Annotated in this window: 61 protein-coding genes, 5 riboswitches and 1 other annotated feature (2 of these 67 cut by a window edge); of the genes, 39 read left to right on the forward strand and 22 right to left on the reverse strand. The window is 46.2% G+C overall.

Annotation, left to right across the window (positions count from 1 at the left end; translation table 11 throughout):
* The 10 genes from M1D67_RS07160 to M1D67_RS07205 form a co-directional block, all read left to right on the forward strand.
* A protein-coding gene (locus M1D67_RS07160; protein ID WP_020451091.1) for a PadR family transcriptional regulator crosses the window boundary here: on the forward strand, positions 1-32 show its 3' end. It extends 301 nt beyond the left edge of the window; only the last 32 of its 333 coding nucleotides appear in the window; the start codon falls outside the window, past its left edge; its stop codon occupies positions 30-32.
* A 4-nt stretch (positions 33-36) separates the two neighbouring features.
* Complete coding sequence (locus tag M1D67_RS07165) at positions 37-786, forward strand: DUF1129 domain-containing protein (RefSeq protein ID WP_479831706.1); 750 nt, start codon at positions 37-39, stop codon at positions 784-786.
* Positions 787-878: 92 nt separating this feature from the next.
* Positions 879-1,379 carry a small multi-drug export protein gene (locus M1D67_RS07170; protein WP_026579828.1) on the forward strand — a complete coding sequence of 167 codons (501 nt, stop codon included), beginning with the start codon at positions 879-881 and terminating at the stop codon, positions 1,377-1,379.
* A gap of 4 nt (positions 1,380-1,383) precedes the next feature.
* Positions 1,384-1,905 carry a DinB family protein gene (locus M1D67_RS07175; protein WP_479831707.1) on the forward strand — a complete coding sequence of 174 codons (522 nt, stop codon included), beginning with the start codon at positions 1,384-1,386 and terminating at the stop codon, positions 1,903-1,905.
* Between the two features lie 46 nt (positions 1,906-1,951).
* A riboswitch (guanidine-I (ykkC/yxkD leader) is annotated at positions 1,952-2,054 on the forward strand.
* A 59-nt stretch (positions 2,055-2,113) separates the two neighbouring features.
* Positions 2,114-2,443 carry a DMT family transporter gene (locus M1D67_RS07180; RefSeq protein WP_073425569.1) on the forward strand — a complete coding sequence of 110 codons (330 nt, stop codon included), beginning with the start codon at positions 2,114-2,116 and terminating at the stop codon, positions 2,441-2,443.
* The gene (locus tag M1D67_RS07185; protein WP_020451096.1) at positions 2,443-2,757 is read left to right on the forward strand and encodes a DMT family transporter; all 315 of its coding nucleotides are present in this window, start codon (positions 2,443-2,445) and stop codon (positions 2,755-2,757) included. The genes M1D67_RS07180 and M1D67_RS07185 overlap by 1 nt, the downstream gene beginning before the upstream one ends.
* Positions 2,758-2,870: 113 nt before the next feature.
* Positions 2,871-3,773, forward strand: a complete 903-nt coding sequence (purU, locus tag M1D67_RS07190) for a formyltetrahydrofolate deformylase (protein WP_026579827.1) — start codon at positions 2,871-2,873, stop codon at positions 3,771-3,773.
* A gap of 55 nt (positions 3,774-3,828) precedes the next feature.
* Positions 3,829-4,047 (forward strand) — a binding site (T-box leader).
* A gap of 59 nt (positions 4,048-4,106) precedes the next feature.
* On the forward strand, positions 4,107-5,204 hold the full coding sequence (gene proB, locus M1D67_RS07195) for a glutamate 5-kinase (RefSeq protein ID WP_025812022.1): 1,098 nt from the start codon (positions 4,107-4,109) through the stop codon (positions 5,202-5,204).
* Positions 5,205-5,216: 12 nt separating this feature from the next.
* On the forward strand, positions 5,217-6,464 hold the full coding sequence (locus M1D67_RS07200) for a glutamate-5-semialdehyde dehydrogenase (protein ID WP_020451100.1): 1,248 nt from the start codon (positions 5,217-5,219) through the stop codon (positions 6,462-6,464).
* A gap of 112 nt (positions 6,465-6,576) precedes the next feature.
* On the forward strand, positions 6,577-6,999 hold the full coding sequence (locus M1D67_RS07205) for an organic hydroperoxide resistance protein (protein WP_020451101.1): 423 nt from the start codon (positions 6,577-6,579) through the stop codon (positions 6,997-6,999).
* Between the two features lie 40 nt (positions 7,000-7,039).
* On the opposite strand, the gene M1D67_RS07210 is transcribed toward M1D67_RS07205, so the two are convergent.
* Positions 7,040-7,492 (reverse strand): MarR family winged helix-turn-helix transcriptional regulator, encoded by a 453-nt coding sequence (locus M1D67_RS07210; RefSeq protein ID WP_020451102.1) that lies wholly within the window; start codon positions 7,490-7,492, stop codon positions 7,040-7,042.
* A gap of 160 nt (positions 7,493-7,652) precedes the next feature.
* On the opposite strand from M1D67_RS07210, the gene ohrB reads away from it, so the two are divergent.
* Both ohrB and M1D67_RS07220 read left to right on the forward strand, forming a co-directional pair.
* The gene (gene ohrB, locus M1D67_RS07215; protein WP_020451103.1) at positions 7,653-8,066 is read left to right on the forward strand and encodes an organic hydroperoxide resistance protein OhrB; all 414 of its coding nucleotides are present in this window, start codon (positions 7,653-7,655) and stop codon (positions 8,064-8,066) included.
* Between the two features lie 71 nt (positions 8,067-8,137).
* A complete protein-coding gene (locus M1D67_RS07220) occupies positions 8,138-8,800 on the forward strand; it encodes a hypothetical protein (RefSeq protein ID WP_020451104.1) in 663 nt (220 codons plus the stop codon).
* Positions 8,801-8,833: 33 nt separating this feature from the next.
* On the opposite strand, the gene guaD is transcribed toward M1D67_RS07220, so the two are convergent.
* The gene (guaD, locus tag M1D67_RS07225) at positions 8,834-9,304 is read right to left on the reverse strand and encodes a guanine deaminase (RefSeq protein WP_020451105.1); all 471 of its coding nucleotides are present in this window, start codon (positions 9,302-9,304) and stop codon (positions 8,834-8,836) included.
* A gap of 146 nt (positions 9,305-9,450) precedes the next feature.
* Between guaD and M1D67_RS07230 the strand changes: the two genes are divergently transcribed.
* Positions 9,451-10,083, forward strand: a complete 633-nt coding sequence (locus M1D67_RS07230) for a histidine phosphatase family protein (RefSeq protein ID WP_025812015.1) — start codon at positions 9,451-9,453, stop codon at positions 10,081-10,083.
* A 160-nt stretch (positions 10,084-10,243) separates the two neighbouring features.
* On the opposite strand, the gene M1D67_RS07235 is transcribed toward M1D67_RS07230, so the two are convergent.
* The 4 genes from M1D67_RS07235 to M1D67_RS07250 form a co-directional block, all read right to left on the reverse strand.
* Positions 10,244-10,957, reverse strand: coding sequence for a hypothetical protein (locus M1D67_RS07235; protein WP_025812013.1), 714 nt, complete (start codon positions 10,955-10,957; stop codon positions 10,244-10,246).
* A complete protein-coding gene (locus tag M1D67_RS07240) occupies positions 10,954-11,268 on the reverse strand; it encodes a hypothetical protein (RefSeq protein ID WP_020451108.1) in 315 nt (104 codons plus the stop codon). The genes M1D67_RS07235 and M1D67_RS07240 overlap by 4 nt, the downstream gene beginning before the upstream one ends.
* Before the next feature lie 207 nt (positions 11,269-11,475).
* Positions 11,476-13,764 (reverse strand): 5-methyltetrahydropteroyltriglutamate--homocysteine S-methyltransferase, encoded by a 2,289-nt coding sequence (gene metE / locus M1D67_RS07245; RefSeq protein ID WP_479831708.1) that lies wholly within the window; start codon positions 13,762-13,764, stop codon positions 11,476-11,478.
* Between the two features lie 148 nt (positions 13,765-13,912).
* A riboswitch (cobalamin riboswitch) is annotated at positions 13,913-14,101 on the reverse strand.
* Between the two features lie 130 nt (positions 14,102-14,231).
* Complete coding sequence (locus M1D67_RS07250; RefSeq protein WP_023856779.1) at positions 14,232-15,185, reverse strand: S8 family peptidase; 954 nt, start codon at positions 15,183-15,185, stop codon at positions 14,232-14,234.
* Between the two features lie 292 nt (positions 15,186-15,477).
* Here M1D67_RS07250 and M1D67_RS07255 point away from each other — a divergent pair, with 292 nt between their 5' ends.
* The 3 genes from M1D67_RS07255 to M1D67_RS07265 all read left to right on the forward strand — a co-directional run bounded on the left by M1D67_RS07255 (position 15,478) and on the right by M1D67_RS07265 (position 18,040).
* Positions 15,478-15,633, forward strand: coding sequence for a transcriptional regulator SplA domain-containing protein (locus tag M1D67_RS07255; protein ID WP_020451111.1), 156 nt, complete (start codon positions 15,478-15,480; stop codon positions 15,631-15,633).
* A gap of 139 nt (positions 15,634-15,772) precedes the next feature.
* Positions 15,773-15,937: riboswitch (M-box (ykoK) riboswitch) on the forward strand.
* A gap of 248 nt (positions 15,938-16,185) precedes the next feature.
* Complete coding sequence (gene mgtE, locus M1D67_RS07260; RefSeq protein WP_020451112.1) at positions 16,186-17,541, forward strand: magnesium transporter; 1,356 nt, start codon at positions 16,186-16,188, stop codon at positions 17,539-17,541.
* Positions 17,542-17,632: 91 nt separating this feature from the next.
* On the forward strand, positions 17,633-18,040 hold the full coding sequence (locus tag M1D67_RS07265; RefSeq protein ID WP_020451113.1) for a hypothetical protein: 408 nt from the start codon (positions 17,633-17,635) through the stop codon (positions 18,038-18,040).
* Between the two features lie 30 nt (positions 18,041-18,070).
* Here M1D67_RS07265 and M1D67_RS07270 read toward each other — a convergent pair whose 3' ends face one another.
* Positions 18,071-18,403: a MerR family transcriptional regulator gene (locus M1D67_RS07270; protein ID WP_020451114.1), complete on the reverse strand. Its 333-nt coding sequence runs from the start codon at positions 18,401-18,403 to the stop codon at positions 18,071-18,073.
* Between the two features lie 191 nt (positions 18,404-18,594).
* Between M1D67_RS07270 and M1D67_RS07275 the strand changes: the two genes are divergently transcribed.
* From M1D67_RS07275 to M1D67_RS07285, 3 genes are all read left to right on the forward strand, one after another.
* The gene (locus tag M1D67_RS07275; protein WP_020451115.1) at positions 18,595-18,750 is read left to right on the forward strand and encodes a hypothetical protein; all 156 of its coding nucleotides are present in this window, start codon (positions 18,595-18,597) and stop codon (positions 18,748-18,750) included.
* A 104-nt stretch (positions 18,751-18,854) separates the two neighbouring features.
* Complete coding sequence (locus M1D67_RS07280; RefSeq protein WP_020451116.1) at positions 18,855-19,034, forward strand: hypothetical protein; 180 nt, start codon at positions 18,855-18,857, stop codon at positions 19,032-19,034.
* Between the two features lie 173 nt (positions 19,035-19,207).
* Complete coding sequence (locus M1D67_RS07285; RefSeq protein ID WP_020451117.1) at positions 19,208-19,669, forward strand: MarR family winged helix-turn-helix transcriptional regulator; 462 nt, start codon at positions 19,208-19,210, stop codon at positions 19,667-19,669.
* A gap of 5 nt (positions 19,670-19,674) precedes the next feature.
* On the opposite strand, the gene M1D67_RS07290 is transcribed toward M1D67_RS07285, so the two are convergent.
* The 3 genes from M1D67_RS07290 to M1D67_RS07300 form a co-directional block, all read right to left on the reverse strand.
* Positions 19,675-21,525 carry a DNA ligase D gene (locus M1D67_RS07290; protein ID WP_479831709.1) on the reverse strand — a complete coding sequence of 617 codons (1,851 nt, stop codon included), beginning with the start codon at positions 21,523-21,525 and terminating at the stop codon, positions 19,675-19,677.
* A gap of 3 nt (positions 21,526-21,528) precedes the next feature.
* On the reverse strand, positions 21,529-22,401 hold the full coding sequence (gene ku, locus M1D67_RS07295; RefSeq protein ID WP_026579818.1) for a non-homologous end joining protein Ku: 873 nt from the start codon (positions 22,399-22,401) through the stop codon (positions 21,529-21,531).
* A 148-nt stretch (positions 22,402-22,549) separates the two neighbouring features.
* Positions 22,550-24,202: a diguanylate cyclase domain-containing protein gene (locus M1D67_RS07300; RefSeq protein ID WP_065643305.1), complete on the reverse strand. Its 1,653-nt coding sequence runs from the start codon at positions 24,200-24,202 to the stop codon at positions 22,550-22,552.
* A 288-nt stretch (positions 24,203-24,490) separates the two neighbouring features.
* On the opposite strand from M1D67_RS07300, the gene M1D67_RS07305 reads away from it, so the two are divergent.
* The 4 genes from M1D67_RS07305 to M1D67_RS07320 all read left to right on the forward strand — a co-directional run bounded on the left by M1D67_RS07305 (position 24,491) and on the right by M1D67_RS07320 (position 28,311).
* Positions 24,491-25,132, forward strand: coding sequence for a DedA family protein (locus tag M1D67_RS07305; protein ID WP_026579816.1), 642 nt, complete (start codon positions 24,491-24,493; stop codon positions 25,130-25,132).
* A 272-nt stretch (positions 25,133-25,404) separates the two neighbouring features.
* Complete coding sequence (locus M1D67_RS07310; protein WP_020451122.1) at positions 25,405-26,172, forward strand: TerC family protein; 768 nt, start codon at positions 25,405-25,407, stop codon at positions 26,170-26,172.
* Between the two features lie 295 nt (positions 26,173-26,467).
* A complete protein-coding gene (gene sigI / locus M1D67_RS07315) occupies positions 26,468-27,226 on the forward strand; it encodes an RNA polymerase sigma factor SigI (RefSeq protein ID WP_023856784.1) in 759 nt (252 codons plus the stop codon).
* Positions 27,223-28,311: an anti-sigma factor domain-containing protein gene (locus tag M1D67_RS07320; protein ID WP_065643306.1), complete on the forward strand. Its 1,089-nt coding sequence runs from the start codon at positions 27,223-27,225 to the stop codon at positions 28,309-28,311. The genes sigI and M1D67_RS07320 overlap by 4 nt, the downstream gene beginning before the upstream one ends.
* Positions 28,312-28,323: 12 nt before the next feature.
* On the opposite strand, the gene M1D67_RS07325 is transcribed toward M1D67_RS07320, so the two are convergent.
* Complete coding sequence (locus tag M1D67_RS07325; protein ID WP_020451125.1) at positions 28,324-28,521, reverse strand: alpha/beta-type small acid-soluble spore protein; 198 nt, start codon at positions 28,519-28,521, stop codon at positions 28,324-28,326.
* Between the two features lie 130 nt (positions 28,522-28,651).
* Positions 28,652-29,371, reverse strand: a complete 720-nt coding sequence (locus M1D67_RS07330) for a DUF1836 domain-containing protein (RefSeq protein WP_224145982.1) — start codon at positions 29,369-29,371, stop codon at positions 28,652-28,654.
* Between the two features lie 141 nt (positions 29,372-29,512).
* Here M1D67_RS07330 and htpX point away from each other — a divergent pair, with 141 nt between their 5' ends.
* The 5 genes from htpX (at position 29,513) to M1D67_RS07355 (ending at position 34,458) form a co-directional block, all read left to right on the forward strand.
* Complete coding sequence (gene htpX, locus M1D67_RS07335; protein ID WP_020451127.1) at positions 29,513-30,406, forward strand: protease HtpX; 894 nt, start codon at positions 29,513-29,515, stop codon at positions 30,404-30,406.
* Positions 30,407-30,554: 148 nt separating this feature from the next.
* Positions 30,555-31,904, forward strand: coding sequence for a TrkH family potassium uptake protein (locus M1D67_RS07340; protein WP_025811989.1), 1,350 nt, complete (start codon positions 30,555-30,557; stop codon positions 31,902-31,904).
* Between the two features lie 111 nt (positions 31,905-32,015).
* Positions 32,016-34,016: a penicillin-binding transpeptidase domain-containing protein gene (locus tag M1D67_RS07345; RefSeq protein ID WP_020451129.1), complete on the forward strand. Its 2,001-nt coding sequence runs from the start codon at positions 32,016-32,018 to the stop codon at positions 34,014-34,016.
* Between the two features lie 47 nt (positions 34,017-34,063).
* Complete coding sequence (locus tag M1D67_RS07350) at positions 34,064-34,279, forward strand: hypothetical protein (protein WP_161517298.1); 216 nt, start codon at positions 34,064-34,066, stop codon at positions 34,277-34,279.
* On the forward strand, positions 34,276-34,458 hold the full coding sequence (locus tag M1D67_RS07355; protein ID WP_020451131.1) for a hypothetical protein: 183 nt from the start codon (positions 34,276-34,278) through the stop codon (positions 34,456-34,458). The genes M1D67_RS07350 and M1D67_RS07355 overlap by 4 nt, the downstream gene beginning before the upstream one ends.
* A gap of 52 nt (positions 34,459-34,510) precedes the next feature.
* Here the strand turns inward: M1D67_RS07355 and M1D67_RS07360 are convergent, their stop codons facing one another.
* Entirely contained in the window at positions 34,511-35,536 is a 1,026-nt protein-coding gene (locus M1D67_RS07360; RefSeq protein ID WP_020451132.1) for an acyltransferase family protein, read from the reverse strand.
* 309 nt (positions 35,537-35,845) lie between these two features.
* Between M1D67_RS07360 and M1D67_RS07365 the strand changes: the two genes are divergently transcribed.
* From M1D67_RS07365 to M1D67_RS07375, 3 genes are all read left to right on the forward strand, one after another.
* Positions 35,846-38,056, forward strand: coding sequence for a PAS domain-containing sensor histidine kinase (locus M1D67_RS07365; protein ID WP_020451133.1), 2,211 nt, complete (start codon positions 35,846-35,848; stop codon positions 38,054-38,056).
* Between the two features lie 7 nt (positions 38,057-38,063).
* Entirely contained in the window at positions 38,064-38,561 is a 498-nt protein-coding gene (locus tag M1D67_RS07370) for a methylated-DNA--[protein]-cysteine S-methyltransferase (protein ID WP_020451134.1), read from the forward strand.
* Between the two features lie 91 nt (positions 38,562-38,652).
* A complete protein-coding gene (locus M1D67_RS07375; RefSeq protein WP_023857319.1) occupies positions 38,653-38,766 on the forward strand; it encodes a hypothetical protein in 114 nt (37 codons plus the stop codon).
* A gap of 6 nt (positions 38,767-38,772) precedes the next feature.
* Here the strand turns inward: M1D67_RS07375 and mtnA are convergent, their stop codons facing one another.
* The 3 genes from mtnA to M1D67_RS07390 form a co-directional block, all read right to left on the reverse strand.
* Positions 38,773-39,834 (reverse strand): S-methyl-5-thioribose-1-phosphate isomerase, encoded by a 1,062-nt coding sequence (gene mtnA, locus M1D67_RS07380; protein ID WP_458117917.1) that lies wholly within the window; start codon positions 39,832-39,834, stop codon positions 38,773-38,775.
* 5 nt (positions 39,835-39,839) lie between these two features.
* Positions 39,840-41,036 carry an S-methyl-5-thioribose kinase gene (gene mtnK, locus M1D67_RS07385; protein ID WP_020451136.1) on the reverse strand — a complete coding sequence of 399 codons (1,197 nt, stop codon included), beginning with the start codon at positions 41,034-41,036 and terminating at the stop codon, positions 39,840-39,842.
* A gap of 82 nt (positions 41,037-41,118) precedes the next feature.
* A riboswitch (SAM riboswitch) is annotated at positions 41,119-41,262 on the reverse strand.
* An 83-nt stretch (positions 41,263-41,345) separates the two neighbouring features.
* The gene (locus M1D67_RS07390) at positions 41,346-42,125 is read right to left on the reverse strand and encodes a carbon-nitrogen family hydrolase (protein WP_020451137.1); all 780 of its coding nucleotides are present in this window, start codon (positions 42,123-42,125) and stop codon (positions 41,346-41,348) included.
* A gap of 95 nt (positions 42,126-42,220) precedes the next feature.
* On the opposite strand from M1D67_RS07390, the gene M1D67_RS07395 reads away from it, so the two are divergent.
* The 5 genes from M1D67_RS07395 (at position 42,221) to M1D67_RS07415 (ending at position 46,695) form a co-directional block, all read left to right on the forward strand.
* Entirely contained in the window at positions 42,221-43,411 is a 1,191-nt protein-coding gene (locus M1D67_RS07395) for a pyridoxal phosphate-dependent aminotransferase (protein ID WP_212110484.1), read from the forward strand.
* A gap of 49 nt (positions 43,412-43,460) precedes the next feature.
* A riboswitch (SAM riboswitch) is annotated at positions 43,461-43,560 on the forward strand.
* 83 nt (positions 43,561-43,643) lie between these two features.
* Positions 43,644-44,861, forward strand: a complete 1,218-nt coding sequence (gene mtnW, locus M1D67_RS07400) for a 2,3-diketo-5-methylthiopentyl-1-phosphate enolase (protein WP_429716877.1) — start codon at positions 43,644-43,646, stop codon at positions 44,859-44,861.
* Entirely contained in the window at positions 44,858-45,556 is a 699-nt protein-coding gene (gene mtnX, locus M1D67_RS07405; protein ID WP_065643311.1) for a 2-hydroxy-3-keto-5-methylthiopentenyl-1-phosphate phosphatase, read from the forward strand. Before mtnW ends, mtnX begins: the two co-directional genes overlap by 4 nt.
* Positions 45,517-46,143, forward strand: a complete 627-nt coding sequence (locus M1D67_RS07410) for a methylthioribulose 1-phosphate dehydratase (protein WP_023857315.1) — start codon at positions 45,517-45,519, stop codon at positions 46,141-46,143. The genes mtnX and M1D67_RS07410 overlap by 40 nt, the downstream gene beginning before the upstream one ends.
* Before the next feature lie 15 nt (positions 46,144-46,158).
* Positions 46,159-46,695, forward strand: coding sequence for a 1,2-dihydroxy-3-keto-5-methylthiopentene dioxygenase (locus M1D67_RS07415; protein ID WP_020451142.1), 537 nt, complete (start codon positions 46,159-46,161; stop codon positions 46,693-46,695).
* Positions 46,696-46,722: 27 nt separating this feature from the next.
* Here M1D67_RS07415 and fosB read toward each other — a convergent pair whose 3' ends face one another.
* Together fosB and M1D67_RS07425 are read right to left on the reverse strand one after the other, a co-directional pair.
* Positions 46,723-47,187: a metallothiol transferase FosB gene (gene fosB, locus M1D67_RS07420; protein WP_144498089.1), complete on the reverse strand. Its 465-nt coding sequence runs from the start codon at positions 47,185-47,187 to the stop codon at positions 46,723-46,725.
* Positions 47,174-47,332, reverse strand: coding sequence for a YkvA family protein (locus M1D67_RS07425; RefSeq protein ID WP_479831840.1), 159 nt, complete (start codon positions 47,330-47,332; stop codon positions 47,174-47,176). The genes fosB and M1D67_RS07425 overlap by 14 nt, the downstream gene beginning before the upstream one ends.
* Before the next feature lie 378 nt (positions 47,333-47,710).
* Between M1D67_RS07425 and M1D67_RS07430 the strand changes: the two genes are divergently transcribed.
* Positions 47,711-47,953, forward strand: a complete 243-nt coding sequence (locus M1D67_RS07430; protein ID WP_101560798.1) for an aspartyl-phosphate phosphatase Spo0E family protein — start codon at positions 47,711-47,713, stop codon at positions 47,951-47,953.
* Between the two features lie 58 nt (positions 47,954-48,011).
* Here M1D67_RS07430 and M1D67_RS07435 read toward each other — a convergent pair whose 3' ends face one another.
* Complete coding sequence (locus tag M1D67_RS07435) at positions 48,012-49,523, reverse strand: PAS domain-containing sensor histidine kinase (protein ID WP_020451146.1); 1,512 nt, start codon at positions 49,521-49,523, stop codon at positions 48,012-48,014.
* Between the two features lie 237 nt (positions 49,524-49,760).
* On the opposite strand from M1D67_RS07435, the gene mhqR reads away from it, so the two are divergent.
* Positions 49,761-50,216: a MarR family transcriptional regulator MhqR gene (gene mhqR / locus M1D67_RS07440; protein WP_020451147.1), complete on the forward strand. Its 456-nt coding sequence runs from the start codon at positions 49,761-49,763 to the stop codon at positions 50,214-50,216.
* 23 nt (positions 50,217-50,239) lie between these two features.
* On the opposite strand, the gene motB is transcribed toward mhqR, so the two are convergent.
* The 3 genes from motB to clpE form a co-directional block, all read right to left on the reverse strand.
* Positions 50,240-51,019 carry a flagellar motor protein MotB gene (motB, locus tag M1D67_RS07445; protein WP_020451148.1) on the reverse strand — a complete coding sequence of 260 codons (780 nt, stop codon included), beginning with the start codon at positions 51,017-51,019 and terminating at the stop codon, positions 50,240-50,242.
* Complete coding sequence (gene motA / locus M1D67_RS07450) at positions 51,012-51,815, reverse strand: flagellar motor stator protein MotA (RefSeq protein ID WP_020451149.1); 804 nt, start codon at positions 51,813-51,815, stop codon at positions 51,012-51,014. The genes motB and motA overlap by 8 nt, the downstream gene beginning before the upstream one ends.
* Positions 51,816-52,013: 198 nt before the next feature.
* A complete protein-coding gene (gene clpE, locus M1D67_RS07455) occupies positions 52,014-54,110 on the reverse strand; it encodes an ATP-dependent protease ATP-binding subunit ClpE (RefSeq protein WP_479831710.1) in 2,097 nt (698 codons plus the stop codon).
* 220 nt (positions 54,111-54,330) lie between these two features.
* Between clpE and M1D67_RS07460 the strand changes: the two genes are divergently transcribed.
* A protein-coding gene (locus M1D67_RS07460; RefSeq protein WP_161517300.1) for a YkvI family membrane protein crosses the window boundary here: on the forward strand, positions 54,331-55,150 show its 5' portion. It continues 218 nt past the right edge of the window; 820 of the gene's 1,038 nt are visible here — the first part of the coding sequence; its start codon is at positions 54,331-54,333; its stop codon lies beyond the right edge, outside the window.

Raw genomic sequence — 55,150 nt, forward strand, 5'->3', positions numbered from 1 at the left:
CGCTGCTCGAAAAAAAACTGAAGGAGAAGTGAAATCGTGCTATCAAAAGACATGCAAAACGTATTGGAAGACATGAGATTGTATTTAATGTCTGTAGGAAAAAGCGACAAAGAAATCGAAGGGATCATGAATGAGCTGACCGTTCATGCCTTGGAAGGGGAAAAGGAAGGAAAAACCGTCCGGCAAATTTTTGGGGATTCTCCCAAGTCATATGTTCAAGCGCTGTCAAAAGAGCTTTCATCAAGGCCGGGGGAGATCGCCAAGTTGTTCTTTGCCATTTTGATCGGCGCGATATCCTATTTTATATTCAGTGACGCCGTGAACGACAGCCTCAATTATTCGGTCTATGTACTGGCAGGCTATCCGCTTTATATTTTGCTGGCAGCGGCTATGTTACCGCTGTTGGGCCGCGTTTCAGCGTTTAAAGGGAAGAAAACGGCCTTCATGTATACGGTGATGTACACCGCTTTGACGTTTTTTCCGATTTTGGCGATTATTTTTATTGATCGGCAATTCGGGACACCTGTTCTTTCGTTTGACGGGGGAAGCCGCTGGCTCATTATGGCTCTGTCGTTTCTCGTGATCGTACTTTTGTCTTTCAGGTTGAAAGCTGCAGCCTTGTCCATATTGCCGCTGCTTTTAGCCGGAACGCATTTTTTGTTTCAGTATATGAAGTGGGATTCAGCTGGAGCTATGATGGCAGAGACTTATATTCCCTACATCGGGCTGTTGCTCGTCATGTTCATTGAGACAAAGCGTGCCAAAAATACGGCTCAATATGAATGAAATACGGAAGAGCATGATATTTTTTAAGGTAAAGACTCTTGCCTTTTGGCGATCACAATGTTTATGATCAGAGCATGAAAGGTGGCCGATATATGGATATGATGTGGGGCTATGTACTCGTCTTTATTTTGGCTGCGATTCCGTGGTTTGAAGTGATCGGTGTCGTGCCGCTAGCGATCGTTGCCGGGCTTAAACCGGTTCCGTCCGCTATTATCGCACTATTCGGAAATCTGTTAACCGTACTGCTGCTTATTTTTTTAATTGACAAAGTGAAGGCGTGGCTTGAAAGAAAACGCGGGGAGCGGGGAACGGAGACCGATAAGCTCTCAAAAAGGAAAAGCAGAGCGAAAAAAATATGGCTGACCTACGGCATCCCGGGCCTTTCTTTCGTCGGACCTTTCTTTATCGGCTCCCACTTAACCGCGTTTATGTGCATGGGCTTCGGGGCCAAGCGAAGGCAAACGGCGCTCTGGATGACGGGGAGTCTCACGGTATGGACAGCGGTGTCGGCTGTCGCCGCCTACTACGGTTTCAGTTTCCTCGCTCCTGAAAATGAAGGGCTGCTGAAAAATATCTTTAAACAAGAGGAGTGAAGTTATGCCGTTTTTAAAGGATTTATCTCCAGTTGAAGAGATGGCGCCGACAGTCGGGGTGCTTTTTTCGGCGGTCAATGAAAACATCGAACGGCTGAAATCAATCGTCTCCGGCATCAGCCGGGAGGAGCTGGAATATAAAGGGGAGCATGGCGACAAAAACAGCATCGCCCAGCTGATCTATCATTTAATCAATGTCGATATTCGCTGGGTATACAGGCTGAAGGGAAGCGGATTTCCCAGAGAGCTGGAAGAGAAATACGGGCCGATGACAGATGAAAACGGACGTTTGCCTGAGGTAAAAGGCTTACCCTTATCCGTGTTAATCGAGTGGTATGACGAGGTGCTGGAGATGTTGAAGTGCACCGTTAAAGGCTTCTCGGAAACAGACTTGTTGAAGAAGGTTCCGTATGAGGGAGGGTTTTCGACCATCCGCTGGGGAATCTGGCATATGTCTGATCATAACCGCTATCACCAAGCGCATATCCAGGCCTGCTTAGGGGAGTACCGCAAGCAAAACAGTTGATTTTTTCGAATGATTTGGTATGATGCTAATTAGCAAACTTCATAGCGTTAAAGTTTTCTAGGGTTCCGCACATTCGGATGTGGTCTGGTCCGAGAGAAAACACATATGATTTGTTCATATGCACACGGAGGGATAAAAGCCCGGGAGTATCGTTTTCATCGATAACCCGGGTTTTTTCTTTTGCTGAAAATGAATTGGAGGGATTTTGATGAGATGGGGCAGTGTCATACTTGCAGCCTTGTTTGAAATTGGCTGGGTCATGGGGCTGAAACACGCTGATTCGGCTCTTGAATGGATCGGCACGGCGGCGGCCGTCGTGATGAGCTTTTATATACTGGTGAAGGCGGGAGAGAAGCTGCCGGTCGGAACCGTGTATGCCGTATTTACCGGTCTCGGCACAGCGGGAACGGTCGTCTGCGAAATCGTCTTGTTTCATGAGCCGGCAAATATCGCCAAGCTTGCTCTGATCGGTGTTTTGCTATGCGGCGTGATCGGCTTGAAGCTTGTAACAAATGAAGAGAAAGGGGAGGCGTCATAATGGAATGGATCTGCCTCATCGCTGCCGGTATACTGGAAATGCTCGGCGTGACGATGATGAACCAGTTTCATAAAGACAAGCGGCTGAGATGGATCTTATTGTTGATCATCGGTTTTGCCGCTTCGTTTTTCTTGCTATCCCTTGCGATGGAGACGCTGCCGATGGGAACGGCGTATGCAGTTTGGACAGGGATCGGCACGGTTGGAGGTGCGCTTGTCGGCATCCTGTTTTACGGAGAGCCGAAAGACGGGAAACGCATCTTTTTCATCGCGCTCATTTTGGGATCAGCCGTCGGACTGAAACTGATAAGCTAGCGTCCGGCCCGTGCACTTTATGGCAAATGGGCGTCCGTAAATTGATTTTTCAATAAACTCCAGTATAATGAAAAGATAGTTTACGAATTACAAGCAAAGAGGGTTTTACGAAAATGAATGCATATATGAAACAGCAGTTATCGCAATATCAGGAAATCAATAACGATAAGGCCCGCCTTCTGGTCAGCTGTCCGGATCAGCCTGGAATCGTCGCCGCCGTTTCTTCCTTTTTATTTGAAAATGGCGCGAATATTATTGAATCGAGCCAGTATACGACAGACCCTGAAGGAGGCCGGTTCTTTCTGCGGATTGAGTTTGAAGCCGAAGGCATCCGCAAAAAGATCGAACAGATGAAAGCGACATTCGCCACTGTGGCGGAGTCCTTCCAAATGACGTGGAGCATGAATTTGGCGAGCGAGCTGAAACGCGTCGCTATCTTCGTTTCAAAAGATCTTCACTGCTTGCATGAACTGCTGTGGGAGTGGCAGAGCGGCAATTTGATGGCGGAAATTGCAGCGGTTATCAGCAATCATGAAGATGCAAGAGAAACCGTTGAATCGCTGAATATTCCGTTCCTTTACATGAAAGCGAACAAAGACATCCGTGAAGAAGTGGAAAAACAGCAGCTGAAATGGCTTGAAGAGTACCGTGCGGATGTCATCGTTCTCGCCCGCTACATGCAGATTTTAACGCCTGATTTTGTCTCGGCTCATCCAAACAAAATCATTAATATTCACCACTCATTCCTGCCGGCTTTTATCGGAGCGAATCCGTATAAACGGGCATATGAAAGAGGCGTTAAACTGATTGGAGCAACATCGCATTATGTGACAAACGAATTGGATGAAGGACCGATCATCGAACAGGATATCGAACGGGTCGACCACAGAGACAATGTGGAAGCATTGAAAAACATCGGCCGCACGATTGAGAGAAGCGTTTTGGCAAGAGCGGTCAAATGGCACTTGGAAGACCGGATTATCGTGCATGGAAACAAGACGATCGTCTTTAATTAAATTGTTTGATCTCCCTCTTGACAGAGGCGTTTTTCCTAGGCATAATAATAAAAAATCACGAGCGTTGAAGAGGGCCAGTAAGCAGTTCTTTCTGTGAAAGAGAGTGAAATGGCATGCTGAAACATTTCACCACATGAAACCTGCTGAACCTGCCTCGGAGTCTCAGGGGGAAAACCTGGGCGCATACCCTGGCGTTAAAGGGGAAAGAGGAGTGCGCTTTTTTCTCGCGCATTCAATGAAGGTGGTACCGCGGAAAGCTCTTTTCGTCCTTTTATTTGGACGAAAAGGGCTTTTTTTGTTGGCTTCTGCCAGATCATCTCGGAGGGAAAAAACGTGAAAAAACAACGGATTGTCATTAAAATCGGAAGCAGTTCATTAACCAATTCGAAAGGCAGCATCGATGAGGCGAAGATCAATGACCATGTTCGGGCGATAGCTGCTCTGAAAAAAGAAGGCCACGACGTCATCTTTATTTCGTCCGGCGCTGTCGCTGCGGGATTTTTACAGCTCGGCTATCCCGCGAGGCCTGTCACGCTAAAGGGGAAACAGGCTGCAGCGGCCGTCGGCCAGAGCTTGTTAATGCAGACATACATCAAGCATTTTGCAGACCGCGATATCAAGCCTGCGCAAATTTTATTGACAAGAAACGATTTTGCCAAACGGGAACGGTATCGAAATGCATATGCGACCATTATGGAACTGATTGAACGGGGGCTTGTCCCGATTATTAATGAAAATGATTCGGTATCTGTTGAAGAATTGACGTTTGGGGACAATGACATGCTATCCGCCCTGGTGAGCGGACTGATTCATGCCGACAAACTCATCATTTTAACGGATATTAACGGCCTCTATGATTCGAATCCGAATGAACATCCTGATGCCCGCCGTTTTGATTACATTCCCGAAATTACGGACGAACTTTTGGGCTGCGCTGCATCCGCCGGTTCAAAAGTCGGGACGGGCGGAATGAAGTCGAAGCTTTTGGCGGCAAAAACCGCTCTTTCACTCGGCGTCAATGTTTTCATAGGCGCCGGAGAGGGAGATGATAAGCTGATTCAGATTTTAAAAGGAAACGGGGACGGCACCTATATCGGCCAATCCGACCTGTCTTCCGTCAACAATCATAGACAGTGGATCGCTTTTCACTCTCCTGTCTCAGGGAAGATTACCGTTGATGAGGGGGCTGAGCTGGCGATTATCGAAAATGGCGGCAGCTTGCTGCCGGCCGGCGTAACAGCAATATCCGGGGATTTTCCGAAAGGGGCGGTTGTCGAAGTTTACGGACCGAACGGCTTGGCCGGAAAAGGCCAAACGCTGTACTCCGCAGCAGAGCTTGAAGAGGTGAAAGGGAAACGAAGCGATGAGTTCCATCATGAAGAAGGGATAGAAGTCATCCATCGAAATGATTGGGTAAGTATTAAAGAATAAGGGGATGAAAGAATGAGCGAAGTGATTGAAAAAGCAAAAAAGGCTAAAGTCGCAAAAGAAGAACTGGTTCATCAGCCGACTGCAAAGAAAAATGAGGCGCTTTCCTTCATCGCCGAGGCGCTCCGCTTTAAGCAAGATGAGATATTGGCAGAAAACGAGAAAGATATCGTTCGCGGCAAAGAAAAAGGCTTTTCACCTGCGCTGCTTGACCGCCTTGCCTTAACGCCGGAGAGACTGAATGATATGGCAGACGCCGTCATGCTGCTCATCAAGCTTGAAGATCCTGTGGGGGAAACGCTTGAAACGATCCGCAAAGACAACGGGCTTTTCATTGAAAATGTCAGGGTTCCGCTCGGAGTCGTCGGCATGATCTACGAGGCCCGGCCGAATGTAACGGTCGACGCCGCGACCCTCTGTTTGAAAACGGGAAATGCCGTCATCCTGCGGGGCAGTTCATCAGCCATCAACAGCAATCAAGCGCTCGTCCGCGTGATCAGAGAAGCGCTCGAACAATCTGCGCTTCCGCAGGATGCCGTTCAGCTCATTGAAGATACAAGCAGGGAAGCGGCAAAACAGCTGTTCACTTTAAACGACGGCTTGGATGTCCTGATTCCGCGAGGAGGGAAAGACCTCATTGATATGGTGGTGCGGGAATCCACAGTGCCTGTCCTTGAAACAGGCGCGGGAAACTGTCACATATTCATTGATGAATCGGCTCGGTCCGACATGGCCGAGCAGGTTGTAATCAATGCCAAAACGCAGCGTCCTTCTGTCTGCAATGCGATTGAAACGGTGCTTATCCATAAAGACTGGGCGAAGAAGCATACGACAGCGCTGCTTCAAAAGCTTGAAGAAGCAGGCGTTGAAATCAGGGGAGACGAAGCTGTATGTGCGCTGCTGCCATCTGCGGTTCCTGCTCGCGAGACCGACTGGGAAACCGAGTTTCTTGCGCCGGTTGTCAGCATCAAAATTGTCGCCGGAATCGATGAAGCCATCCGGCACATCAGGCAGTACGGCACGCGTCATTCGGAAGCGATTCTGACTGAAAATCAGGAAAACGCCCGGTTTTTCTTAACGTCTGTTGACGCTGCAGCGGTTTACCACAATGCTTCCACGCGTTTTACGGACGGCTTTGAATTCGGCTATGGCGCCGAAATCGGCATCAGCACGCAAAAGCTTCATGCAAGGGGGCCGATGGGCCTTAAAGCGCTGACTTCTTCTAAATATATCATTAAAGGAAACGGGCAAATCCGGATATGAAAGTGAAACATCCTGTCTTGACATGCAGACAGGATGTTTTTTTGTTGCGTTTTCGTATTTAATTTTATAAAATTTAATTGTGCACAATATAAATTAAAGGAGACGATAAATCATGAAACCTATATTTACCTCGCAAGCTACTGCCAAAGGCGGCAGAGACGGACAAGTCACCTCATCTGACCGCGTCCTTGAACTGGAGCTGGCCATGCCGGGAACGCCAAAAGCCAAGAAGAACGAAAATGCCACCAATCCGGAGCAGCTGTTTGCTGCCGGATATGCGGCATGCTTTGACAGTGCATTGCAATTGACCGCCCAAAAAGCGCGTCTTCGAATGGAGACAGAGGTGACGGCAAACGTCAGCCTTCTGAAAGATGAAGCAGATGGAGGCTATAAGCTCAGTGTCACGCTGCAAGTAAAAGGAACCGGCGTTGAACAGTCGGAGCTCGAAAAACTCGTTCATCAAGCTCATACCGTTTGTCCGTATTCAAAAGCGATTTCCGGAAATGTTGATGTCAGCCTTGAAGTCATTTCTTAAAAAAAGGCGCCTTCGATATGAAGGCGCCTTTTTGCTGTCTTTACAGCGCATCTGTTTTTTTCGTCAATGAAGCCAGAAGGGATTCAAGCGTTTGTTTCAAGTTCTTCAGTTCGCCAGCCGACAGATCGGTCTGGGCGATCATGTGTTGCGGAATGCTGCTCGCTTTTTCCTGAAGTGCCTGGCCGCCTGCTGTCAGTCTGACGACCACAGACCGTTCATCTTCAGGTGACCGCTCCCTTGTTAAAAGCCCGTGCTGCTCCATCCTCTTCAGCATCGGCGTCAGTGTGCCGGAATCGAGATAAAGGAGCTTGCCCATTGTTTTGACGTTTAATTCCCCGTGCTCCCATAATAAAAGGAGTGCGAGGTACTGCGGATACGTAATATTGAGTTTATCAAGCAGCGGCTTGTAAAGCTTCGTCATTTCACGCGAACTGGCATAAAGGAGAAAACAAAGCTGTCTGTCAAGCCTCATATGTTCAAATTCGTTTGTCATCGTTTCACCAACTCTTTTTTATGTTCCTTTTTATTGTATAAGATTTTTCGTTTTTTTCCCATTGTTCTGCAGAAAACCCGAAAAAACAAAAACGGATGTTTAAAAAACTCATTTTGTGAAATATAAAGAGTAGAGGAAAAAAACGTAAGGAGGAATCAGGATGACTGCATTATTTACAGCAAAAGTCACGGCAAAAGGCGGAAGATCAGGACATGTCACATCAGATGACGGGGTTTTGGATCACAACATTGTCATGCCAAATGAAAAAAAAGAAGGCGAATCAGGGACAAATCCTGAACAGCTCTTTGCGGCGGGATACGCGGCGTGCTTCGGCGGCGCATTGGAGCATGTCGCAAAACAAAAAGGCATTAACATCGATTCTGAGGTTGAGGGCCATGTGAGCTTGCTGAAGGATGAGAGTGACGGCGGTTTTAAAATCGGCGTCAAGCTGATCGTCACCTCAGGCGGGGTAGACAAAGAAAAAGCGAAAGAGCTGGTCGAAGCCGCTCATGACTTTTGCCCTTATTCAAAAGCGACGAGAGGAAATATCGACGTCAGCCTTGAAGTAAAATAAACAAACGGGAAAGATGAAAACGAGAAAGCAAACAAAGCTTGTTTGCTTTCTTTTTTAGAAAGGAGCAGCAAATGGCATATCTTAAAAAAGCGCTTGTATTCGCCGTGCTCTCTGCCGCCTTCGTCCTTGCAGGATGCGGAACCGGAGCGAAGGAGAACAACGGAAATCAACCCTCGGCTGATACGGCCAAACAGAAAGCGCCTGATTTGAAAACATATTCTCTTGACAAAAATATCCGGTCTGAAGAAGATTTTGATTTGATAGGCAAGTATGTTCATGCCGAAGACGACCAAATCACGCTCGAAATAAAGGATAAGGAACTGATTGTCCCGAAAAGCAGCCGTTTTCACAGCGAAGAAGACCATGATGACTTAATCGGGAAGCTTGTGAAGGTAGAGGTGGACGGAAAAACGCAAGAAGCCGAAGAAGCTGAGCTCATGCCGCAGTCAAAAGCCGACCAAAACGGCGTATATGAACAGGAGAATGACGGCAGCCGAAAAATCATTGCCGCGTTTGTCAGCGAATCGGAACAAAACATTACAATCAAAACAAAAGCTGGGGAAAAAACTTATCAGAAAACAGCCGATTTTGAGAGGGATGTCGCCGAAGCACCTGAAAAACTGAAAGGGAAAATCGTCAGGCTTGAAATTGAAAAGGATGGAAAGGCGGAAAGCCTTGATTTGGAATCTGAAGATCAAAAGCTTGAATGGTATGAGCCGTCAGCTTCAAAATGAAAAAGCTTCCTTCATCAGGAAGCTTTCTTTATTTTAATATTCCACTTTTTGATCGGTCGTTTCCCACGTGAGAAAGGGTTCAAGCTTTGCTTGAAGGTCCATTTTATAAAAAGGAATTGTCCGTTCGCTTTGCGTTTTTGTGATTTCTTCATAAATAAAAGAATCGTCAAAACCGGCCGATGCGGCATCTGAATGCTGAGCGGCGAAGTAAACTTCCTTCGGTCTCGCCCAGTAGATGGCTCCCAGGCACATTGGACACGGTTCGCAGCTTGTATAAAGAATGCAGTCGTTCAGCTGATAATCTCCAAGTGCTTCACAGGCGAGCCGAATAGCCGTTACCTCAGCATGCGCGGTGGGATCATTGCTTGTTGTGACATTGTTTTTTCCCTCGGCAATAATTTGGCCGTCTTTGACAATCACAGCGCCAAAAGGTCCGCCCGTGCCGCTTTTCACGCTCTCCACCGCAAGGTCGATTGCGCGCTGCAAAAATGTTTCATGATTCATTTCTGTATCCTCCTTGGTTGTCTTGCCTTCTTATTATAGCTGATGAATCTTGTAAAATAAACGCGCATCAGAATATTCAGTATGTTTGATTTCGAACGGACCATCGCATACAATGAATGCTAGAATGATGAACGGAGGATGATGTTTTGCTTACATTGTATATTGCAAGACACGGTCAGACGGAATGGAATATTGAAAAAAGAATGCAAGGCTGGGAAGACTCCAATTTAACGGCTTTGGGGCTGGCAAATGCAAACGCCCTCGGCGAACGGCTGAAAGCTGTTCAATTCCAAGCCGCATATTCCAGTCCAAGCGGCCGGGCTGTTGATTCTGCGCGGGCTATGCTGCAGAACCGCAGTGTTCCCTTTATAACAGACGACAGATTAAAAGAAATCTCGATCGGCCGCTGGGAAGGAAAAACGTATGATGAGATCAAACAAAGCGATCCTGACTTGCTGGAAGCGTATTTTAATGCGCCTGAAACATACATGCCTGATGAAGGGGAGAGCTTTTACGATTTTGAAAGACGGGTCAGCCGGGTGTATGAATTCATTCTCCACCGCCATCGGGAAGGCAATGTCCTCATTGTCAGCCATTCCGTGTTTATTTTGGTGCTTTTGAATCTGTTAAAAAAGAGGCCGGTCAGTGAACTATGGAACTCGAGCTATGTTCATGACACAGCTCTTGCAGTTGTAACAGTTTCTGATGATGGAAAGGTCACAATCGAAAGAGAAGGAGACGGGGAACATAGAGTAGAAGCAAAGAATGCCACCTGGTAGGCATGCCAAAAAGCCTGATTTCAACAATCAGGCTTTTAGCGTGTCGACAAACCCTTGCAGGCCTGCAAAGGCGGTGCTCACAGGATCGGCGGCAAACCATCCAGGCGTCCTGCCTGAACGCCGCTGTCATCATATCCTGTGAAAGTCCGCTCCGAGCCTCTTAGCCGGAATACATTTTGGCACTGAAGCTGTGGAGCGTGGCAGCGGAAATCGTTTTGTTTTTTGAAAGACAAACGGTTTTGACATCTGCCGCATCTGCTTCCGCTTTTTTTCCGAAAAGGAAGACCGTAAGAGAAAGCGGGCCTTTTGCGATTTGCTGATACGCCAGAAGGCAAAGGTTGTCGGCGATTGTGCGGCTGATCATGCGGCGTGCTGACCACAGCTGCTGCTGTCCTTCTTCATCTAACTGAATATATGCTGCGGCTCGTTTTTTCGTAAAGAGTCCTGACAGGCCGTTTTGTTTGATCTGCTTCATGAGAGCGAGCGGTTCAGACAGCGGCGGCGCGGTCAGTCTGTAGCTGTCAGGGGAACATTTTGCCGCAGCCAAAAAAGACATGATCGGCAGGTAGCCTGCCAGACGCCCGCCGCTCTGGAAGAGCTTCTCTGCAAGCATTTGATCGGTCTTTTTCATGCGGATTTCTGTAAAGTGCAGAAGATGCTGCAAATCATCGAGCGTGTGTAAAAATCCATTGAGTTCATGTTCCATTTCGGATTGCGCCTGATCGATCCCGTATGTCCTTGCTGCTTTCACGCTGGAGAAAAGAACATGAAAATGGCGGTTCAAAAGGTTTATTAAATCGCTGATTCGCTGGTGGGAATAGCGAAATTGGCGGGCGAGCGCGTGCAGATCATTGATGTTCAGCCGGATCGTCATGTCAGCTCCTCGGCTTTCAGCTGAAGCCGCTCAATTTCTTCGGACGCCTGCTCCTTAATGGCCCTCAGCCTGTCATACACGCGCGATTCCGCCCGGTCAAGATCGTCCAAAAGTGCGTCATACATTTCGCGCGCCTGTCCGCGCCATCCGTTGATATACATTTGGTGTGCTTTTAAAATAGAAGAACTTTCCTGCCTCAGCTCGTCAATGGCGGCAGTCACTTCTTTTACGTATAGCTGAAGAGAGTGAATGTCTTCCTGATATATTTTTCGTTTGATTTTTCGTTCTAACGCTATTCCATCGTCAATCACTACATATTTTCCTTCCCTTCCATCATCTACTACAAATATGTTAAAAGAAAAGGATACGGAAGGAAATCGTACGAATGAATCAAAAGTCTTAATGATTTTTGGGCGGACGTACCTTATATAACGGTTCTTTCGGCCTAAAAAGGGCTGAGGACATGAAAAGAGCCGCCCGTGTGAACAGGCGGCGTTTGTGTTGGATTTTTTGTGGAATTAAACAGTCTGAGCGAGTTTGCCTCTTGCTTGTTTGGCTGCTTCAACCATATGTTTAAGCGCTGCGATCGTTTCTTCAGGCTGTCTCGTTTTTAAACCGCAGTCAGGGTTTACCCAGAAGCGGTCAGCCGGGCAGACTTTCAGCGCATCTTCTATAATCGTGAGCATTTCATCGCTGGAAGGGACGCGGGGACTGTGAATATCATAGACGCCAAGCCCGAGTCCTTTCAGGTAAGGATGCTGTTCCAGATAATCAAGGAATCCGCCGTGGCTTCTGCTGTGCTCGATCGTAATGACGTCTGCGTCAAGATCTTCGATCGTGTCTACAATATCTTCAAAGTTGCTGTAGCACATATGCGTATGGATTTGCGTCGTATCTTCTACTGATGAAGTGGACAGTCTGAACGCTTCGGCAGCCCATTTAAGGTACTCGTCCCAATCCCGTTCTTTAAGCGGCAGGCCTTCTCTCAAGGCGGGTTCATCGACCTGGATGATTTGAATGCCTGCTTTTTCGAGCGCTTCAACCTCTTTGCGGAGAGCTTGGGCGATTTGGAAGGCAATCTCTTTTCTCGGCAGATCATAGCGGGCAAAGGACCAGTTTAAAATCGTAACAGGACCTGTCAGCATGCCCTTGACTTTCTTCGAGGTCAAGGATTGGGCGTAAACTGTTTCTTTTACCGTCATCGGCTCTTTAAACTCGACATCTCCGTAGATGACCGGCGGACGGACGCAGCGGGAACCGTATGACTGAACCCAGGCGTATTTGGTAAAGGCGAATCCTCCGAGCTTTTCACCGAAATATTCAACCATGTCTGTCCGTTCGAATTCTCCGTGAACGAGAACGTCAAGTCCGAGGTCTTCCTGAATGTCAATCCATTTCTTTGTTTCTTTCTGAATAAATACTTCATACTGCTCGTCAGACCATTCTTTTTTCCGCCATTTTTGCCGCGCGCTCCGCACTTCCGCTGTCTGCGGGAAGCTGCCGATCGTCGTTGTCGGCAATAGAGGAAGTCCGAGAGATTCATTTTGGATCCGCAGTCTTTCTTCAAAAGCTGTCGGGCGTTTAAAGTCTTCCTCGGTCAGCTTGTCTATTTCTTCGGCAAAGGCCGAATTTGTCGCTGCACCGTATTGTTTGAGAGCTTGAAGGTGCCCGTGCGCTTCATCGATTTCCGTTTGGATGGCCGCTTTTCCGGAAACAAGTCCGTTCTTCAGCAGTGTAAGCTCCAGAAGCTTTTCTTTTGCAAAAGATAAACCGATCAAGAGATCATCGGCAAGCTGCTCGTCCGGGTGTTTTGCGACAGGGACGTGAAGCAGGCTGTTTGAAGGCTGAATCCAGACTTCGTCAACACCCGCACTCTGGATCAGCTCAAGCGTCAGATCCAGGCGTTCTTCGAGATTGGCTTTCCAAATGTTGCGCCCGTCTAAAATACCGGCGGCAAGGACTTTGCCTTTAGGAAAACCGTGCGCTTTTAAATGCTCGAAGTTTTTCCCTTTATCATGAACAAAATCAAGACCAATCCCGGCGACAGGAAACGATATCAGCTCTTCATAAGCGTCAACCGAATCAAAGTAGGTTTGCAGAAGGATATTCACTCCAGGGACTTCCTCTGTAATCGTCTGATAGATTTCTTTGACTGCAGCCGCTTCTTCATGTGAAGCCGTCACTAGAGCAGGCTCGTCGATTTGCACCCATTTGCCGCCTTCCTGCTCAAGCTCTTTCAGAACTTGGATGTAAAGAGGCGTCATTTGGCTATAAATATCTTTGATATCTTGTTGTTCATAGCCTTTTGCAAGGGCTACGAAAGTGTAAAGGCCGAGTATGACGGGCTTCGTTTCTGTTCCCAATGCTGCTTTTGCTCTTTTATAATCTTCAAGCGGTTTGTTTCTCGTCACGCGGTATTGTGCGCCTTTTTCAAATTCAGGCACAATATAATGGTAGTTTGTGTTAAACCATTTTGTCATTTCACACGATACAGCATCTTTCGTGCCTCTCGCCATTGCGAAATAAGTATCTAACGGATCATGTACATCCTTGAATCTTTTTGGAATCCAGTTGAACATCACCGCCGTGTCAAGAACGTGGTCGTACAGGGTAAAGTCGGAAACCGGTATGATATCGATTTGCTGATCAAGCTGGGTCTGGAGGGCTGCTAAAAATTGTTCGTCCATTTCTTTTAAAAAGGTCTCACGGTCTGTGTTTCCTTTCCAATAAGCCTCAAGCGATTTTTTCCATTCTCTGTTCAAGCCGATTCTTGGAAATCCCAAGCTACTCGTTTTTACATTTGTCATTCTGGTCTCCTCCTTTAGTGTTCAATAAAAAAAGACACTCACACTTCGGACAATGAGAAGGTGAGTGCCTGAAAACAGCATTTTGCGAACGAGAAATAAACGTAGCGATTGTTACGTCAACTCGAACACCTCCTATCGACCGTAGGTTGATGGTGCGTCAGAACAGGCAGGTCTCCTGGCTCATGAATCGACGGTTATTTCCCCCTTCCCGTATAGAAACAGTGGGTTTTATGAAATAACCTCCTCATTCACAGTGGCGGGACCGCGTCGGATTTTCACCAAACTTCCCTTTTAAAATCTAACCTCGTTAGATTACCATGTTCCCGGCGATGAAATTGTTTAGTAGATTATATACCGTCACGATCTTTTAGTCAAAATAATTTTTGAATTCTTGCAATTAAAAAGATTCAGCCTTATCAATAGCCATGAAAAAGGCCGCCGACATTGTCGGCAGCCTCCTTAGGCTGTTAAAGGGAAAGAAGTTTTGCTTCGCCGGCTTTTTCCGCCAGTACCTCCGGCGCCGACAAATATAAGAATCCATTGCCGATCAGCGCTTTTGAGTAATCAAGAGGAAGCGTGCGGCGGATTAACTGAGCATACAGTTCCGGTTCTGTCAGCTTCCGTTTAAACGCCTCTTCTTCAGCTGACTTGATGAGAGCGAGCGCGCCGCTGACGTGCGGTGTGGCCATCGATGTTCCCGTCAGCTTTCCATATTGATGATCGGGCAATGTAGAGAGGATTTCTTCTCCTGGTGCAACGAGGTCAATTTCTTTGTTCGCATTTGAGAATTCGGAAGACTCCCGCGTCAATGACACAGACCCGACAGCGATGACTTCGTTGTATGCAGCAGGGTATGAGTACTCCTCTGTACGGTCATTGCCGTCGCCTTCGTTTCCGGCGGCGCAGACGACGAGCACTCCGTTTTTCACGGCGTTTGTCACCGCTTCTTTCAATTCCGGAACGTCGGCAGGTCCGCCGAGCGACATTGAAATGATATCGGCTTTTTGTTCGACGGCGTAGTTGATCCCGTTGATGATCCATTCATAATCGCCGCTGCCGTCTTCACCGCCGAGCACCTTGACGATTAATAGGTTCGCTTCAGGTGCCACGCCGGAGATGCCGCCGTTTTGATCGTTTGCGGCAATCGTACCCGCCACATGGGTGCCATGTCCATTATAATCATGAAATTGATCTTCTTTTCCATTGTCATCATCAGTAAAGTTTCTGCCTCCGATGATTCGGTCTGCCAAATCGGGATGGGTTGCGTCACAGCCTGTATCAAGCACTGCGACAGTGATATCTTTTCCTTTAAAACCTTGTGACCACAGCTCCGGTGCCTTAATCGCATCGATTCCTTCCGGCAATTCGTTCACGTCCATCAGCTTTGTGTCAGTGACATAAGGAATTAATCGCATTTGCATTTCAAAGCCCTCCCTGTTATATGCTGCTTTAGATGGGTTACAAGGTGCGTGATTTTATTGTAAAACATTCACTTTGTTAAAAAAAGGTTCATTTGTATGAATTTTATGAAAAGTTAAAAAATATAGATAATAGAGGAGAAAAGTCGAATAACTGCGAACAATGCTGGAATTGTAAGCGAAAAGACCTGTGAAATCGACGAAAGGGCGAGAGAATCACTATATATATGAGATTTCGCTTCATCATATTATCCCGGCAAAAGGATATCCTATTAAAAAAAGGAGTTGATACAGGGTGAAAGAACAAGAAAACGAAAAAAGAGACGAATTGTCAATCGAGCAGGCGGAGTTTGTGCCGCATCCAAAATATGAAGGAGAATACGCGCTTTTGCTGCACGAAAACTATCACCTGCTGTCAAAGGACGACCTTGAACAGGATAGCGAAAAGTAAGAACGGAGCTCGGCATCTCGGCGAAAGAGCTGGTTTAATTTTGACGAAAAAGGGAATCAACCATAATAGAGAGCATTAAGTTTGCTTTTCTTATTGACAGTTATCCTTTTTTTCTGTAATCTCATTGTGTCCGGTAAATACAGCTCTTCGTTAGGTGAGGCTCCTGTATGGAGATACGCTGCTGCCCAAAAATGTCCAAAGACGCCAATGGGTCAACAGAAATCATCGATCTAAGGTGATTTTTAATGCAGCTGGCATGCTGCCTATGCCATACAGTGCTAAAGCTCTACGATGGAAGGCGTTAGGGTTTTATTTTGTATGGCTTTTAACACCTTCATTTCAATGAAATAGGTGTTTTTTTATTTTTTGAGGAAAGTGAACTTTCCGTATTAAACAAGGAGGTGGAAGTATGGATTCTCCCCATTCGAGGCGGTTTAATCATACGAGAAATATTTTACAGCATCACACATTGATTGATGAGGAGATCCTTATACTTCACCCCTTTTGCTATGGTGATATAAGGATCTCCTGAAAAGGGAGGTACAGATTGCCATGGTAAAAAACATGACATATGATGAACTGATTTTACGCATTATTATTTTACTGAGAGACGGAAAACGAAAAGAGTTTCAAAACGTTTTAGAGGAACTGCAGCCTTATGATATGGCGATTCTGTTTAAGGAAATGCCCGAAAAGCACCGCGGCCGGTATCTGTCTTTTTTAACGGTTGAAGACATTACCGATCTCATGGGCGAACTGGACAGAGAAGAGCAGCTTGTCGTTCTGAACAAGGTCGGCAAGGAAAAGGCGATCCATGTGATGAATAAAATGGACAACGACGACCTTGCCGCGCTCTTCGAGGAAATGGACTCAGAGCTGAAAGACCAGCTTCTTTCCAGTATGGAAGCGGAAGAATCTGAAGCGGTCCGCGTTCTGATGAACTACCCGCCTGAAACAGCGGGAAGAATCATGACAAACCGCTATGTCTGGATTCCGCAGCATTACACGGTAAAAGAAGCGGTTGTCAAGCTGAAAAGCTTTGCGGAAATCGCGGAGTCGATCAACTATTTATACGTTATCAATGAACAAAAGCAGCTTGTCGGGGTTATCTCATACCGGGATCTCATTTTGGCAGAACCCGATGAGAAGGTTCAGGAATTAATGTTTACAAGGGTCATCTCAGCGGACGCTCTTCAAGATCAGGAAGAAGTCGCAAGGCTCATTGAGCGGTACGACTTTCTGGCGATTCCCGTTGTAGAAAAAAACCATGAGCTTGTCGGGATCGTAACGGTCGATGACATTATTGACATCGTCATCCAAGAAGCGAATGAAGACTACGAAAAATTTGCTGCATCAGGTAAAGCAATCACGTTTGATACAAAATCGTATGTCGCTGCATATCGACGTCTGCCGTGGCTGATCTTGCTTCTGTTCATCGGTTTGATCTCAGGCAGCATCATGAGCTATTTTGAAGACACACTGCAGCAGGTTGTCGCATTGGCCTTTTTTATGCCGATGATCGCAGGAATGACGGGTAACACCGGGACGCAGTCTCTCGCTGTCGTCATCAGAGGGCTGTCAAAAGAAGAACTCAATAAAAAAACGATTTTCCGCTTGATTTTCCGGGAGCTCAAGGCCGGCATTATTATCGGCGTTGTTTGTGCGGTCGTGATTACAGGAATCGCGATTGTATGGCAGGGGAATCTGCTGCTCGGATTTGTGGTAGGGACTTCGCTCTTTGCCACACTGATCATCGGAACGATGGCGGGAACGATCGTCCCGATCATCCTTCACAAGTGCAACGTCGACCCTGCGATTGCATCGGGTCCGCTGATCACAACTTTAAATGACATTTTGTCACTGCTGATCTACTTCGGTATTGCAACTGCATTCATTCATTCACTGTAAGACAGCAGCCCTCCTTTTTTAGGGAGGGTTTTTTGCTTGCCAGAATCCGTAAAAGCCTATATATTTTAGGCAGAGATCAGGGGGGATTGGTATGAGAAGATTTGCAGCTGTGCTGATTTGTTTAGCCGTTGCAATGGTTGCTGCCGGCTGTCAGAATGAAGATGAAGGAAAAGACAGGCGGCTCGTCGCAGTCGAGGGTATGCTTGAGGCGATATTGAACGATGATGTGTCAAAGATGAAGCGGTTGTACGTGGAGGGCGCAACCCCCTCTCCGGAAACAATCCTGGAAAACAAACAGAAATGGGGAATTTCCGGGCTTCGTGCTGATGATTTTCAAATTTCTGAAGCGAGCATCCATGTGTTTCATGCCGCTTACAAGATGGAAAATACCGGTCAGCCCGGAACGATCGCGTTTCGGATACGCAATGATCCAGATAAAGGCGTTATGATTGATTTCATCGGATACATAAAGGAAACGAAACAGCAGGAAAACAGGTGACGAATCATCCGGAGGGTATGATTCGTTTTTTTAGCGGTTTTTGTATTTAAAATGAGCGTTAAGCTGTCCTTCGAGCATTTTCTTTCTGAGCTGCTGGTCGTTTTTCAGTCTCTGTTCTTTTTTGCGCATATCTTTGAGGATTTCTGCCGTCTGAACACCGTCTTCCCGCTTGTTTGCGATTTCCATCAGCCGTTCGACGTCAGCAAAGGAATACTTGCGCGTGCCTCTTGAAGAGCGCTGCGGATAGATCAGCTTGCGTTCTTCATAATAGCGGATCTGCCTGACCGACAAACCCGTCAGCTCGCTGACAATGCCAATAGAAATCACTTTTTTATCTTTATAAGAAAGATCTTCGACTGTCATTTTCCCACCCCTAAGATGACTTTTTTTGTATTATATAAGAAAACGCGCGAAAAAACCTGACGTTTGTTAGAAAATCTAACATTGTTGAAAAACTTTTAAAAAAATCGCGGAAGAAAAGTTTACAGGAACCATGCAAGGGGTAAAAGTGTTTTGTATGCTGTAGATACAGACTGATGAGGGGGAATCATTGGATGAAGGAACACAAAGCGGTCTCACTCGCCAAAGAAATCGTTGCTTTAGACATTAAAAGAGACGAATTGCTCGAGACATTAATGAATCTTGCCGGAAAGGATGCGTTTCCGCTGCTGAGGGCAGTGCAGAACGGCTTTTATCAAAAGTCCTCTTAAATCCGGAAGTGGGAGTGAAAGCAAACTTTACACGGCCTTAAAGCCTGGTTAATAAATAAGGTCTATTCTTATATTACAACACACGAAAATGAAAGGAGAAGATCATGAGCAGGTTGTTAAAAAACGCTTTGGAAAAGGAAAGAAACCATTACTCAAAAAAACTGAGCTCACTCGGTGAGTATAATCAGGATGTTTTGCAGAGGATGACGATTACGGAGCTCAGAAAAGAATATTTTTATTTTTTCCGGAAAAATAAAGCCCGTGTTCAAAATCGGCCATTTTGAAAAAACGGGCTTCTTTTTAATATCTTAAAAAAAATAAGCAGGAGTTTTCTTTCGAATAACGAAAATATATACTTATAGAATATGGGAAAAGCATGACCCTTTCTTTTTCTACATTTGTAAGGGTTTTCATTTCCCGGGTTCATTTTAAGAAAATAGTATAAGAGGTAGATGATATGAGACTTTCGTTTAATGAGGAAGAAGTTCACCGTGCTATGTCGCTGTACAAGGTTTTTGCCAGGGCTTTTAAAAGCGTTTCAGAACATAGTATTCGGGACAGCAAGGAACACGGCTTTAATCCTACAGAATTTGCTGTATTGGAGCTTTTGTATACGAGGGGAGCCCAAAAGCTGCAGCAAATCGGCTCGAGGCTGCTCCTTGTAAGCGGAAACGTAACCTATGTGATCGACAAATTGGAAAAAAACGGTTTCATCAAACGAGAGCAGGACCCGAAAGATAAACGGTCTGTCTATGCGAATTTGACAGAGAAGGGAAAGGCATATCTCGATGAGATTTATCCGATCCACTCCCTGAGAATTGCGCGGGCTTTTTCAGGCTTGACAAAAGAGGAACAGGAGCAGCTGATGGCCCTTTTAAAAAAAGCCGGAATCCACAGCCAGCACCTATTGTTTCGCTGAAAAAGTCAATTTTCCGAACGGTCAATTTCTTTTAAGTGATCGAGAATAGCTTTGATCTGTTTGTCTTGGGGCTGTCTGAAGAAGCTTTCGAAAGGGCATCCGAGCTCCTTTGTGCGTTTGATGACAGCCTCCATCGTAAAATTTGAGGGTGCCAAGTCTGAATGGACTTCATCCCAAAACAGTGGTGCGGCCACTGTGCCAATCTCATTGCCTCTTGTGGAATACGGGCAGATGATCGTTTTTCCCGGAGCGTGCTGCACATAATCAATATAGAGTTTTCCGCCCCTGTTTTTAATCAGGCGTTCGGTTGTGAACAGATCGGGAAAAAGTGAGACGCAATAAGAAGCCGCAAAGCTTGTGAAAAGGCGGGTTTCTTCATAAGTAAAGGCGTTTTTTGAAATCGGAATATAGATTTGTATCCCTTTATTTCCCGACAGCTTTGGAAAAGACAAGAGGCCAAGCTGTTCAAATAAACGGTGCAATTCATTCGCGGCTCTGACGGCCTGTGGAAACTCCGACCTTGAAGGCGGATCGAGATCGAAAACGATTTCGGTCGGACGGGTCGTATCCGCTGTTTGAAAAGGGATATGGAACTCCAGCGCAAGCTGATTGGCAAGCCACAGCAGAACTGAATAATCACTGCAGATGATATGCTCGTGCTCGTCAACCCGAATGGTCGTGATAAATTCGGGTGCGTAGTCGGGCTTGTTTTTTTGAAAAAAAGAATCTCCGCCGGAACCGTGCGGATAACGGATAACGGTAAGCGCCCGATTGTCGAGAAACGGAAGCAGAAAATCGCCGATTTCATTCAGATATCCGATGTAATCCGCTTTTGTTTTATTGCTTTTAGGAAAGATGACTTTATCAAGGCTTGTCAGCTGCAAATCGGGGTGGACGTTTCTTGAATGAAGCAGCAGGCGCTTGTAAGTACAATCTTCCCAAGCCATGTCAAATTCAAAAGAAACAAACGACACCTCGCGCAATGTCCCGTAATGAATCGTTAAATAATGGACCGTCATGCAAATCGACGGATCTATGGTATATTCGCCGGGCTTTGTTTCGGTTCCGTACTGCTTGACGATTGAAAGAATGGCGTTTCTTTCCTGTTCTCCGAGTCCGTGGGAAACCGAACCGACTTCTTTGATTTGACCGCGGTCATAGACGGCGATTGTCAAATAACGGTTTGCCATGTTGTAGCCTGTCATAAATACAGCTGCTTTTTTGTAGTTTTTGAGCTTGAGCCATTCGGCTGTTTTTTTATTTTCAGCCCAGCGGCTGTCTTTTTTCTTCGCAACAATTCCCTCGCCGTCAAACCTTTTAACAGCATTCCATAGAGCATGGAAATCTGAAGTGTCAGGGATGTATTGAATTCGTGCGTGAGCCATCGGATCGGGAGCCATCGGCAAGCCGAGTTCTTTCATCAGGTCGGAAAGCGCGCGTTTTCGTTCGGTATAGGGGAGTGAGGTTAAACTTTCTCCTTTAAAGACCAGTAAATCAAAAGCGAGGTACTGACACGGTTTCTTCGCGGCAGCTTGTTCAATCAACTCGGCCTTTTTGCTTAACCCTCTTTTTTGGACGTATTCAAATCGGGAACGAAAACGGTTTGTCAACGACACAATTTCCCCGTCAATCGTGATCGGCAAGTGTTCTTTGAGATTTTCGATCATGCTTTTTGCAAATTCCGTAATTTCCGGAAATGTGTTTTCGAGCGGCTGCGCGTTTCTGCTGATGAGCGAAACGTCGCCGGCCGCAGAAATTTTTAAAAGCCCCCGATACCCGTCATACTTGGCTTCATACCGCCAATTGCCGCCTGAAGGAGCGGATGTGGTCAACACGGGCTGCATCGTAATTCCCATTTTTTATTTTGCCTCTGATGCTTTTTTGCGCGACGTTTTTTTCTTTTTTTCCCCGGTTCCTTTTGCAACAGGCGTTTTTGCCGCTTCCCGGTCAGGCGCTTTTGTCCGTTCGATGCTGGCTTGGAGAGCGCTCACGAGATCGATGACATCCTCGCGCGGAGCGGCGGCTCCGGCATTTGGTGTGACACCCTCATTATGATCGATTTTCTCTTTGATTTTATCCATCAGCGCAAGTCTGTACGTATCTTCATATTGTTCAGGCGCAAATGTCGTCGTCAGCTCGTCTATTAGTGAAATCGCGGTTTGCAGCTCTTTTTCGTTGACCGCGGTTTCCTCCGGAACACCGGGTACGTGGGCCGCGTTTCGGACTTCATCAGGGTAGTGGATAGACTCCATTAAAATGCAGTTCTCGTAGACGCGAAGAATGGCGAGCTGTTTTTTGGAGCGGATGGTCATATGGGCGATTCCGATCTTTTCTGTTTTTCTGAGCGCTTCGCGCAAAAGTGAGTACGCTTTTACACCGTTATCTCCCGGTCCGACGAAATATGAACGGTTGAAATAGATGGGGTCGATTTCCTTTAGCTGGACAAAATCAACAATTTCGACAGCTTTGTCTTCCTGCTCTTCTTTGAGCTGTTTCAGCTCATCGTCCGATAAGACGACGTATTTGCCTTTAACATATTCGTAGCCTTTGACGATGTCGTCGGGCGCGATTTCCTGGTGGCAGTTTGTGCACTTTTTCTCATACTGAATCGGGGCGCGGCATTCTTTATGAAGCGACCTTAATTTAATATCCTTATCCTCTGTCGCTGCGAACAGTTTAATGGGGATATTGACAAGGCCGAAGCTGATTGAGCCTTTCCACATCGTATGCATCGGTTCGGTTCAACTCCTTTTCTTTTATTGATGCCTCTCTGCAGATTGTTTCATGAATAGCAACTTATGGATAACAGCGCGAAAAAAAAGCATCCAGGCTTCGGCCCGGATGCTTGCGGCGATACAGTGATTTGCTTGGGGAAAGCGCTTAGTTCGGCTCGGGTTCCTCCTGCAAAGACGGTCTGTTCTTTCTGGCGAGAGAAGAAGAAAAATATTGATATCTGCTTTTGCTTTTGTGCTTCGCGGCGTACATGGCCATGTCGGCTTTTCTCATCAGCTCATCACCGTCTGTTCCATCGGCCGGGGAAACGGCGATTCCGATGCTGACGGATGTTTTGAGACGGTGCTCTTTAATGTGAAAAGGCGTTTCAAACTGACTGATCAATTGCCTGGTCAGCTGATCGGTTCCATGTAAAGGGGCGACAATGATAAATTCGTCACCGCCTAACCGGGCGATGAAGCCTTCATCAGGCACACAATGCGCCAAACGCTGTGCTGCTGCCACCAGCAGCAGATCTCCGACGTCGTGGCCAAGGGCGTCATTAAACACTTTGAAACGGTTTAAATCCAAAAACAATACGGCCGTCCCCGTCTTCTGCCGCTCCAGAGCATTTGCGAGATGGTCGACTGCATACCGTCTGTTTGGCAAATCTGTCAACGCGTCATAGTGAGCCATTCTATGGATTTTGCGTTCTGCTTCACGCTGGTTTGTCATATCTTTACAAATGACATAAATGCTGTCAAGCTGCTTTCTGACGTATACCGGTATCAGCGTCACATTTACATCAAAACGCTTTTCAGCTATTTCGATTTCCGTGTCGCGGTTGAGGGCCTGTTTTTCATTTTGGACCTGAAGAAACCAGTTGAGCAGTCTGTCATGATCCTCCTGTCGAAAAAACGAAGACAGGCGCTCAGGCTCAACTCCCATTTTTTCAAGAAGGCTGTATCCCGATGAATTGGCGGAAAGCATTTTGCCTTCAAGCGAAAACACGTAGATCGGATCAATGTTGTGGTTAATTAAGGACTGGAACCGTTCCTCATTATCTTTGATTTTCTCGATATGAAACAGCAGACGCTTGTCAGTGAAGGCGCCGAAAATCAAGAAGCATTGAAGCATCAGGCTGACAAGTACGATCATAATGCCCAGTTCAATTGCATCGATTCCTTCGCGGCCTGTATCACGGCCGTCAGTCATGAAAAGCGTAGCTGCTGCCATTCCTGTATAGTGCATGCCGGAAATGGCGCCGCCCATTAAAAGCGCGCTTCCGATTTTAATGAACAAGATCCGAAAGGAGCCGGTTTTTTTGGCGAATACCACTGACAGTTTTAAGGCAGCGAAGGAGGCGAAAATGGCGATTGCAAAAGAGGCGGCATAAAGAACGGGATGATAGACGATTGTCATATTCTCCATCGCCTCCATCCCGATAAAATGCATGGATGCGATCGCACTTCCCATTGCAAGGGAGCCCGCCGCCAGTCTTGCATTCGTCGGTTCTTTTCCATTCACAACATAAAATGAAATGAGCGAGCCTGCGAAAGCGGCAACAATCGAAAGCAAGACGAATCTCAAATCGTATTTCATTTCTTCGGCTGTCTGAAATGACAGCATCCCGATAAAGTGCATAGACCAGATACCAAGCCCCATCGTGAGGGATCCGGCCAAAAGCCATCCGATATTTTTCCTGCCCTTTGTATGGACGACCCGTTCCGATAAATCAAGGGCTGTGTATGCTGCCAAAACCGCAGTGATATAGGATAAAAGAACGAACCATCCATTATATTCACCAAAAACTTCTGTCACTTTCTTCTCCGCCTTTTTGTACTATGATGAAAAATCTGAATTTCTATACTGTATTATGAAAGGCCAGACTGCCGTACTCTTAACCGTTGACATAAAAAAGCGGCAATAGCGCTACATCCGGTATAATTCGTGAATTATACTATATATAATGAAATTCGCCAATAAAAAATGATATCCTTCTGCTCTTTCTAAGGAGGACTTCCCATTTTGCTCTTCAATTTTCCTGAATTGTGTTAAAATCGTTTTTGTACGTTCTTTGGAACTTGAAATTATCAATCGTCAAAGGTTGTGGTCGATATCGAGGAGTTTATTTTATCATTGGCTGAGGCGTTTAAGAGCCTCTCGTATTTAGGGATTTTTCTGGCGCTGTGCATCGAATTCGTGCCGGCTGAAATCGTTCTGCCGCTTGCCGGCTACTGGGTGTATCAAGGCGATATGTTGCTGATCGGGGTCGTTGCCGCAGGTTCACTGGGAGGTGTCGCAGGTCCGCTGACGCTTTACTGGCTCGGGAGGTACGGGGGGCGGCCGTTTTTGGAGCGCTACGGCAAATACTTCTTCATTAAGCCTGAAGCGCTCGAAAAATCGGACAGGTTTTTTGAAAAGCACGGGGGGTTTGTCGCATTCAGCGGCCGGTTTATACCGGGCATCAGAACGCTGATTTCCATTCCGTGCGGACTCGCTAGAATGAACGTGTGGGTGTTTTGTATTTATACATTCCTTGCGATCACGCCGATTACGTTCGTCTATGTCTATTTAGGCTTTTACCTCGGCGAAAACTGGAGCAAGGTCGGCAGCCTATTGGACGGATACCTTCTTCCGGTCGGCATCGGATTCATCGTTTTGTTCGTTCTTTACCTTTGGGTGAAAGGCAGGCGGAAGAAAGTCAAATCGCAAAGCGTTTCAACTTTTTTAAATAAAAATAAGGATTGACAGCCGGGCGCATATGAGGTTAATATTATCTTATAATTCAATATTTTCTTTTATCCCAAAGGGGAGTAGCGTCCGGATGTTAAAACCGGAAACAAAGTCGTCAGTTCATGGATGTTCATCCATCGGCTTTGTTGGCATGATTTAATCAATGATAACCATGTCTAGCAAGACCTTTGCCTAATGTTGGCAGAGGTCTTTTTTGTTTTCTGAAAATACCCTGCTGCATTAGCGGGAATAAGAGAAAGAGACAATCACTTAGGAGGAATTATAAAATGGATGCAGCATTATTACTTGAATATGGTTGGGTTCTTCTCATCCTAGTCGGGCTGGAAGGTATTTTGGCCGCGGACAATGCCCTCGTCATGGCGGTCATGGTTAAACACTTGCCTGAAAAAGACAGAAAAAAAGCGCTCTTCTACGGGTTGGCCGGCGCGTTTGTGATGAGGTTCGGCGCTTTGTTTGCGATCTCTTTTCTTGTCAACGTCTGGCAGGTGCAGGCGATCGGCGCCGTCTATCTGCTTTACATCTCCATTCACCATATTTTGAAAACCCATGTTTTCAAAAAGGACGAAAAGGTGAAAGAGTCGAAGCAAAGCGGTTTTTGGCCGACGGTTATCAAAGTTGAGCTGGCGGACATCGCGTTTGCCGTCGACTCGATTTTGGCGGCGGTTGCGCTGGCTGTCACACTTCCGGCAACGAACCTGCCGCAAATCGGCGGACTTGACGGCGGACAGTTCATGGTGATTTTAGCCGGCGGGATTATCGGACTGATTATTATGCGTTTTGCTGCAAGTCAATTTGTGAACTTGTTAAAGAAACGTCCGAGCCTGGAAACGGCTGCTTTTCTGATTGTCGGCTGGGTTGGTGTGAAACTGACGCTCTATACGCTCGCACACCCGCAAATCAACATCGTCTCTGAACATTTTATTCATTCAGGTACTTGGAAGTTCATCTTCTGGGCGGTGCTGATCGCTATTGCGCTCGGGGGATGGTTTATGACAAATCCGAACAAACACGAGAATAAAGCTGCAGAGGAGTAAACAGCTTTCGCCAGACTGCCGGTCTTTCACCGGCGGTCTTTTTTGTTTGCCCGCACTGGGAAGCACCAGGGATGATTGCCCTAGTCCAACCGAAATAAGATTTCATTTTATTAACAGGCGTGTTACAAAAACGGCGGGAAAACCCCCTTAATCGTCAAACAGATCACGAATTGTTCTAGGAGATCAAACAAATCATTGTCACAATTGAAAAATTAGAAATGAATACCGCGTTTTCTCCTTTGCGAATCCCTATCAAATTAGCTATCATTAATGAGTAGTATAGGGAGGAACTGAGGTGAAACCAGTGCTTAGCCTTTTGTTTAAGACAGGAAAAAAGAAACAACAATCATTAGAAGAGTCTGTAATAAGCATACAAAAAGGAAATCAGCAGTTGCAAAACGAGCTTATCCATCAGTATAAGCCTTTTGTGGCTAAAACGGTTTCATCCGTGTGCAAACGATATATAGATGAAAAAGATGATGAATTCAGCATCGGCTTGATTGCATTCAATGAAGCCATTGAAAAATATTCTTCAGATAAAGGAAATTCTCTGCTGGCATTTGCAGAGCTGATCATTAAGCGCAAAGTCATTGATTATATCAGAAAAGAAGCGAGAAATGCCCAGAATATCAATATGGACATGCAAGAAGGAGAAGAACAGGAATCCTCTCAAAGCATGATTGAAGCGGAGCTTTCCATTCATGAATTCAACCGCATGCTCGAACAGGAGCAGAGGCGGGAGGAGATTTTCCATTTTAAAGAAAGGCTTAAAAGTTTTGGCCTGTCTTTTTCCGATTTGCTGGAGCATTCGCCGAAACATACGGATGCAAGGCAAAACGCCATCAAAGTGGCATATACGCTAGTCGAACATGAAGAGTTAAAAAAGATCTTGTTTGAAAAAAAGCAGCTTCCCGTCAAACAGCTTGAAAAGCTGGTGGCTGTCAGCAGAAAAACCGTAGAGAGAAACCGCAAATATATCATTGCTATGGCGATCATTATAACGGGCGATTATGTTTACCTTAAAGATTATCTAAAAGGGGTGCTCAATTCATGAGAAGAGGAATTATTGTAGAAAAAAATAAAAAATTCGTCACATTGCTAACCCCTGACGGACAATTTTTAAAAGCAAAGAGCACAGAGGAAGATTATGAAATCGGTCAGGAAATTGCTTTTCCCGCGGAGACAAGAATGTCGAGGAAGCGTGCGGGCTTTTTTGATCTGCTTTCGCTCCGTCCGCTGAAAGCAGGCGTTTTTTCAATCGCGGCGATCATGCTGCTCGCTTTCATGATCATCCCTGATGTTTTAAACAATAAAGCATACGCCTATATGACGATCGATATCAATCCAAGCTTTGAATTGACACTCAACAAAAACTGTGAAGTTATCGATTTGGTGCCGCTGAACGAGGATGGGAAGGACTTAATGAGCAGTATAGAAAATTGGGAAAAGTCTGACTTTAAAGAAGTGATCAGTGAAATTGTCGAAGACAGCGATAAGAGCGGTTATGTCACCGAATCAAAAGAAGTGCTTATCGCCACCGTATATGAAAACAATAAAGATGACACATATAAGGCGACGGTAAAAAGCGAAATCGATCATGTAGCGAAAAAATACGAGCAGCAGAACTATAAGATGGAAGCGGTGGAATCAGACCTTGATACGCGTGCAAAAGCACAAAAAGAAGGCATCTCAACAGGCCGTTATATCCGTTCCCACAAAGATGAATTAGAAGACAAAAACAAAGATGATGACAATGAAGATAACAAAGATGATCAAAATCAGGGAGAAGATACAGGAGAAAAAGAGAAAGCTGTGAAAGAAGAAGATCAGCCGGAACAACATATGGATGATGAAGAATCAGACACGGAAGATCATCCGGACGGCGAAAAACCTTCAGATCAAGATCACTCTCAATCTGATCAAGAAATGGAAAAAGAAAAGGAGTCAAAATCCCCTAATACCGAAAACCCTCAAGAACATAACCATAATGACAAAGACGGTCAGCAGTCGGAGGAAGGAACGCAGAGAAGCGGTTCCGGCACAAATCAAGAGAGCCCTAAAACTCCTTACCAAAAGGAGAAAAAACCTTCTGACCAAACAAATCAACAAGAATATCCGCCGAGCGGGCCCGGCGAATAAACCATAGGGTATTTATTTGTCAGTATGCCCATTCATTTGAGCTTGTGCCTGCTGTACAAGTCGTTTTGTCATTTCCCCGCCTACAGACCCGTTTGAGCGAGCGACCGAGTCCGAGCCGAGCTGGACGCCGAACTCCTGGGCGATTTCATATTTGAACTGGTCTAAAACCTGCTCTGCCCCGGGAACGACGAGTTTATTCGTTCTTGCCATGATTCTCAACTCCTTTTTCAATTGGTACTGCTTGTTTAGTTTGAAATGGACTGAGGCTTTTTATGCTGGCAATTGTTGAAGGTGTAAAAAAACGCCTGGCTCAATAGCCAGGCGCACCGGTCAGCGGCGATTACTTCATATCATATTTTAAGAAGACGCTGTCAATCATGGAATGGGCGGTCGCCTGTATGTGCGAAGCGATAACGGATAGCACAGTGACAGCGGTGATATCTCTCGCTTTGTTCCATTCGGGATCGGCCAGATCTTGATAAAAACCGCGGAGCTGTCCAGTCTGCTCGATGACGATTTTTTCGAGCGCCGATTCATTCAGCGTATAGTCTTTGATCCGGTACACATAATCGAGAACCCGCGCATACCCTTCATAAAAGCGCAGCGGACTCACCACATCATCTGAGCGGTCTGTAATCGTATTAAAAACCGTTGTTAAGATTGGACGGATCGTTTCGAAGTCATAAACCGATTTTAAGTCTCGTACAATGAGAAGGATGACGGCTTGGTCGATGGAATATTTTTTGCCGAGTTCCGGATGTCCCATCAAATCTTTTATATCGCGTTTGATCCAGTTTTGGATGGCTGTCGATTTTAAGGATGTCAGTTCGCACAAATTTCCAAGTTCAACAATTTCATTTGTGGAAAGCCCGTGTTCCGTTTTTGGCTTTTTTCGTTCGTACCGGACAATGAATTCGGGGATGTCCAAATTGTCTTCCGGCTCATCGTGCGCCAAATCGGCCGATCTCAAAAGAATCGCAAGCGGACTGACATCCAGCTGCCCTTTTAAAGCGTACATCAGTTTGGCCATTTCCAGGCGAGTCAGTTTAAAAGGTTTCATCATTCCACCTCATTATGTATTAAAATGAAATAGCAAACAATATAAACATTATCTTACGTCTTATCACTTGCATTTTCAATTCTATGCCGTATAATTTTATTATACGAGTTCATTTGATCTTATTATAACATGGAGGTAATCATGGGAAAAAGAATCTTTCTCTTTCTTTTATCGAACATTTTAGTCATTACGACGATCGGTATCGTGCTGTCCATTATCGGTTCGCTGACAGGCGTAGGCACGTATTTCACGGCTGGCGGCGGCATCGATATTGTTGCGCTTCTCGTATTCAGTGCGGTTGTCGGCTTTGTCGGCTCCTTTATGTCGCTTTTAATGTCAAGATGGATGGCGAAAATGGCGATGGGCGTTCAGGTGCTGAATCCTGATAAGCAAACGCTCAGCTACGAAGAGCAGCAGCTCGTTGACCGGGTATATAAGCTGTCCCGCGCTGCCGGACTGACAAAGATGCCTGAAGTCGGCATCTACAATTCACGCGAAGTGAATGCCTTTGCGACCGGGCCGTCCAAAAACCGCTCGCTTGTCGCTGTATCGACGGGTCTTCTTCAGGAAATGGATGACGACGCAGTGGAAGGCGTTCTTGCTCACGAAGTCGCGCATATTGCAAACGGCGATATGGTGACGATGACGCTCCTTCAGGGAATCGTCAACACGTTTGTTGTTTTCTTCGCCCGGATTGCGGCATGGGCTGTTTCACGCGTTGTCCGTGAAGAGCTGGCGCCGATCGTTCACTTTATCGCGGTCATCGTATTCCAAATCGTGTTTTCCATTCTCGGAAGCCTTGTCGTGTTTGCGTACTCCCGCCACCGCGAATATCATGCGGATAGAGGAGGAGCAGACCTTGCAGGCAAGGATAAGATGATTCACGCGCTCCGCTCGCTTGAGCAGTACACTTCAAGAGTCAAAGAAGAGCAGGCATCTGTTGCCACTTTGAAAATCAACGGGAAAAAGCACACATCGCTTTTCTCAACACACCCTGATTTAAGCGACAGAATCCGCCGTCTGGAAGCAAAATAATCAATATGCAAACCCCCTTTTTCAAGGGGGTTTGCTTTTTAAATTTAAAAATCGAAAATCGGCTGTACATAAGAGCATGTTTCCTTTAAAATGGAACACGTTATACACAAGAAGCGCAACTTTTGAATATTGAAAAGAAGGAACGATTATGAAGGTTTTATTGAAAAAACTACTGCGCGTGCTGTCTCCTGTACAGCTGATCGCGCTCTATTATTTTTTGGCGGTGACGGTTTCCGTTATATTATTAAGTCTGCCCGTTGCACACAAGAATGATGTGGAATGGTCATTTATCGATGCCCTTTTTACTGCGGTGAGCGCAGTGAGCGTAACCGGTTTGACGGTTGTTGATACAGCTGATACATTCAGCACGGCCGGAATATGGATTTTGGCGTTTGTTCTGCAGTTTGGCGGGATCGGTGTGATGGCGCTCGGAACATTCGTCTGGCTGATTTTTGGCAAGCGGATCGGTTTGAAAGAGCGCCGGCTGATTATGACCGATCAAAATCAATCCAACTTATCGGGCCTTGTCAAGCTGATGAAGCACGTGCTCGGCTTGATCCTGCTGATCGAACTGTTTGGCGGGCTGATTCTCGGCACTTACTTTTTAAAGTATTTTGATACACCTGGGGAAGCCTTTATACACGGATTTTTTACGAGTATCAGCGCAACGACCAATGCCGGTTTTGATATTACCGGCAACTCGCTGATTCCGTTTCAGCACGATTATTTTGTCCAGTTTATCGTCATCATGCTGTTGATTTTGGGTGCGATCGGCTTCCCGGTGCTGATTGAGGTAAAGGATTTTCTGCTCAGCAAAGAGCGCAAATTCACTTTCAGCCTGTTTACCAAACTGACATCAGTCACTTTTTTCCTTTTAGTGATTGGAGGCGCGATCGGCATATTCGCCACGGAAGCGCGCTTTGCCTTTTCAGGAAAATCGTGGCACGAAGTCATATTCTATTCGCTGTTCCAGTCGACGACGACCAGGAGCGGCGGACTCGCGACGATCGACATCAGCCAATTCACGCATACGACCATTTTGTTTATGTGCATGCTCATGTTCATCGGCGCTTCGCCAAGCTCTGTCGGCGGGGGCATCCGGACAACGACCTTTGCCTTAAACCTGTTGGCGCTGTATCACTTCGCGCGGGGAAATAAATCGGTGAAGATTTTCAAACGTGAACTGCACCAGGCGGACTTAATGAAGTCATTGATTGTGACGCTGATGGCGGTTATTCTCGTTTTCGGCTCGACACTCATTTTGACAATGACGGAAAAACATTCTTTGCTTGAACTGCTGTTTGAAGTGTGTTCCGCCTTCGGTACGACCGGCTTGTCGATGGGCATTACTTCAGATTTGAGCACGATCGGCAAAAGTGTCATCATCCTTCTGATGTTCATCGGCCGAATCGGCATTGTCACGCTGCTTTATTTATTCGGCAGAAAAGAAATCGAAGCGAACTACCATTATCCAAAGGAAAGAATAATTATCGGATAAGAAAGACAGTTTAGTTAAACTGTCTTTTTTTATGATCATAAAGTCGGTCGCTGTATTTATTTGTATGATATAATGCTTAAATGGCGGATTGAAAAAAAGGGGGAAGCAACGATGAAAATGAGAGTCATCCATTTGTTTATAGCCGCCGGATTTCTATTGCTCGCCGGAGCCTGTTCTAACGAGCCGACAGCAAAAGAAAGCATGGATCAATATGTAAACAAATGGAACGATCAAAAATTTGAAGAAATGTATGAACAGCTGTCGGCTGAAGCGCAAAAATCGATTTCAAAAGACGATTTCATCAAGCGCAATCAATCCATTTATGAACAGATCGGAGTTTCCGATTTGAAGGTTTCAGCCGTCGATAACGATGAAGATGAAAAAAATAAAGAGAAAAAAGATGCAGTGACAATACCGTATAAAGTCAGCATGAATACATTGGCCGGCCCCGTTTCTTTTGAAGGGAAGGCAAAGCTTGTCAAAGAAAAAAAAGACGGTGACACGTCATGGAAAGTCAACTGGAACCCATCCTTTATTTTTTCACAGCTGAAGGAAGGGGAGACCATCCGGATTACCGCCAAGGAACCAGCGAGAGGCATCATTTATGACAGAAACGGAAAGAAACTCGCTACGAATGCGACAGTGCCTGAAATCGGCGTCGTTCCGGGGCAGCTCGGAGATGATAAAGATGGTGTCATCAAAAAGCTCGCGAACATGCTTGACATGGAAAAAGAAGACATCGAAAAACAGCTGTCCGCAAGCTGGGTGACGGACGAATCATTCGTTCCCTTGAAAAAAGTGAAGCCTGGTAGCACAGAGCTTCTTAAAAAAGCGACCTCTCTTCCCGGGGTTTTGAAACAAGACACGCAATCAAGATACTATCCTTACGGTGAAAAAGCCGCACATCTTACCGGTTACATACGGCCGATTACCGAAGAGGAATTAAAGCAGAATAAAGAAGGCTACAGCGAGCATTCACTGCTCGGAATCGTCGGTCTCGAACACATTTATGAAAAAGAACTCAGAGGAGAAATCGGCTGGACGATTTCGATTCCTGAATCAAACGCGACGGTTGCCTCAAAGGATGCAAAAGACGGAAAAGACATCCATACCACGATCGATATCAACAAACAGGAAGAACTGTACAACCAGTTAAAAGATGACTCCGGTGCTGCCGTTGCGTTAGAGCCGCAGACTGGAGAAACGTTGGCGCTTGTCAGCGCGCCTTCATACGATCCGAACGGGTTTTTGTTTGGCTGGAAAAAAGGAGAATGGGAAAAACTCAACAAAGATGCGTCTGCGCCATTCACCTCTAAATTTAATAAAACCTATGCTCCGGGTTCAACGATCAAACCGATCACGGCTTCAATCGGTCTGAAAAATGACGCGATCAAAGCGGATGAACCTAAGAAGATCGAAGGGAAGGAATGGCAGAAAGATTCGTCATGGGGCGGATATAAAGTCACACGGGTTTCCGATCGATTAAGCGATGTCAACCTGGAAAACGCGCTGATCACTTCCGACAACATTTATTTCGCGCAGACCGCCCTTGACACAGGGAAGGATCAATTTGTCGAAGGCCTGAAATCATTCGGCTTCGAGGAAAAACTTGATTATGAATTCCCGACGAAGTCTTCCTCCATATCAAACGAAGGAATCGACTCGGATATTCTCCTTGCCGATTCAGGATACGGACAGGGGCAAATGCTGATGTCGCCGATACACCTCGCGGCAAGCTATACGCCTTTCTTGAACGATGGTAATCTGATCAAGCCGCACCTGATCAAAAAGGACGGCGAAGAGAAAGAAATATGGCATAAAAACGTACTGCCCACAGGCGGAGCAGAAGCGATTACAAAAGGATTGAAAGGCGTTGTAGAAGACCCTCGCGGCTCGGCTTACAAGCCGGTTGTCAAAGGGCTCACGATCGCAGGGAAAACGGGAACGGCCGAGCTGAAAACGAAGAAAGACGAAAAAGGTAAAGAAAACGGCTGGTTCACCGCTTATGATTACAAAAACAAAAACCTTTTAATCACGATGATGATCGAGGATGTGTCAGATCGCGGCGGCAGCTCATATGTCGTCAATAAAGTGAAAAAAGTGTTTAAATAAGCACCCTTCAGGGTGCTTATTTTTTTGCCGAAAACTGGATGTGTGGAATGTACGGAAACGGAAAGGATATGGATGAAACGAGAAAAGAAAGGAATGTCACCATGAAAAGAAAAGTTGCCAGAAATGAAGCGGCTCTTAACAATAAAACGCCTGCTGAAAGCATGCATGATCATCAATACATGACCCAATATGATGCCGAAAACGGAGACAGGGGCGCCAACCGCAACTCGAAACAAGGGAAGCAGGGAGAATCACGCCAATGAAAAAACATCAAAAAAGCAAGGATATGCAAAACCATAAAAAACCGATGAATCCAGATGTGCTTCAAGAGGAATTTTCAAACGAACTGGGCGATGTCAACGCCTTTAAATTGATTGATGTGATCGAAAACAATAAAAAGAAGAACAAAAAGGCGGACGGACAGCAGCGGGATAAAGATTAAAACTGCGGATCAAACGAGAAAGGTCCAAATCGGAAACGATTTGGACCTTCATTTATTTTAAATAAGGGTTATATCCGTTGTCTTTTTTCAACATCCTCATTAAATTCGTCATTTTCAATTCGATGAATGGCTGGGCGACCGTTTTCACAAATCCGCTTGATAAGCAGAAAGTTAAAATCGCCGTGGCGATGATTAATAGTGTCAGACTTTGATAATCGGCAAGCCATTCTTCCGCTCCCGTTTTTCTGAACGACTTGATGATAAAGCCGTGCAGCAGATAGACATAAAATGTGCGCGTTCCCCACAGGGTAAAGAAATACCGCCTTTCAGGCACAAGCGCCATGAACGCGAAGGTTGAAGCGAACGTGATGACGAGGAGCGCCACTCGGTTTAACCCGCTTTTTATCCCGACATCGCCGAATTCCGAATAGGGTTTGGACCCGAACAGCCAGGAGTAATCGAAGTCTACAAAAAAGTAGAAAACGAACGTTGCTGCTAAAACGGCTAGAGCGGCCTGCTTGCCTTTCCAGCCTCTCAGTATTTTAAAATGGTCTTTTTGCAAATAATAGCCCGCCAAAAAGACCGGGAAGAAAACAAACGTGCGGGACAGGCTGAGCGTGTTGCTGATCAAGTCGATATATCCGACAAGAACGGCGATCGCAAAGCTTGCGGCAAACGCCCATTTCGCCGGCAGTTTTGTGAATGGAAACAACAGGATATTCCAAAAGAACAGGCTCAGCAAAAACCAAAGCGACCATTGCGGTTCAATCGGATTTGCGGCCGTTAAGCTTTGATCATCGATAAAGGAATAAAACAGCGTATAGATTCCCTGGAAAATCAAATAAGGAACAATCAGCTTCCAGGCGATTTTTTTGACATAGCCGGGGCGGTTGAACCCTTTTGCAAAATAGCCTGATATGAGAATAAAAGCAGGCATATGAAACGTGTAAATAAATTTATAAATATGAAGCAGAGCATCATTATCATGAATATAGGACCTGATTATATGTCCGAATACGACGAGAAAAATTAATAGGAATTTTGCATTGTCGAAATAGCTGTCGCGCGAAGTCGCCATAACATCACCCTTTCACAAACATTTTCAGGAGACGCCGGTGCGGGAAGCGTCTGAACCCCGGAACATTCTTTCCGGAATGACGTCTTCCACCAGTCTGGCCTCATTTTAAAATTTTAAAATAGAAAGCATGTGTTTTCCTATGCATTAAGTCTTATTGTTAGGTCGATGTAATTGAACAGTAAGGAACTTTTATATCGTCATCTTCCTGTAAAATAGGCGGAAAGGTTGTAAAAGTTCGAAACAAATGAAGGAAGATTTTCCGGTTTGTAGAATAATTGGAGGACAGGTTTTCAAGAAGGAGTGTAATAAATGGAGGAAACTCTTGATTTGAATGAATCCTTAAATCTGCAAAACCAGCTGAACAGACTGAAGAAAGAGAACGCCAAGCTGAAAGCGGATTTGTATCAGTATGAGCTGCTGTTTAACGGGACGCTGGACGCTATTTTTATATTGGATAAACAGATGAACATCATCCAGGCGAATGATGCCGCCTGCAAAATTCTGCAAAGCCAAAAAAAGAATTTGCTGGACCGGTCGGCGCTCGACTTCCTGCACGCCGTCCCGCCGGATGAACTGAACCAGAGCATTCAACGCTTTTTGGAGCGGGGATATGCGAAAAAAGAAGTGGCCATCAGGCTTGACAACGGATCTGTCAAATATATCGAGTTTACTGCAAGCAAAGGAATCGGTGAAGACTGCTATTTTGTCGTCATGAGGGACATTTCATCGAAAAAAATATTGGAGCGGGAGCGCACCATTAATGAAAAGCTGTTTAAAGATTTGTTTCACCGCGCGGTTGAAGGAATCGTCATCTTTGATAAACAAGGCTGTTTCATCGATGCGAACCATTCGTTTTGCCAGAGCTTCGAAATTGAAAAAACAGAGCTTTCAAAACTGAAGCTGTCTCAATTCGTATCCCCTGAAAACAAGGGGCGGCTCGATAAAATCTGGAATGCTCTTTTCAGAAGAGGGAAAGCAAAAGGGGAGCTTCCTGTCCGGCTCAGATCAGGAGAAGACCGGCTGTTTGAGCTTACGATAACCTCGAACATTTTAAACGGCTTTTACATGTCGATTATGAGGGATATTACCGAGAAGCGCTCGATGGAAAAACAGCTGTTTAAAAGCGAAGAACGCTTTAGAGAAGTCTTTGAAAATGCGATGGATGCCATTATACTGATGAATAACGACGGCCGCATCGTCAAAGCGAACCAGTCGGCCTGCAAAATCTTCGAACTGCCGATGGAACAGCTTCTCAACAAGAAGATGACCGATTTTATTGATCAAACCGATCAGAGGTACCATGCCATTCAAAAGCAGTATGATCAAAAAGGGGAAATCCGGGCGGAACTGCTGTTTCGTATGGCAAACGGACAATATAAAGAGCTTGAGTTCACGTCAAAACGGATCATGTTCGACAGCCAGGACCTAACCATTTTAAGAAATGTCAGCGACAGAAAACGAATGGAACAAGAATTGCGGGAAAGCGAATTGAAGTTCAGAAAAGTATTCAACGGATCAATGGACGGAATCGTTCTTTTCAACAACCAGTACGACATTATCGATGCGAACCCCCTTGCCGGAAAAATTCTCAGCACCCCTCTTGAACAGCTGAAAACGTCCAATCTACTTGATGTCATCTCCGGCTATCATATAGAAAACGCAGCTTCTCCCGCTAAAACGATTTCCTTAGAAGAAATGGACAATGACATCCCATTCCTGCTGAGCGACCAAAAACGGATTCTTGAATTTTCATTTAAAAGAAATATCATTCAAAATATGAACTTGGCGATGCTCAGAGACGTGACAGAACGAAAAGAGCTTGAAGAGCGGCTCCGCAAGTCTGATACCCTTCACGTCGTCGGCGAACTCGCAGCCGGAATTGCCCATGAAATCCGCAACCCGATGACGGCGCTAAAAGGATTTATCCAACTGCTGAAAGGCAGCATCCAAAATGAGGATCACGCGCTTTACTTTAATGTCATCACATCAGAACTCAAAAGGATTGAATCGATTATTACGGAGTTTCTCATCCTTGCAAAACCGCAGGCGATTATGTATGAAGAAAAAAATATCGTCAAAATCATGCAGGACACAATGGATTTGCTGCACGCACAGGCAAACCTTGACAACGTTCAGATGCATCTGAAGTGCGAAGGCGGCATTCCGCTGATTTATTGCGAGCCGAATCAGCTGAAACAGGTATTTATCAACATTTTGAAAAATGCGATTGAAGTGATGCCTGACGGAGGCAACGTATATGTGTCGATCAAACCGAAAGGAGACGACCATATCATTATCTCGCTTGCTGACGAAGGAATCGGCATGACAGAAGACAAATTGAAGAGGCTCGGCGAACCTTTTTACACGACAAAAGAACGGGGCACTGGACTCGGGCTCATGGTCAGTTATAAAATTATTGAAGAGCATAATGGAAAAATCGAAGTTGAAAGTGAAGAAGGGAGAGGCACGACATTCCATCTGACTCTCCCGATCAGACAGCATCATGAGGAGGAGGCTTAATCGCATCGTGGGCTTTTATATTGAAATGACCTCGCCTTTTGGACAAGCTTACATTGTCGAGGAAAATCACCACATTACGCATTTGCTATTTGAAAAAGATGAACTAAAACAGCTCCAGCAAGACGGCTTGGAGCTTCGCCGGACCGAAACGGAATTGTTGAAGGAGGCAAAGCGCCAGCTCGAAGAATATTTCAGGGGGGAGCGGAAGACGTTCACCCTTCCTCTCCGCCAGGATGGAACCCCGTTTCAGAAAAAAGTGTGGGAGGCGCTGCAGTTGATCCCGTACGGTGAATCACGGAGCTATTTAGATATCGCGTGCGCCGTCGGGAATCCGAAAGCGGTTCGCGCAATCGGCCAGGCCAATAAAAGAAATGCGCTGCCGATTTTGATTCCGTGCCACCGTGTCATCGGCAAAAATCGTTCTTTAACGGGGTACTCCGGAAATGAAACGGATAAAAAAGCGGTGCTGCTCGACATCGAAAATATTGCGTATAAGGGAAAATAATATACGAGCACGCCGTTTCTTTTTTTCGTCAGCGACATATAATTTTATTAAGTTAAAAATGTTGGTCTTGGTAAAAAAGGAGGACGAATAAGTGAAAACGAACCGCCCGAACAAAATAGCAGGATACGCGGAATTGTTCGTCAAGCTGCACGTGTTGACCGAAGAGCAGAAGAAAGACATCATCAAATCGATTAAAATCCGCTAAAGCGGCCTAAGTAAGGGCTTCAGCGGAAAACAGCGCTTCAATTTCTTCTTCAAACCTGTCTGTGATAATCCCTTTTTCCGTAATGATGCCAGAGATTAAATCGTGCGGCGTGATATCAAAAGCAGGGTTGAACACTGGCACCTCTTGCGGAGCTATTTGCGTTCCGTTTATCAGCCTGACTTCATCCGGATCGCGTTCTTCAATCGGAATGTTGTCGCCACATGAAATCGAAACATCAAAAGTTGACAGGGGAGCGGCGATAAAAAACGGGATTTGAAAGGCTTTGGCGAGGATTGCCAAGCCGTATGTTCCGATTTTATTGGCTGTATCTCCGTTTCTCGCGATCCTGTCCGCTCCGACAATGACGGCTGAAATGTTTTTTTCTTTCATCGTATGGGCAGCCATGCTGTCTGTAATCAGCGTCACGTCAATTCCCCCCTGCATAAGCTCCCACGCCGTCAGGCGCGCCCCTTGCAGGACAGGCCTCGTTTCACAGGCATAAATATGAAGGTCGAGGTCCTTTGTTTTGGCAAGATAAAACGGGGAAAGGGCCGTACCGTACCTGCTTGTCGCAATCGAGCCGGCGTTGCAGATGGTCATGATGCTGTCACCCGATTTGAACAAATGCAGTGCATTCTGTCCGATTTGCCGGCACGTTTCTTCGTCTTCAACCTGGATCTGAATGGCTTCATGGATCAGATTTGTTTTTGCTTCATTGACCGATTTTGCGTCCTCCGCACTTATTACCAGCCGATTGAGAGCCCAGGATAAATTGACGGCTGTCGGCCTTGCCTGATTGAGTTCATCTTTGATTTTTCCGAGTTCCACCAGAAACGCGGAAACCTCAGATGTATTGATGCTTTGTGCGCAAAGGGCGAGTCCGAAGGCGGCTGTAATGCCGATGGCAGGTGCACCCCTCACTTTCAGCGTTTGAATCGCATCATAGACGTCTTCTTTTGTTGTGAGGTGCAGGTATTCCGTCTTTTCGGGAAGCTTTTGCTGGTTCAGAATTTTTACCGATGCTTCTTCCCATTCGACAGAGCGGGGCACCGCAAATTGTTCAGGCATGTCATTCACTCCTTAAGTGCGTTCCGAAACGCTTCAATCAAGTCTTTTGGCGTCCGGAAACCACTGCGTTTTTCTATGAATGCTGCGCCTATTTTAAGGGCGAGCTTTTTTTGGCTGATTCTCCGGGAAAACGGAACGATTGTTTCAAGGTCCGCCACATGGGCAAGGCCGATCGTCCGGCGGATCATTTCGCAGCCGGCAAAGCCTGCTGCGTCTTCAAACGCCTGCTTCAGAACTGATTCAAGGCGTCCTTTCTCATTTTTGCAAGCGTCAAGAGCATCGTTTTCCCATGCTTCGCTGAATGTCCGGCTGAACGTATGCCAGACGGTCTCGACATGGCGGTATAAAGGAGCCCGCCTGTTTTCTTCGCGGGAAAGCGCGTGCAGCAGCAGGTTGGCGATAAACTGTCCAATGTCAAACCCGATCGGGCCGAAAAACGCAAATTCAGGGTCGATGATTTTCGTTTCGGCTTCTTCACTTGCGAAAATGCTGCCTGTATGAAGGTCGCCGTGGATCAGCGTTTCCTCTGCAGACAAAAAGCGCTGTTTCAGTTTTGCCGCTTCAATTTTTAATGCTTCATTGCGCCAAAGATCTTCCGCTTCATCGCGAAGCTCTTCTTCGAAATCGTTTGTCTCATGATCAAAGAAAGGGTCTGTGAACACAAGGCTTTCTGTAATATCGCACAGATCCGGATTCGTAAACTGCTTCACAAGCCGCCCTTTAACTGTTGGGTCAAGTGCATATTCAGACGAGTAAAAATGTGTTTTTCCAAGGAATTCTCCGATGTCTTCCGACAGGTGGGGATAATCCTTCCCGTCAATCAGTCCTTTTCTGGCGATTTCCAAGTGAGAAAGGTCTTCCAATACGGTAACGGCAAGCTCGGTGTCAGAATAGTACACGTTCGGGACAAGGTGCGGGACATGCTCGGCTTGGCGGATCAGCGCACTGCTTTCGATTCTCGCCCTGTCAAGCGACAGCGGCCAGCTTTCGCCGACGACTTTCGCATAAGGCACCGCCTGTTTGATGATCAGCCCTTTTTGCTGCTCTTTGTCATACACGCGGAAGACCAAATTCAAGTTTCCGTCCCCGATCTCCCGGCATGTCAGGGTGCTTTTGCTTGGAAAAAGCCCGAGGCGGACGGCCAGCGCGGCCGCGGAGCTTTCGGTCAAAGTTTCGTATGCTGCGGTTTTCGTTACGGTCATGTGTGATTCCCCCTAAATGTCGTTAACAATAAAAAAGCCTCTTTCTCATCGAGAGAAAGAGGCTGATTTGTCGCGTTCGCCTCTCTTATCTCTCAGAATTCAAAGTCTGATGGAATTAGCACCGTGCCCTAGCGGCGCAGAATTTCGCGCCCCATTTCACAATGGTATTACGGTCGGTTGCTGTTGGGGTCATTAGGCCAGTCCTTCACCCAACTCTCGATAAGAGAAATCAATATAAAATTTTGAAATTTCAGTTCGGTCAGTTGCTGAAAATGTTACCAGCATCTCAGTTTTCTTGTCAACACTTTTTTAATATAAATCTCTGCGAATGTCCTCAAAAACCGGAATTTGCCCCCGCGCTTTTTCAATGTCCCCGAGGTTGATTTCGGTCCTGATGACGGCTTCACCGCTCCCTGCTTCAGCGAGGGTGCGGCCGAGCGGATCAATGATGATGCTGTGGCCCGCAAATTCGTTTGCCGGGTCACTTCCCGCTCGGTTGCAGGCTGCGACAAAGCACTGATTTTCAATCGCTCTGGCTTTTAAAAGGCTTTGCCAGTGATCGAGGCGGGCGAGCGGCCATTCCGCCGATACAAAGATGATGCCCGCACCTTCCTTCGTATGTTTTCTGATCCATTCCGGGAAACGGATGTCGTAGCAGATAAACCCCGCAGCCGGGATCCCTTCAAGCTCGAAGCTCCCGTCGCCTGAGCCCGCTGACAAATAAAGGTGTTCGTCCATCAGCTGGAAAAGGTGAGCTTTGCTGTATTCTTTGATCAAATGTCCGTTTTTGTCTGCGATGTACATGATATTGTACACACCGCTTTTTTTCTTAACGGCGACAGAGCCGCATATGATATGGACACGGTTTGCTTTTGCCGTTTCCTGCAGCCATCTCTTCGTTTGCCTGCCTTCTTCATCTGCGATGGAGCCGAGATTTTTTAAATCATAACCCGTCGTCCACAGCTCGGGAAGGAGAAGAACATCCGCTTTCCGGCTTTCCTGTTCGATCAGCTGCTCCGCTTTTTTAAAATTTTCAGAAGGATTGCCGTATGCGATATCGAATTGCAGACATGAAATTGTCAGCTTCAATCTGGATCACCTCATTTTTTTCTTTACATTTTACATTTAACAATATATGATGATGGACTATCATTTCAAGAATTTTTCAAAAGCGGGTGAATCATATGAAATTTGAGCTTTCAGATGTGCTGAAACAGCTGCCTGAGCAGTTTTTCGCTTCCTTGGTGAAAAAGGTGAATGAAAAAATCGCCGCCGGCCATGATGTGATTAATCTCGGCCAGGGGAATCCCGATCAGCCGACACCTGATCACATCGTTGATACAATGGCGCAAGCCGTTCGCAACCCTAAAAACCATCAGTATTCCTCCTTTCGCGGCAGCCGTTCACTCAAGGAGGCGGCAGCCGCGTTCTATCGAAGGGAATACGGCGTAGAGCTCGATCCCGAACGCGAAGTCGCTGTATTGTTCGGCGGAAAAGCCGGTCTTGTCGAGCTTCCGCAATGTTTGTTAAATCCGGGGGATGCCGTGCTCGTTCCCGATCCCGGCTATCCCGACTACTGGTCGGGCGTTGAGCTGGCAAGAGCGAACATGGAAACGATGCCGCTTACAGCGGGCAATCAGTTTCTGCCTGACTACAGCCGGATTCCGAAGGAAGTGAAAGAAAATGCGAAGCTCATGTATTTAAATTATCCAAACAATCCAACCGGTGCCCAAGCCACGCCTGTTTTTTTCGAAGAGACTGTCCGGTTTGCCAAGTCGAACGGAATTTGCGTCGTCCACGATTTTGCCTACGGTGCGATCGGCTACGACGGCAAGAGGCCTGTCAGCTTTCTCGAAACGGAGGGGGCAAAAGACACAGGAATCGAAATTTACACGCTTTCCAAAACGTATAATATGGCTGGATGGCGGGTCGGGTTTGCAGTTGGCAACGCATCTGTGATCGAAGCGCTGAACCTTTATCAGGACCATATGTATGTCAGCCTTTTTAAAGCGGTCCAAGACGCCGCGGCAGCCGCGCTTCTATCAGACCAAGCGTGTGTCAAGGAGCAAAATGAGCGCTACGAAAAAAGGCGGGATGTATGGATTCGTGCGGTCCGCGAAATCGGTTGGCACGCGGATGCTCCGCAAGGTTCTTTTTTCGCCTGGATGCCTGTCCCTGACGGGTATACATCTGAGGCTTTTTCCGATCTGCTTCTCGAAAAAGCGAATGTCGTCACAGCGCCCGGCATCGGCTTCGGCAAATACGGAGAAGGCTATGTGAGAGTCGGCCTCTTGACAAGCGAAGAGCGGCTCCGGGAAGCGGCTTCGCGCATTGCCAAGCTGAATATATTCAAAAAGACCGGCCACAGTCATTGACAACCGGGAAAAACGATGGGATAATTCAAAATAATTTATAAAATCAATATTCTTATCAAGAGCAGGCAGAGGGACAAGCCCGATGAAGCCCGGCAACCGACTTTTTAAGCACGGTGCTAATTCTTGCAGCTGACGCTGAGAGATAAGGATTCGAACCTGAAATGCGAAACCTCTTTTAGCTAAAGCAGCAAAAGAGGTTTTTTATATGCATGAAGCAGGAAGGAGCTACAGAATGAGTGAACTTTTGGCAACATATGTTTTGACAGATCAAGGATGTGACGCAGAAAAGCGGGCCGAGCAAATCGCGATCGGACTGACGGTCGGGTCGTGGACAGATCTGCCGCTCTTAAAGCAGGAACAGCTGAAAAAGCATAAAGGACGCGTCGTCAAGGTCGAAGAAACAGAAAGCGCGCTGGGGGAAAAACAGGCAACGGTCACCATCGCTTATCCGGAAGCCAATTTTACAAGCGACGTTCCCGCTGTGCTGACGACCGTTTTTGGAAAGCTGTCTCTCGACGGAAAAATCAAATTGGCGGATTTGGAGTTTTCGCAGTCTTTTAAACGATCATTGCCGGGCCCGAAATTCGGCGTATACGGGATCCGGAAAAAAATCGGCGAATTTGAAAGGCCTCTGTTGATGAGCATTTTTAAAGGCGTCATCGGCCGCGATATGGAAGACTTGAAGGAACAGCTCAGACAGCAGGCGCTCGGCGGAGTGGATTTGATCAAGGACGATGAAATCTTATTCGAAACAGGCAGTGCCCCCTTTGAAAAACGAATCACGGAAGGAAAAAAAGTGCTTGAGGCAGCTTTTGAAGAAACAGGGCGCAAAACGCTGTATGCCGTCAACCTGACGGGCAGGACAATGGAGCTGAAATCGAAGGCGAGAAAAGCAGCCGAGCTCGGAGCCGATGTGTTGCTGCTGAATGTGTTTGCCTACGGGCTCGATGTTTTGCAAAGCCTTGCGGAAGACGACGACATCCCGCTGCCGATCATGGCGCACCCGGCAGTAAGCGGCGCACTCACTTCGTCGCCGCATTACGGTTTTTCCCATTCGCTCTTGCTCGGCAAGCTCAACCGGTATGCGGGTGCTGATTTCAGCCTGTTCCCTTCACCGTACGGAAGCGTTGCTCTGCCGAAGCGGGATGCGCTTGCCATATATGATGAATGCACGAAGGAAGACGTTTTTAAACCGACATTCGCCGTCCCGTCGGCCGGTATTCACCCCGGCATGGTGCCGCTCTTGATGAAAGACTTCGGCATTGACCATATCATCAACGCAGGCGGGGGGATTCACGGTCATCCAAACGGAGCGGCAGGCGGAGGAAGGGCGTTTCGGGCGATCATTGATGCCGTCCTGGAAGCGGAGCCAGTCGAAGAAAAAGCAAAGCGTTCTCCCGATTTAAAGCTCGCCCTTGAAAAATGGGGAAGGGTTGAGGTTTCCGTATGAGGCAGCCGCTTATCATTTGCGATTTTGACGGAACCATTACAACGAACGACAACATCATCAGCATTATGAAACAATTTGCTCCAGAAGAGTGGCTCGCTTTAAAAGACGGGGTTCTGTCCAGGGACATATCGATTAAGGACGGGGTCGGCAGAATGTTTCAATTGCTGCCGTCAAGCCTGAAAGAAGACATTATGGAATATGTAATGAAACAAGCCGAGATCCGCCCCGGGTTTACAGAGTTTGTCTCTTTCCTGGATGAGCAGGGTCTTCCGTTTTACGTCGTGAGCGGAGGGATGGACTTTTTCGTCTATCCTCTGCTTGAAGGCATTGTCGAAAAGGAACGCATTTACTGCAATGAGGCCGGCTTTTCAGGACGCAATATCGAGATCCGCTGGCCGTATCCGTGTGACGGCAGCTGCGGAAATGAATGCGGCTGCTGCAAGCCTTCTATCATCCGCCGGCTGAAAGGCCGGGACGATTTTGTTGTCATGATCGGGGACTCTGTTACAGATGTTGAAGCTGCCAAATGTTCCGACTTGTGCATCGCGCGCGATTATTTGCTGCGGGAATGTGAGGGGCTCGGCCTGAAGCATGCGGGATTCGGCGATTTCCGTGATGTAAAGCGAATACTTGAAGAGACCGCGGAGGTGAAAGAATGGACCCTGAGCAAAAATGGCACGAACTTGCCGAGGTAAAAAAAGAGCTTGCGGAAAGGGATTGGTTCCCTGCGACAAGCGGCAATCTGTCAATCAAAGTATCAGAAGACCCGCTGCGATTTCTCATCACAGCAAGCGGAAAAGATAAGCGAAAAGCATCCGCGGAGGATTTTCTGCTGGCGGACGAAGAGGGGAGACCGGCGGAGACCGGACATACGCTGAAACCGTCGGCGGAGACGCTGCTGCACACCCGTGTCTATCAAAATACAAACGCGGGCTGCTGTCTTCACGTCCATACGATTGACAACAATGTCATCTCAGAGCTTTACGCAAAAGAAAAGCAAGCGACATTCAGAGGCCAGGAAATCATAAAGGCGCTCGGTCTTTGGGAGGAAAATGCGGAGGTTGCGATCCCGATTATCGAAAACAGCGCTCATATTCCGGATTTGGCGGCGGATTTTGCCGGACACCTTTCAGGCGATTCAGGGGCAGTGCTGATTCGCAGCCACGGCATTACCGTCTGGGGAAAAACGGCATTTGAGACAAAGCGGATGCTTGAAGCGTATGAATTCCTGTTCAGCTGGCATTTAAAACTGAAAGCTTTGCAGGCTTACCACGTTAATTAAAAAGGGGGAGAAAGCATGGCGACAATTCGAATCCATGATGAACAAAACACGACCATTGAAAAGCAGGAAGAAGTAGAACAATTTCTAAAGGGGCAGGAGGTCATTTATGAAAAATGGGATATCACAAAGCTGCCGGCCGGCTTAAAAGAAAAATACGATTTGACCGATGAAGAGAAACAGGAGATTTTAGACGTCTTTGCCGCTGAAATCAAAGACATTTCAGAACGCCGCGGCTATAAAGCGAGCGATGTCATCTCGCTTTCCGACCAAAATCCGAAACTCGATGAGCTCTTGAAAAATTTCAAACAGGAACATCATCATACAGACGATGAAGTCAGATTTATCGTCAGCGGCCACGGTATCTTTGCGATAGAAGGAAAAGACGGCACATTTTTTGATGTCCTCTTAAATCCGGGAGATTTGATCTCCGTTCCTGAAAACACCCGCCATTATTTCACGCTTCAGGAAGACCGAAAAGTCGTGGCTGTCAGAATCTTTGTGACGACAGAGGGCTGGGTGCCGATTTATGAGAAAGAGAGTGTGAGCCGATAATGAAAAAGCGTCCGCGTGGACGCTTTTTTATTTGTTTCTGTCATAAAGGGCCTTGATGTGGCCTTCATGAAAGGAGAGATGCTGTTTTTCATTTTGATAGTATTGAAGACGGTCAAATACAGAGCCGGTGTGAAGCTCGAACTTATGGCCGTCCGGATCTGAGAAATAAATTGAATCTTTGTCGCCTTCATGCCGTTTTCTGCCCTTTAGCACGTTTACACCTAAATCGCGTAATTTCTTTTCCCAGAACGGCAAATCTTCCTGTTGAATCGAAAAGGCGATATGGGTGTAAGAGTCATGGATTTCCTGTCTTTTAATGCCTTTCTCTTCGTTTAATGCGAGCCAGATGCCGTTCAGGTCAAAATAAGCGGTTTTCTCGGCCTTTACGAGCCACTTGGCATCAAACACCTTTTCATAGAATGAAATAGAGACGGACAGGTCAGAGACTGAAAACAAGAGATGATTGATACCGAGAATATTATTGTTTGCCATTGCCGTTTATTCCTTCCGTTAGATGTATTTCAAATCCGTCCAGTTCTTTGGTGATTTGCCTGAATAGAAAAGCGAGCACAGCCGCGTCATCAAGCCAGCCGATACCTGCGAGAACATCGGGAATCAAATCGATCGGAGACAGCACATAAATCAATGCCAGCGCGGCCAGTAAAATCGTTTTTTTTCGGGAATAAGGGGAAGTCTCCCTTTCTCCAGGCTCTAAATGCCTTGAAAAACAATAAGAGGCCTGAATACGCTTCTTTCACGGAAAAGATGGTTCGGAGCCTTGACACTGGTTTTTTCATCATTTAGACCTCCTTCTATCCTCATGAACTCTTTTAAAGGTGTTTGCCGTATTTCATCGATGGGTATTACACCTTTAATTCCACAATTCTATTATACTCGATTTCAAAATAATTTTTTGAGAAATAGGTTTACAAAATAAGTATAATCTGTAATAATGCTCAAGTACGCAAAATCTGGATGGTTCTAAGAAACGATATGTCGGTAAGGGGTGAAGCGTATGCAAAATTATGTTGAAAAAGAAGCATTGCTCGTTTCCATCAGCAAGAAGCGGCAAATGATGGTTGAAGCCGCTGAAATCTATGGATTTACAGGGGATGAAACGATCAGGCGGAGCCAGGAGCTGGATCAATTAATTTATGAATATCAAAAACTGTCTATGAATGAAAATGCGCCGGACCATCTGCTGCAGGATTTTTTAGGCTGCATCGACTGTCTGACCGTTGAAAAATATACGGCATAGTGACTGAACGAAAAAGAGCTGCCGTGAAAGGCAGGCTCTTTGCAGGAACGGGGAAGCCTCAGTCAACCTGTTCCTTTGAAGTCGGCAGCGTAATCGTTACAGTCGTTCCTTTATGCTGTTCGCTTTCGATCTGAATGGTTCCCCCGTACATGGAAATGATGCGCTTGCACACGACAAGGCCGAGTCCGGTTCCCTTTTCCTTTGACGTGACAAAAGGCTGGAAAATACTCTCCATCATTTCTTTTGGAATGCCTTCTCCGATATCCTTCACAATAATTTGCGCCTTCTCTTGATGATGTTCGATTTGAATGAGCAGCTTTCCGCCGTTTTTCATCGATTCAAGAGCATTTTTGGCGACGTTCAAGACAACCTGCTTAATATGATCTTTTTTACAATACACATAAGCCGGGTCTTCTCCACAGTCTTGAAATTCCACTTCCACATTATATAAATTTGCCTCAGAATGAATAATCGGCATGATTTCGTCAATCATTTCATTCATGGCGTTAAGCTGCCACTGCTCTGCCGTCGGCTTTCCGAGCACGAGAAACTCGCTGACAATCTGGTTGATCCTCCGGATTTCCTGGTCGATGATTGAGAAATACATTTGATCTTCTTTTGATTGATATTTTTTTTGCAGGAGCTGGATAAAGCCGCTGATACCTGTCAGCGGGTTTCTGATTTCATGAGCGGTGCTCGCTGCCAGGGTGCCGATTAATTCGAGCTTCTGGGCTTCATTTTGGGCGCGCTCCTGCTTGGTCCGCCGCTTCAGCAGCACATACTGGAGCATGAGGAACATAATATTCAGCAGAATGAAAATACTTAAAAATGACAGCAGAAGACTGTGAACGATTTCATCAAGCTGGACCGGTTCCGGATAAACTTCAAGCTTCCAGTCGATCTGATCCAAAAAAGCATCGACGGTGCCGCCGTCCGGCTTCTCAGGAGGAGAATGGCCTGCTGTAAAGACAATCTGATTCTTCTGGTTGAGAATTTTGATATAAAGCTCAGGGCTCAGGACGTTCATGATATTTTTCAGATAATCGACGCGGATCGAAGCCAGCAGAAAATTTGTCGTTCTGCCTTCGCTGTCATAGACAGGAGTAAAAATATTCAGCTCCAGCCTGTCCGACACTGTATGTATATCGTCTGTGATCACGGATTTCTTTGATTTTTCCGCTTTTTGCAGAATGTTCTTGTATGAAACCTTCTTTTTTTCTTTGACGGGAGACGTGCTCACCATGACATCGCCGTCTTTATTTAAAAGGTATAAAGCCGAAAAACGCGGTTCTTTTTTATACGTTTCCGTCAGGATTCGTTTGATATGCTGCTCATTAACAGGGTGGTTGAGGGCCGTGGCAAGGGAGCTGAGCCTTGCTTCTGTTTCGCCGATCAGGTAGTTGATTTGGTTGCGGTGAATATTGAGCATGAGAGTCGCAGTCTGACGGTGCTTTTCAGTGATATTTTCTCGTTCTTGTTCGTATACAAAAAAGCTTATAATGAAGGCGGGGATCATTACCAAGATCAAATAAAGCCTGACTTTCTTCCATAGATTTTTCAAATTGCGCATATTTTTACTCTCTCCCAATCGATACAGGAATAGGGGTATTATATCACTAGTGAGAGCCGATTTATAGAAAAGATAACCAATACCGTGAAAATAGGACACAATACCGGGGAATTTCCGGATATATCTATTTGATGTTCGATTCCTACTCATCATAACATGGTTTGAATGTTAACAGTTGACATTTTCCTCATAGTTTATTAATGTTTTCCTGTAGTTGTTTCTTTGGAGATGAGAGATATGAGTAATAGAGAACAGGAACAGTCCTTGAAATTATTTATTGTATTATCTCGAGCGTACAGATCCATTAATGATCATATGAATAAACATATTCATCATCATGGTCTGAATCCAACCGAGTTTGCCGTTTTAGAACTCCTCTATCATAAAGGGGATCAGCCCCTTCAACAAATAGGGGATAAGATTCTACTGGCGAGCGGGAGTATTACATATGTGGTTGACAAGCTTGAGCAAAAGGAGCTGATCGCGAGAAGAGCCTGTGCGACCGACCGCAGGGTGACCTATGCGCAAATTACAGATAAAGGCACCAAGCTCCTGGAGAAGATTTTTCCGGGTCATGCAGAAGAGCTTCACCACATGATCAGCGTGTTAAGCGATGAGGAGAAAGAAGCCTGCATCGAAATGCTGAAAAAAGTCGGACTGAACGCAAGAAATATTTATAAGGGCAAAGAATAAGGAAGCTGCCAAAAGGCAGCTTCCTATTCTTTTTTATTCAAGTTTTCCTGGCCGATCGGCAGGATGAGGATTTCAACGCGTCTGTTTTTCCTTCTTCCTTCTTCGGTGTCATTTGAAGCGATCGGTTTAAATTCTCCGTAGCCTTTCGCGCTGAATATCTTGGCGTCAAGCTTGGGATTTTCGATTAAAAGCCCCATGAAATTGACTGCCCGCATCACGCTTAAATGCCAATTTGATTTAAATTGAGAATTTCGAATCGGCACATTGTCCGTATGTCCGCTGATTACGATATTGCGGGGCGGATTCAAGACGAGAAGGTCGGATACTTCCTTGGCCAGCGGAATGTCCTGCTGGCGGATCTCCGCTTTTCCGGAATCAAAAAAGATATTATCCTCGATGGAAAGGAGGAGGCCTTCGTCTGTCAGCTTCGTATTGACCTGTTTTTCAAGACTTTTCTCTTTAATAAACCGGTTGACCTGCTCCTGAATTTTTTTCAGCGACTGCTTGTCTTTTTCTTTTTGATCTTGAGAAAGATCTTTTGCTTGGTCAGGGCTTTTTCCATCTTCGGTTGTGCTCGTTTTCGGCTCGGTGAAGCTGGAATAATCCATCATTCCTGTTCCGCCGGTAAATACGGCATTGAATGATTTAGACAGCATATCGAACTTCTTGGCGTCGATCGAGCTCATGGCAAACAGTACGATGAACAAGGCCAAAAGCAGTGTCAGCAGGTCGGCATATGGGATGAGCCAAGACTCATCCACGTGTTCTTCATGGTCTTTTTTGTGCTTCTTTTTTCTAGCCATTGCTGCTGTCTCCTTTGTCTCCTTCTGGGATGACGATGCTGGAGCGTTCGCTTGGAGAGACATACATCAAAAGCTTTTGTTCAATGACTTTTGGCGCCTGGCCTTCCAAGATCGAAAGGATGCCTTCAATCATGACTTCGCGGACTTTGACTTCCTGTTTGGATTTCCGCTTTAATTTATTGGCAAAAGGATGCCATAGTACATATCCGGTGAAGATCCCGAGAAGGGTCGCGACAAAAGCGGCGCTGATCGCATGTCCAAGCGCTTCAGTGTCGCTCATATCCGCAAGCGCGGCGATCAGTCCGACAACAGCGCCCAAAACGCCGAGTGTCGGTGCGTATGTGCCCGCCTGGGTAAAAATGCCCGCTCCGACTTGATGTCTTTCTTCCATTGCTTCAACTTCTTCAGTTAAAACGTCCCTGATAAATTCGGCACTTTGGCCGTCTACTGCCATGCTCATGCCGTTTTTCAAAAATTCATCATCGATCTCATTCAAATTTGCTTCCAAAGCGAGAAGTCCTTCACGTCTTGCGATTTGCGCCCACTCGGAAAACATCGGGATCAATTCGTTGATTTCGATCATCTTCTTCTCTTTGAACAAGATGCCGAAGAGTTTGGGAACCTTTTTGATCTCGCGGATTGGAAAAGCGATCACAACTGCTGCGATTGTACCGACAAGGATGATCAGCCATGCCGCGGGATTGACGAGAACGGAAGGGCTGACACCTTTCATGACCATGCCGACACCTACTCCGATGATAGCTAAGATGATTCCAATTAACGATGTTTTGTCCATTTTTTCACCAATTCCTTTAACTAACTTTTCTATCGTTAATATCGGTGTTGCGTGATAGGAACTTTAGGGTGTTTCTTAAATTGTTTCAAAATCATGGTGAAAAGGGACTTTAGGGTTATTTAATGTTAAAAAATAGAATTTTTGTGATCCTTACGTTGTATGTAAAGCGGCCTCCGCAATCGGAGGCCGTTATGTGTGTTATGCGGTTGGTTTCACCAAGATTTCATCGTTTTCAACGATAACCGAAAAACCGTTGATGTGTTCTTCTTCAAGCAGCAGATCGGTCATTTGATCTTCGACTGCTGTTTGAATGGTTCGTCTTAATGGGCGGGCGCCGAAGGCCGGATGGTATCCGATTTCAGCAATTTTTTCTTTTGCTTCATCTGAAACTTCAAGCGTCATGTTTTGCTCTTTTAACGTTTCTTCAAGCTCTTCCAGCAAGAGAGTGACGATCTTGACCAGATCTTCTTTTTCGAGCGGCTGGAACTCGATGATGCTGTCAAATCTGTTCAGGAATTCCGGCTTAAAGTAGCTGCTTAGGGAATCGATCATTGATTGTTCGCCCATTACTTGTTCTTCCCGGTTAAAACCGACAGTTGTCCGCTTTTCAGATACTCCGGCATTGCTTGTCATAATGATGACGGTATCTTTAAAGCTGACCGTCCGTCCCTGGCTGTCTGTCAGACGTCCGTCTTCCATGATTTGCAGGAACATGTGCTGAACATCGGGATGGGCTTTTTCGATTTCATCAAGCAAAACGATGCTGTACGGGTTCCTCCGGACTTTTTCGGTGAGCTGTCCGGCTTCTTCGTGGCCGACATATCCAGGAGGTGAACCGATCAGCTTCGATACGGCGTGTTTTTCCATGTATTCGCTCATATCGAGGCGGATGACGGCATCCTTCGTGCCGAACAGTTCTTCCGCAAGCCTTTTAGAAAGTTCTGTTTTACCGACACCTGTCGGGCCGACGAACAGGAATGAACCGACTGGCCTGTTTTTTGATTTCAGGCCGGCGCGGCTTCTTTTGACGGCTTTTGCCACTTTTTTTACCGCTTCTTTTTGACCGATCACGCGGCTTGAAAGGTTTGCTTCAAGCTCTTTCATTTTCTTCTGATCGTCGTGCTGAAGCTTGCCGACCGGAATGCCGGTTTTTTGTTCGATGATCGCTTGAATGTCTTCCGCTTTAACGGTTGCCCGTTTTTCTTCCGCATGGTTTTCCATTTTTTTGTGCAGTGCTTCTTCTTCATCGCGGAGCTTTGCTGCAAGCTCATAGTTTTCTTCCTGCAGCGCTTTAGCTTTTTCCGCTTCGATTTCTTTCAGGCGTTGGGAAGCTTGTTCACCGCTGACCGTGTCGATTTTCAAGTTCGCTTTTGAACCGGCTTCATCCAAAAGGTCGATCGCCTTATCGGGAAGATGACGGTCCTGAATATAGCGGCTAGACAGAACGACGCAGGCTTTGATCGCTTCATCCGTGTAAGTTACATCATGATACGCTTCGTATTTTTCTTTCAGCCCGTTTAAAATCGCCGCGGTCTGCTCAATTGTCGGTTCATGTACCATGATCGGCTGGAAGCGCCGCTCTAATGCTGCATCTTTTTCGATTTGGCGATATTCTTTCAACGTCGTCGCGCCGATGACTTGCAGTTCGCCTCTGGCAAGCGCAGGTTTTAAAATGTTGCCGGCGTCCATGGAGCCTTCGGCAGAGCCTGCTCCGACAAGAAGGTGAATTTCGTCAATAAACAAGACCGCGTTTTTGCGTTCTTTCAGCTCTTTCATCAGCTGTTTCATTCTTTCTTCAAATTGTCCTCTGATGCCGGTGTTTGCTACGAGGGAAGCGACATCAAGCAGGTAGAGTTCTTTGTTTTTCAATTTATTTGGAACATCGCCTTCGGCGATTTTGAGAGCAAGTCCTTCAGCAACGGCTGTTTTACCAACGCCCGGTTCACCGATTAAGACAGGGTTGTTTTTATTTCTGCGGTTTAAGATCTCGATTACACGGGCCACTTCATCATCGCGGCCGATCACCGGATCGAGCAAGCCTGTCTTTGCGGCATTCGTTAAGTTGCCGGCAAGTTCATCGAGCAAGCCTTTTTTGGCAGCGGTTTGCGTCTGCGCTTGTGATGGCTGGCTGAAGAAAGAACCTCCTCCGCCAAAAAAATGATTTCCTGAAAACATAGAAGGCTGAGTCAGCTCTTTATAGCAGTCTTCACATAAATCCATTTGCTTTTTTGTAAAGTTGATTTGCATGTTCAGGCGAATCGTCGCCTCATTTTTTTGACAATGTTGACAACGCATTTGCCAAAACCCCCTTTATTGAATTTGACCTTTTTTGACCAATTGACTTTGAAAAAATGGTCTGTAGTTTGACCATTTCTGACTATTAGTATACATTGACCTTCTTTGACTTTCAAGTTCTATGCTTTTTCCTTTTTGTTCCTGAATGAGAAGTTGTCCTTCTTTTTAAAGGACATGGCTCATATGGTGTAGAAAGGGAATTCGTTTACGGAGGAGTCGTATGAGTCAATCACATGGATCAGCCTTTCAGCTGGCATTTGTTTATGTAGGAACGGTCGTCGGAGCCGGATTTGCAACTGGAAGAGAAATCGTCGAGTTTTTTTTAAGATTCGGCTGGCCGGGGTTAGCCGGAATTTTGATCAGCGGACTGATGTTTACATTTCTCGGCGCAAAAATGATGCTGATTGCGGTCAGAATCAATGCCAAATCTTATCAGGAGCTGAATCAATATTTATTCGGCCATACGCTCGGGAAATTTGTCAATGTCTTCATGCTCGTGATTTTGCTCGGCGTGACGTCTGTCATGCTGTCTGGAGCGGGGGCGATATTTGAGGAACAGCTCGGCTTTTCAAACCAAGCGGGGATGATTGCGACGATTGCCTTGAGTCTGTTTGTCATGATGAAGGGCGTTAAAGGGATATTCGGCGTCAATGTCATTGTCGTTCCGCTGCTGCTTCTGTTCACAGTCATCGTCCTGTTCGATTCGTTTATTTTCAGAGGGCCGGAGATCCACAATTTGGCGGCATTCTCGGCGGCAAAACCCGATTGGATTTTATCCGCTGTTTCGTACGGCGCTTTTAATTTGTCGCTCGCACAGGCGGTTCTCGTGCCGATCGCTTCTGAACTGAAATCTGAACAGCTCATTATAAAAGGAGCATTAATCGGAGGGTGTCTGCTTACCCTTGTGTTGATCGCGAGCTTTCTGTCTCTTTCAACATTGCCTGATGTCCTGTTATACGAAGTTCCGATGGCACAGGTTGTATTCATTGTCCAACATTCTGTCCATATCATCTATCTGTTTATCATTTTCGGGGAAGTCT

The organism is Bacillus sp. PK6-025 (genome assembly GCF_056530265.1).

Coding starts and splice junctions, on each gene's coding strand:
- M1D67_RS07170 (WP_026579828.1), top strand. CDS start 879: ATGGATATGATGTGGGGCTATGTACTCGTCTTTATTTTGGCTGCGATT.
- M1D67_RS07175 (WP_479831707.1), top strand. CDS start 1,384: ATGCCGTTTTTAAAGGATTTATCTCCAGTTGAAGAGATGGCGCCGACA.
- M1D67_RS07180 (WP_073425569.1), top strand. CDS start 2,114: ATGAGATGGGGCAGTGTCATACTTGCAGCCTTGTTTGAAATTGGCTGG.
- M1D67_RS07185 (WP_020451096.1), top strand. CDS start 2,443: ATGGAATGGATCTGCCTCATCGCTGCCGGTATACTGGAAATGCTCGGC.
- purU (WP_026579827.1), top strand. CDS start 2,871: ATGAATGCATATATGAAACAGCAGTTATCGCAATATCAGGAAATCAAT.
- M1D67_RS07200 (WP_020451100.1), top strand. CDS start 5,217: ATGAGCGAAGTGATTGAAAAAGCAAAAAAGGCTAAAGTCGCAAAAGAA.
- M1D67_RS07205 (WP_020451101.1), top strand. CDS start 6,577: ATGAAACCTATATTTACCTCGCAAGCTACTGCCAAAGGCGGCAGAGAC.
- M1D67_RS07210 (WP_020451102.1), bottom strand. CDS start 7,492: ATGACAAACGAATTTGAACATATGAGGCTTGACAGACAGCTTTGTTTT.
- ohrB (WP_020451103.1), top strand. CDS start 7,653: ATGACTGCATTATTTACAGCAAAAGTCACGGCAAAAGGCGGAAGATCA.
- M1D67_RS07220 (WP_020451104.1), top strand. CDS start 8,138: ATGGCATATCTTAAAAAAGCGCTTGTATTCGCCGTGCTCTCTGCCGCC.
- guaD (WP_020451105.1), bottom strand. CDS start 9,304: ATGAATCATGAAACATTTTTGCAGCGCGCAATCGACCTTGCGGTGGAG.
- M1D67_RS07235 (WP_025812013.1), bottom strand. CDS start 10,957: ATGACGATCCGGCTGAACATCAATGATCTGCACGCGCTCGCCCGCCAA.
- metE (WP_479831708.1), bottom strand. CDS start 13,764: ATGACAAATGTAAAAACGAGTAGCTTGGGATTTCCAAGAATCGGCTTG.
- M1D67_RS07250 (WP_023856779.1), bottom strand. CDS start 15,185: ATGCAAATGCGATTAATTCCTTATGTCACTGACACAAAGCTGATGGAC.
- mgtE (WP_020451112.1), top strand. CDS start 16,186: ATGGTAAAAAACATGACATATGATGAACTGATTTTACGCATTATTATT.
- M1D67_RS07265 (WP_020451113.1), top strand. CDS start 17,633: ATGAGAAGATTTGCAGCTGTGCTGATTTGTTTAGCCGTTGCAATGGTT.
- M1D67_RS07270 (WP_020451114.1), bottom strand. CDS start 18,403: ATGACAGTCGAAGATCTTTCTTATAAAGATAAAAAAGTGATTTCTATT.
- M1D67_RS07275 (WP_020451115.1), top strand. CDS start 18,595: ATGAAGGAACACAAAGCGGTCTCACTCGCCAAAGAAATCGTTGCTTTA.
- M1D67_RS07280 (WP_020451116.1), top strand. CDS start 18,855: ATGAGCAGGTTGTTAAAAAACGCTTTGGAAAAGGAAAGAAACCATTAC.
- M1D67_RS07285 (WP_020451117.1), top strand. CDS start 19,208: ATGAGACTTTCGTTTAATGAGGAAGAAGTTCACCGTGCTATGTCGCTG.
- M1D67_RS07290 (WP_479831709.1), bottom strand. CDS start 21,525: ATGGGAATTACGATGCAGCCCGTGTTGACCACATCCGCTCCTTCAGGC.
- ku (WP_026579818.1), bottom strand. CDS start 22,401: ATGCATACGATGTGGAAAGGCTCAATCAGCTTCGGCCTTGTCAATATC.
- M1D67_RS07310 (WP_020451122.1), top strand. CDS start 25,405: ATGGATGCAGCATTATTACTTGAATATGGTTGGGTTCTTCTCATCCTA.
- M1D67_RS07320 (WP_065643306.1), top strand. CDS start 27,223: ATGAGAAGAGGAATTATTGTAGAAAAAAATAAAAAATTCGTCACATTG.
- M1D67_RS07325 (WP_020451125.1), bottom strand. CDS start 28,521: ATGGCAAGAACGAATAAACTCGTCGTTCCCGGGGCAGAGCAGGTTTTA.
- M1D67_RS07330 (WP_224145982.1), bottom strand. CDS start 29,371: ATGAAACCTTTTAAACTGACTCGCCTGGAAATGGCCAAACTGATGTAC.
- htpX (WP_020451127.1), top strand. CDS start 29,513: ATGGGAAAAAGAATCTTTCTCTTTCTTTTATCGAACATTTTAGTCATT.
- M1D67_RS07340 (WP_025811989.1), top strand. CDS start 30,555: ATGAAGGTTTTATTGAAAAAACTACTGCGCGTGCTGTCTCCTGTACAG.
- M1D67_RS07345 (WP_020451129.1), top strand. CDS start 32,016: ATGAAAATGAGAGTCATCCATTTGTTTATAGCCGCCGGATTTCTATTG.
- M1D67_RS07350 (WP_161517298.1), top strand. CDS start 34,064: ATGTACGGAAACGGAAAGGATATGGATGAAACGAGAAAAGAAAGGAAT.
- M1D67_RS07355 (WP_020451131.1), top strand. CDS start 34,276: ATGAAAAAACATCAAAAAAGCAAGGATATGCAAAACCATAAAAAACCG.
- M1D67_RS07360 (WP_020451132.1), bottom strand. CDS start 35,536: ATGGCGACTTCGCGCGACAGCTATTTCGACAATGCAAAATTCCTATTA.
- M1D67_RS07365 (WP_020451133.1), top strand. CDS start 35,846: ATGGAGGAAACTCTTGATTTGAATGAATCCTTAAATCTGCAAAACCAG.
- mtnA (WP_458117917.1), bottom strand. CDS start 39,834: ATGCCTGAACAATTTGCGGTGCCCCGCTCTGTCGAATGGGAAGAAGCA.
- mtnK (WP_020451136.1), bottom strand. CDS start 41,036: ATGACCGTAACGAAAACCGCAGCATACGAAACTTTGACCGAAAGCTCC.
- M1D67_RS07395 (WP_212110484.1), top strand. CDS start 42,221: ATGAAATTTGAGCTTTCAGATGTGCTGAAACAGCTGCCTGAGCAGTTT.
- mtnW (WP_429716877.1), top strand. CDS start 43,644: ATGAGTGAACTTTTGGCAACATATGTTTTGACAGATCAAGGATGTGAC.
- mtnX (WP_065643311.1), top strand. CDS start 44,858: ATGAGGCAGCCGCTTATCATTTGCGATTTTGACGGAACCATTACAACG.
- M1D67_RS07410 (WP_023857315.1), top strand. CDS start 45,517: ATGGACCCTGAGCAAAAATGGCACGAACTTGCCGAGGTAAAAAAAGAG.
- M1D67_RS07415 (WP_020451142.1), top strand. CDS start 46,159: ATGGCGACAATTCGAATCCATGATGAACAAAACACGACCATTGAAAAG.
- fosB (WP_144498089.1), bottom strand. CDS start 47,187: ATGGCAAACAATAATATTCTCGGTATCAATCATCTCTTGTTTTCAGTC.
- M1D67_RS07430 (WP_101560798.1), top strand. CDS start 47,711: ATGCAAAATTATGTTGAAAAAGAAGCATTGCTCGTTTCCATCAGCAAG.
- M1D67_RS07435 (WP_020451146.1), bottom strand. CDS start 49,523: ATGCGCAATTTGAAAAATCTATGGAAGAAAGTCAGGCTTTATTTGATC.
- mhqR (WP_020451147.1), top strand. CDS start 49,761: ATGAGTAATAGAGAACAGGAACAGTCCTTGAAATTATTTATTGTATTA.
- motB (WP_020451148.1), bottom strand. CDS start 51,019: ATGGCTAGAAAAAAGAAGCACAAAAAAGACCATGAAGAACACGTGGAT.
- motA (WP_020451149.1), bottom strand. CDS start 51,815: ATGGACAAAACATCGTTAATTGGAATCATCTTAGCTATCATCGGAGTA.
- clpE (WP_479831710.1), bottom strand. CDS start 54,110: ATGCGTTGTCAACATTGTCAAAAAAATGAGGCGACGATTCGCCTGAAC.